The organism is Arthrobacter sp. CJL-S3 (assembly GCF_056711635.1).
Window position 1 is genome coordinate 2,283,416 of record NZ_CM160046.1, and the last position, 57,671, is coordinate 2,341,086.

The 57,671-nt window shown below is 68.5% G+C and carries 49 protein-coding genes and 1 pseudogene (2 of these 50 running past the window's edge); 13 read left to right on the top strand and 37 right to left on the bottom strand.

Annotated features, from left to right (window positions below):
* A protein-coding gene (locus tag AC06G6_RS10345) for a M13 family metallopeptidase (protein ID WP_479821730.1) crosses the window boundary here: on the top strand, nucleotides 1-112 show its 3' end. Its footprint begins 1,841 nt before the window's first position; 112 of the gene's 1,953 nt are visible here — the last part of the coding sequence; the start codon falls outside the window, past its left edge; it ends in the stop codon at nucleotides 110-112.
* A 99-nt stretch (nucleotides 113-211) separates the two neighbouring features.
* Here the strand turns inward: AC06G6_RS10345 and AC06G6_RS10350 are convergent, their stop codons facing one another.
* The 5 genes from AC06G6_RS10350 to AC06G6_RS10370 all read right to left on the bottom strand — a co-directional run bounded on the left by AC06G6_RS10350 (nucleotide 212) and on the right by AC06G6_RS10370 (nucleotide 5,736).
* Nucleotides 212-1,669: an LCP family protein gene (locus AC06G6_RS10350; RefSeq protein WP_479821732.1), complete on the bottom strand. Its 1,458-nt coding sequence runs from the start codon at nucleotides 1,667-1,669 to the stop codon at nucleotides 212-214.
* A gap of 237 nt (nucleotides 1,670-1,906) precedes the next feature.
* Nucleotides 1,907-2,866 (bottom strand): GTPase Era, encoded by a 960-nt coding sequence (era, locus tag AC06G6_RS10355; RefSeq protein ID WP_479821734.1) that lies wholly within the window; start codon nucleotides 2,864-2,866, stop codon nucleotides 1,907-1,909.
* Nucleotides 2,850-4,181 (bottom strand): hemolysin family protein, encoded by a 1,332-nt coding sequence (locus AC06G6_RS10360; protein ID WP_479821736.1) that lies wholly within the window; start codon nucleotides 4,179-4,181, stop codon nucleotides 2,850-2,852. The genes era and AC06G6_RS10360 overlap by 17 nt, the downstream gene beginning before the upstream one ends.
* Nucleotides 4,178-4,651, bottom strand: a complete 474-nt coding sequence (gene ybeY, locus AC06G6_RS10365; RefSeq protein ID WP_463899671.1) for an rRNA maturation RNase YbeY — start codon at nucleotides 4,649-4,651, stop codon at nucleotides 4,178-4,180. The genes AC06G6_RS10360 and ybeY overlap by 4 nt, the downstream gene beginning before the upstream one ends.
* Nucleotides 4,648-5,736 carry a PhoH family protein gene (locus AC06G6_RS10370; protein WP_479821739.1) on the bottom strand — a complete coding sequence of 363 codons (1,089 nt, stop codon included), beginning with the start codon at nucleotides 5,734-5,736 and terminating at the stop codon, nucleotides 4,648-4,650. The genes ybeY and AC06G6_RS10370 overlap by 4 nt, the downstream gene beginning before the upstream one ends.
* Nucleotides 5,737-6,194: 458 nt before the next feature.
* Here AC06G6_RS10370 and AC06G6_RS10375 point away from each other — a divergent pair, with 458 nt between their 5' ends.
* Nucleotides 6,195-7,094, top strand: coding sequence for a GerMN domain-containing protein (locus tag AC06G6_RS10375; protein WP_479821741.1), 900 nt, complete (start codon nucleotides 6,195-6,197; stop codon nucleotides 7,092-7,094).
* 105 nt (nucleotides 7,095-7,199) lie between these two features.
* Here the strand turns inward: AC06G6_RS10375 and AC06G6_RS10380 are convergent, their stop codons facing one another.
* The 3 genes from AC06G6_RS10380 to hrcA form a co-directional block, all read right to left on the bottom strand.
* Nucleotides 7,200-8,033 carry a 16S rRNA (uracil(1498)-N(3))-methyltransferase gene (locus tag AC06G6_RS10380; RefSeq protein WP_479821743.1) on the bottom strand — a complete coding sequence of 278 codons (834 nt, stop codon included), beginning with the start codon at nucleotides 8,031-8,033 and terminating at the stop codon, nucleotides 7,200-7,202.
* 2 nt (nucleotides 8,034-8,035) lie between these two features.
* Nucleotides 8,036-9,163: a molecular chaperone DnaJ gene (gene dnaJ / locus AC06G6_RS10385; protein ID WP_307464753.1), complete on the bottom strand. Its 1,128-nt coding sequence runs from the start codon at nucleotides 9,161-9,163 to the stop codon at nucleotides 8,036-8,038.
* 110 nt (nucleotides 9,164-9,273) lie between these two features.
* Nucleotides 9,274-10,287 (bottom strand): heat-inducible transcriptional repressor HrcA, encoded by a 1,014-nt coding sequence (hrcA, locus tag AC06G6_RS10390; protein ID WP_307464751.1) that lies wholly within the window; start codon nucleotides 10,285-10,287, stop codon nucleotides 9,274-9,276.
* A 232-nt stretch (nucleotides 10,288-10,519) separates the two neighbouring features.
* Between hrcA and AC06G6_RS10395 the strand changes: the two genes are divergently transcribed.
* Complete coding sequence (locus AC06G6_RS10395; protein ID WP_479821746.1) at nucleotides 10,520-11,371, top strand: DUF3097 domain-containing protein; 852 nt, start codon at nucleotides 10,520-10,522, stop codon at nucleotides 11,369-11,371.
* Between the two features lie 143 nt (nucleotides 11,372-11,514).
* Nucleotides 11,515-11,934, top strand: a complete 420-nt coding sequence (locus AC06G6_RS10400) for a DUF4870 domain-containing protein (RefSeq protein ID WP_307464747.1) — start codon at nucleotides 11,515-11,517, stop codon at nucleotides 11,932-11,934.
* A 97-nt stretch (nucleotides 11,935-12,031) separates the two neighbouring features.
* Here AC06G6_RS10400 and hemW read toward each other — a convergent pair whose 3' ends face one another.
* Nucleotides 12,032-13,270, bottom strand: coding sequence for a radical SAM family heme chaperone HemW (gene hemW / locus AC06G6_RS10405; RefSeq protein WP_479821748.1), 1,239 nt, complete (start codon nucleotides 13,268-13,270; stop codon nucleotides 12,032-12,034).
* Nucleotides 13,271-13,330: 60 nt separating this feature from the next.
* Entirely contained in the window at nucleotides 13,331-15,184 is a 1,854-nt protein-coding gene (gene lepA / locus AC06G6_RS10410; RefSeq protein WP_307464742.1) for a translation elongation factor 4, read from the bottom strand.
* A gap of 191 nt (nucleotides 15,185-15,375) precedes the next feature.
* Between lepA and AC06G6_RS10415 the strand changes: the two genes are divergently transcribed.
* Both AC06G6_RS10415 and rpsT read left to right on the top strand, forming a co-directional pair.
* A complete protein-coding gene (locus AC06G6_RS10415) occupies nucleotides 15,376-16,017 on the top strand; it encodes a type II toxin-antitoxin system PemK/MazF family toxin (protein WP_479821751.1) in 642 nt (213 codons plus the stop codon).
* A 173-nt stretch (nucleotides 16,018-16,190) separates the two neighbouring features.
* A complete protein-coding gene (gene rpsT / locus AC06G6_RS10420) occupies nucleotides 16,191-16,451 on the top strand; it encodes a 30S ribosomal protein S20 (protein WP_226775157.1) in 261 nt (86 codons plus the stop codon).
* Between the two features lie 157 nt (nucleotides 16,452-16,608).
* On the opposite strand, the gene holA is transcribed toward rpsT, so the two are convergent.
* The 8 genes from holA to AC06G6_RS10460 all read right to left on the bottom strand — a co-directional run bounded on the left by holA (nucleotide 16,609) and on the right by AC06G6_RS10460 (nucleotide 28,818).
* Nucleotides 16,609-17,622: a DNA polymerase III subunit delta gene (gene holA / locus AC06G6_RS10425; protein ID WP_479821754.1), complete on the bottom strand. Its 1,014-nt coding sequence runs from the start codon at nucleotides 17,620-17,622 to the stop codon at nucleotides 16,609-16,611.
* Complete coding sequence (locus AC06G6_RS10430) at nucleotides 17,556-19,298, bottom strand: ComEC/Rec2 family competence protein (protein ID WP_479821756.1); 1,743 nt, start codon at nucleotides 19,296-19,298, stop codon at nucleotides 17,556-17,558. The genes holA and AC06G6_RS10430 overlap by 67 nt, the downstream gene beginning before the upstream one ends.
* Before the next feature lie 288 nt (nucleotides 19,299-19,586).
* Complete coding sequence (locus AC06G6_RS10435) at nucleotides 19,587-20,510, bottom strand: ComEA family DNA-binding protein (protein ID WP_479821758.1); 924 nt, start codon at nucleotides 20,508-20,510, stop codon at nucleotides 19,587-19,589.
* A 116-nt stretch (nucleotides 20,511-20,626) separates the two neighbouring features.
* Complete coding sequence (locus AC06G6_RS10440; protein WP_479821760.1) at nucleotides 20,627-21,646, bottom strand: DegV family protein; 1,020 nt, start codon at nucleotides 21,644-21,646, stop codon at nucleotides 20,627-20,629.
* 82 nt (nucleotides 21,647-21,728) lie between these two features.
* On the bottom strand, nucleotides 21,729-24,260 hold the full coding sequence (gene leuS, locus AC06G6_RS10445) for a leucine--tRNA ligase (protein WP_479821762.1): 2,532 nt from the start codon (nucleotides 24,258-24,260) through the stop codon (nucleotides 21,729-21,731).
* Between the two features lie 339 nt (nucleotides 24,261-24,599).
* Nucleotides 24,600-26,114, bottom strand: a complete 1,515-nt coding sequence (gene glpK / locus AC06G6_RS10450) for a glycerol kinase GlpK (protein WP_479821764.1) — start codon at nucleotides 26,112-26,114, stop codon at nucleotides 24,600-24,602.
* A gap of 51 nt (nucleotides 26,115-26,165) precedes the next feature.
* A complete protein-coding gene (locus tag AC06G6_RS10455) occupies nucleotides 26,166-26,918 on the bottom strand; it encodes an MIP/aquaporin family protein (RefSeq protein ID WP_479821766.1) in 753 nt (250 codons plus the stop codon).
* Nucleotides 26,919-27,075: 157 nt separating this feature from the next.
* Entirely contained in the window at nucleotides 27,076-28,818 is a 1,743-nt protein-coding gene (locus tag AC06G6_RS10460; RefSeq protein ID WP_479828628.1) for a glycerol-3-phosphate dehydrogenase/oxidase, read from the bottom strand.
* Between the two features lie 194 nt (nucleotides 28,819-29,012).
* Between AC06G6_RS10460 and AC06G6_RS10465 the strand changes: the two genes are divergently transcribed.
* The 4 genes from AC06G6_RS10465 to AC06G6_RS10480 are packed head-to-tail and all read left to right on the top strand — an operon-like array spanning nucleotide 29,013 to nucleotide 32,929.
* Entirely contained in the window at nucleotides 29,013-29,975 is a 963-nt protein-coding gene (locus AC06G6_RS10465) for a sugar-binding transcriptional regulator (RefSeq protein WP_307464720.1), read from the top strand.
* Nucleotides 29,976-30,025: 50 nt separating this feature from the next.
* On the top strand, nucleotides 30,026-30,904 hold the full coding sequence (locus AC06G6_RS10470; protein ID WP_479821768.1) for an aldo/keto reductase: 879 nt from the start codon (nucleotides 30,026-30,028) through the stop codon (nucleotides 30,902-30,904).
* A 10-nt stretch (nucleotides 30,905-30,914) separates the two neighbouring features.
* Nucleotides 30,915-31,844 (top strand): alpha/beta fold hydrolase, encoded by a 930-nt coding sequence (locus tag AC06G6_RS10475; RefSeq protein ID WP_479821770.1) that lies wholly within the window; start codon nucleotides 30,915-30,917, stop codon nucleotides 31,842-31,844.
* A complete protein-coding gene (locus tag AC06G6_RS10480; RefSeq protein ID WP_479821772.1) occupies nucleotides 31,841-32,929 on the top strand; it encodes a glycosyltransferase family 4 protein in 1,089 nt (362 codons plus the stop codon). Before AC06G6_RS10475 ends, AC06G6_RS10480 begins: the two co-directional genes overlap by 4 nt.
* 18 nt (nucleotides 32,930-32,947) lie before the next feature.
* Here AC06G6_RS10480 and AC06G6_RS10485 read toward each other — a convergent pair whose 3' ends face one another.
* Complete coding sequence (locus tag AC06G6_RS10485) at nucleotides 32,948-34,195, bottom strand: MFS transporter (protein WP_479821774.1); 1,248 nt, start codon at nucleotides 34,193-34,195, stop codon at nucleotides 32,948-32,950.
* 135 nt (nucleotides 34,196-34,330) lie between these two features.
* Here AC06G6_RS10485 and AC06G6_RS10490 point away from each other — a divergent pair, with 135 nt between their 5' ends.
* Nucleotides 34,331-34,699: a ClpX C4-type zinc finger protein gene (locus AC06G6_RS10490; protein WP_479821777.1), complete on the top strand. Its 369-nt coding sequence runs from the start codon at nucleotides 34,331-34,333 to the stop codon at nucleotides 34,697-34,699.
* On the opposite strand, the gene AC06G6_RS10495 is transcribed toward AC06G6_RS10490, so the two are convergent.
* On the bottom strand, nucleotides 34,661-36,550 hold the full coding sequence (locus AC06G6_RS10495; RefSeq protein ID WP_479821779.1) for an HNH endonuclease signature motif containing protein: 1,890 nt from the start codon (nucleotides 36,548-36,550) through the stop codon (nucleotides 34,661-34,663). The genes AC06G6_RS10490 and AC06G6_RS10495 overlap by 39 nt on opposite strands.
* A 398-nt stretch (nucleotides 36,551-36,948) precedes the next feature.
* On the opposite strand from AC06G6_RS10495, the gene AC06G6_RS10500 reads away from it, so the two are divergent.
* The gene (locus AC06G6_RS10500) at nucleotides 36,949-37,290 is read left to right on the top strand and encodes a YciI family protein (protein WP_479821781.1); all 342 of its coding nucleotides are present in this window, start codon (nucleotides 36,949-36,951) and stop codon (nucleotides 37,288-37,290) included.
* An 82-nt stretch (nucleotides 37,291-37,372) separates the two neighbouring features.
* Here AC06G6_RS10500 and AC06G6_RS10505 read toward each other — a convergent pair whose 3' ends face one another.
* From AC06G6_RS10505 to pyrR, 13 genes and pseudogenes are all read right to left on the bottom strand, one after another.
* Nucleotides 37,373-39,526 carry a primosomal protein N' gene (locus tag AC06G6_RS10505; RefSeq protein ID WP_479821783.1) on the bottom strand — a complete coding sequence of 718 codons (2,154 nt, stop codon included), beginning with the start codon at nucleotides 39,524-39,526 and terminating at the stop codon, nucleotides 37,373-37,375.
* Nucleotides 39,527-39,710: 184 nt separating this feature from the next.
* Nucleotides 39,711-40,946 carry a methionine adenosyltransferase gene (metK, locus tag AC06G6_RS10510; RefSeq protein WP_307465293.1) on the bottom strand — a complete coding sequence of 412 codons (1,236 nt, stop codon included), beginning with the start codon at nucleotides 40,944-40,946 and terminating at the stop codon, nucleotides 39,711-39,713.
* A 77-nt stretch (nucleotides 40,947-41,023) separates the two neighbouring features.
* The gene (locus AC06G6_RS10515; RefSeq protein WP_479821785.1) at nucleotides 41,024-42,304 is read right to left on the bottom strand and encodes a bifunctional phosphopantothenoylcysteine decarboxylase/phosphopantothenate synthase; all 1,281 of its coding nucleotides are present in this window, start codon (nucleotides 42,302-42,304) and stop codon (nucleotides 41,024-41,026) included.
* Nucleotides 42,305-42,330: 26 nt separating this feature from the next.
* Nucleotides 42,331-42,591, bottom strand: a complete 261-nt coding sequence (gene rpoZ, locus AC06G6_RS10520; RefSeq protein ID WP_011692102.1) for a DNA-directed RNA polymerase subunit omega — start codon at nucleotides 42,589-42,591, stop codon at nucleotides 42,331-42,333.
* A 39-nt stretch (nucleotides 42,592-42,630) separates the two neighbouring features.
* The gene (gmk, locus tag AC06G6_RS10525; RefSeq protein WP_479821787.1) at nucleotides 42,631-43,203 is read right to left on the bottom strand and encodes a guanylate kinase; all 573 of its coding nucleotides are present in this window, start codon (nucleotides 43,201-43,203) and stop codon (nucleotides 42,631-42,633) included.
* 22 nt (nucleotides 43,204-43,225) lie between these two features.
* Nucleotides 43,226-43,561, bottom strand: a complete 336-nt coding sequence (gene mihF, locus AC06G6_RS10530) for an integration host factor, actinobacterial type (protein WP_479821789.1) — start codon at nucleotides 43,559-43,561, stop codon at nucleotides 43,226-43,228.
* Nucleotides 43,562-44,524: 963 nt separating this feature from the next.
* Nucleotides 44,525-45,391, bottom strand: coding sequence for an orotidine-5'-phosphate decarboxylase (gene pyrF, locus AC06G6_RS10535; protein WP_479821791.1), 867 nt, complete (start codon nucleotides 45,389-45,391; stop codon nucleotides 44,525-44,527).
* A 4-nt stretch (nucleotides 45,392-45,395) separates the two neighbouring features.
* Nucleotides 45,396-48,728, bottom strand: a complete 3,333-nt coding sequence (carB, locus tag AC06G6_RS10540) for a carbamoyl-phosphate synthase large subunit (RefSeq protein WP_479821793.1) — start codon at nucleotides 48,726-48,728, stop codon at nucleotides 45,396-45,398.
* A complete protein-coding gene (carA, locus tag AC06G6_RS10545) occupies nucleotides 48,728-49,987 on the bottom strand; it encodes a glutamine-hydrolyzing carbamoyl-phosphate synthase small subunit (RefSeq protein WP_479821795.1) in 1,260 nt (419 codons plus the stop codon). The genes carB and carA overlap by 1 nt, the downstream gene beginning before the upstream one ends.
* Nucleotides 49,968-50,486: a PH-like domain-containing protein gene (locus tag AC06G6_RS10550; RefSeq protein ID WP_479821798.1), complete on the bottom strand. Its 519-nt coding sequence runs from the start codon at nucleotides 50,484-50,486 to the stop codon at nucleotides 49,968-49,970. The genes carA and AC06G6_RS10550 overlap by 20 nt, the downstream gene beginning before the upstream one ends.
* On the bottom strand, nucleotides 50,486-51,859 hold the full coding sequence (locus tag AC06G6_RS10555; RefSeq protein ID WP_479821800.1) for a dihydroorotase: 1,374 nt from the start codon (nucleotides 51,857-51,859) through the stop codon (nucleotides 50,486-50,488). The genes AC06G6_RS10550 and AC06G6_RS10555 overlap by 1 nt, the downstream gene beginning before the upstream one ends.
* Nucleotides 51,859-52,901 (bottom strand): annotated as a pseudogene (locus AC06G6_RS10560) (aspartate carbamoyltransferase catalytic subunit). The gene AC06G6_RS10555 and the pseudogene AC06G6_RS10560 overlap by 1 nt, the downstream one beginning before the upstream one ends.
* Nucleotides 52,898-53,497, bottom strand: a complete 600-nt coding sequence (gene pyrR, locus AC06G6_RS10565) for a bifunctional pyr operon transcriptional regulator/uracil phosphoribosyltransferase PyrR (RefSeq protein ID WP_479821802.1) — start codon at nucleotides 53,495-53,497, stop codon at nucleotides 52,898-52,900. The pseudogene AC06G6_RS10560 and the gene pyrR overlap by 4 nt, the downstream one beginning before the upstream one ends.
* A 136-nt stretch (nucleotides 53,498-53,633) precedes the next feature.
* Between pyrR and AC06G6_RS10570 the strand changes: the two genes are divergently transcribed.
* Entirely contained in the window at nucleotides 53,634-54,902 is a 1,269-nt protein-coding gene (locus tag AC06G6_RS10570; protein ID WP_479821804.1) for a PrsW family intramembrane metalloprotease, read from the top strand.
* Nucleotides 54,903-54,909: 7 nt separating this feature from the next.
* Here the strand turns inward: AC06G6_RS10570 and AC06G6_RS10575 are convergent, their stop codons facing one another.
* The 4 genes from AC06G6_RS10575 to AC06G6_RS10590 all read right to left on the bottom strand — a co-directional run.
* Nucleotides 54,910-55,890, bottom strand: a complete 981-nt coding sequence (locus AC06G6_RS10575) for a serine hydrolase domain-containing protein (protein ID WP_479821806.1) — start codon at nucleotides 55,888-55,890, stop codon at nucleotides 54,910-54,912.
* 147 nt (nucleotides 55,891-56,037) lie between these two features.
* A complete protein-coding gene (nusB, locus tag AC06G6_RS10580) occupies nucleotides 56,038-56,448 on the bottom strand; it encodes a transcription antitermination factor NusB (RefSeq protein WP_069951903.1) in 411 nt (136 codons plus the stop codon).
* A complete protein-coding gene (gene efp, locus AC06G6_RS10585) occupies nucleotides 56,448-57,011 on the bottom strand; it encodes an elongation factor P (protein WP_056429593.1) in 564 nt (187 codons plus the stop codon). The genes nusB and efp overlap by 1 nt, the downstream gene beginning before the upstream one ends.
* A 180-nt stretch (nucleotides 57,012-57,191) precedes the next feature.
* Nucleotides 57,192-57,671, bottom strand: the 3' portion of a protein-coding gene (locus tag AC06G6_RS10590; RefSeq protein WP_479821808.1) for a tetratricopeptide repeat protein. Its footprint extends 39 nt past the window's final position; only the last 480 of its 519 coding nucleotides appear in the window; its start codon lies beyond the right edge, outside the window — the gene reads right to left on this strand; its stop codon occupies nucleotides 57,192-57,194.

Consider the following 57,671-nt stretch of genomic DNA (forward strand, 5'->3'; position numbering starts at 1 on the left):
GTTCCGCACCAACCAGATCGCCAGGAACCTGGACGCCTTCCACGAGGCCTTCGGCACGGCGGAGCAGGACGGCATGTGGATGCCGGCGGACGAGCGCGTCAGCATCTGGTAGGCACCCCGGCGGCACGGGCTGCCCGGCCGCACACAGAGGGCCGGCCGCGGGAACTGTTCTGTTCCCGCGGCCGGCCCTCTGTGTGGCTAAGGGGCGCCGCTACCGGGTGATCAGCGCCGGGTTGGCCTGCTGGCAGACGACGTCGCCGGCGGTCTGGTTGACGATGTCCGGGGGCAGCTGCACCGCGGCGTCCGCACCAGGGGTGCCGCCCACCAGGTCGCTGCCCAGGTAGACCTGGACGCCGGCGACACCGGCGGCCGGGAGGACCTGCGTCGCCGGAACGCCCAGCAGGGCGGCTACATCGGCGGCCACCACCTCATAACCGGCACCGTAGTAGACGGCAGTCGCCGCGACCGGCGGGGCGGCCAGCTGGCCGAGTTGGGTGAAACCTCCGGCGGTGAGGGCCTGGAGGATCTCCTGGGTCCGCGCCGGGACACCGGACCCGTTCGCGACCGTGACGGGCTGCAGCGCCTTGTCATAGGCGGGGGCCGTCTCACTGGGTGTCGGCTCGGCACTTTGGCTGGCACTGGGGTCCGGGGACGCGGACGGGCTCGGCGGCGCCGTCGGGTCCGTGAGGTCAATGTCCTTGCGCATCGCCGCGAAGAGCTGGGACGCGGCCGGCTCCGCGACCTGCAGGCGGTTCGGGTCGCTCACCGCGGGCACCGTCGGGACCGCCACGAAGGCGACCTTGCCGACGTCGATGTTCTTCAGCCGGTTCCCGACCGTCAACAGCGTCGGGATAGAGGCGAGCCCCTCGTCGATGGTCAGGTTCCGGGTCACGACATCGGCGATCTCCAGCATCTTGCCGGGGTTGGACATCGTGCCGTCATCCTTCATCTTCCGCGTCAGGGCGGACAGGAAGCCCTGCTGTGCCTTGATCCTGCCGAGGTCGCCGCCGTCGGCGAAGGCGTGCCGTGTGCGCAGGAACGCCAGTGCCTGCTCGCCCTGGACCGTGGAGGTCCCCTTGGGCAGGCGCAGCTTCGAATCCGGGTCGTACACGGCGTCGCTGATGCAGACCTCCACGCCGCCCACCGTGTTCGAGAGCTCCTTGACGGCGTTGAAGTCGGCCATCATAAAGTGGTCGATCTCCAGGCCCGTCAGTTTGTTGACCGTGTCGACGGCGCAGCCGATGCCGGCTTCCGACATGGCCTCGTTGATCATCACGTTCTCCTGCGCCGGGAATTCCTGTTTGGTTTCCTGGTCGGTGCAGGCGGGCGTGTCCACGAGCAGGTCGCGGGGGAAGCTGACGACGCTGACCCGCTTGTTGTCCGCCGAGATGTCCATCAGCATCATGACATCCGAGTGCCCGAACCCGGTGGCGTCGTCGGACGTGCCGTATTTCGAGTTCTTTCCGTCACGGGTGTCCGAGCCCAGAATGAGGATCTGCATCCGGTCCCGCGAGTCGTCCAGGGCGCCTTCGGTCTTGTCGCTGCCGGCGCCGAGTGATGCCTTGCTGATATTGCCCTGCAGGCGGAGGACCCAGTAGGCGCCGAAGGCGAGGACACCCACCAGCAGGATGGAGACCACGGCGGTGCCCATCTTCAGCCAGCCGGGCATGCTGCGGATGCGTCCCAGGTGCCGTGCCGGACCGACGGCGGGATCATCCGTGTGCCGGGCAGCAGAACCTGACCGAACCGGGGGTCCGGTTCCGTCTGCGCGGTCTTCACGGGGTCGAGCCACAGTTGAGCCTTCTTTCACGACAGGGGTCAGCCCATTTTAGTGTCCGAATCTGGGAATTCCCCGATGGCGGGCTGCATGGGAGCGGCGCGGGCCTCCCCGGCGCCAGGGTGGCGGCTAGAAGCCGAGCTTGACGAGCTGCTTCGGGTCCCGCTGCCAGTCCTTGGCGACCTTCACGTGCAGGTCCAGGTAGATGCGCGCGCCGAGCAGCGCCTCGATCGCCTTGCGGGCGTTGGTGCCGACCTCACGGAGCCGGGCGCCGCCCTTGCCGATGATGATGGCCTTCTGCGAAGGACGTTCCACGTAGAGATTGACCCGCACGTCGAGGAAGGGCTTGTCGTCGGGCCTGCCCTCCCGCGGAACGATCTCGTCGACGACGACGGCAAGGGAGTGCGGCAGTTCGTCGCGGACGCCCTCAAGGGCGGCCTCCCGGATGAGTTCGGCGATCATCACCGCTTCCGGCTCGTCCGTCAGGTGGCCGTCCGGGTAGAGCGGCGGCGACGGCGGCATCAGGCCGATCAGCACGTCGGCAACGGTCTTGACCTGGAAGCCATCGGCGGCGGAGACCGGGACGATGTCCTTCCAGCCGTCCTCGCCGAGGACCTCGCGGCCCAGGGCGTCGACGGCGAGCAGCTGTTCGGTGAGGGCCTGGCGGTCCACCGTGTCGGCCTTCGTCACGATGGCGATGACCGGTTTGTTTCCGATGGCGGCGAGCTGGGCGGCGATGAATTTGTCGCCCGGGCCGATCTTCTCGTTCGCCGGCAGGCAGAAGCCGATCGCGTCGACCTCGGCGAGGGTGTCGGCCACGAGTTCGTTCAGCCGCTTCCCCAGCAGGGTGCGCGGGCGGTGCAGGCCCGGAGTGTCGACGAGGATCAGCTGCCCGTCGTCCCGGTGCACAATGCCGCGGATGGTGTGGCGCGTGGTCTGCGGTTTGGCCGAGGTGATCGCGACCTTCTGGCCGACCAGGGCGTTGGTGAGGGTCGACTTGCCCGTATTGGGCCGCCCGACCAGCACCGCGAAACCGGCCCGGTAGCCGGCGTGGGGCGCTTCGCCGTCGGACTTATTCTGCTTGCTCACGTGAGACTCCCTGTTGGATTGGTGCGGCCTCGTCGAGAAGGTCTTCAAGGTCAGTTTCTACTGTTGGTACGGCCGCCGCAATGATGTGGCTGACGCGGTTGCGCCGGCCCTCAAGCCGGTCGGCACGGAGGGACAGGCCGTGGACCTCGACGGTGCTGCCGACAATCGGCACCCGGCCGAGGGCCTTGGCGAGCAGGCCGCCCACGGTGTCCACTTCGTCGTCGTCGAGCTCAAGGTCGAACAGCTCACCCAGGTCCTCGATGCTCATCCGGGCGCTCACCCGGTAGCTTCCGTCGCCGAGTTCCACCGCTTCCGCGCTCTCGGTGTCGTATTCGTCGACGATCTCACCGACGATTTCCTCGATGAGGTCCTCGAGGGTGACGAGCCCGGCCGTGCCGCCGTATTCGTCGATCACGATGGCGACGTGGGTCGATTCCTTCTGCAGCTCGCGCAGCAGTTCACTCACCGGTTTGGAGTCCGGCACGTAGCGCACCTCGCGGGCGAGCTCGTCAACCACCGGCGGCTCCTCACCGGGGGCGAGGTTGTGGATGACCGCGGCCACATCCTTGAGGTAGACGATCCCCAGGACCTGGTCCGTGTTCTCGCCGATGACGGGGATCCGGGAATAGCCCGAGCGCAGGAACAGCGACATGGCCCGGTGCAGGCTGGACCCGGAGTCGATGCAGAGGATGTCGGTGCGGGGCACCATGACGGAGCGGACCAGGGTGTCCCCGAAGTCGAACACCGACTGGATCATCTCCGCCTCGTTGTCCTCGATCACGTCGGACTCCGTGGCCCGGTCCACGAGTTCGCGGAATTCCTCTTCGCTGAAGAACGCCTCGTTGTCAGCGGGCGCCCCGGGGGCCACCGCGCTGCCCAGGGTGACGAGCCAGCCGGGAATGGGACCCAGCACCCAGCAGAGCCAGCGGATCAGCGGGGCGCTGAAGCGGACCAGTCCGGCGGAGTGCACCCGGCCGAGCTGGCGCGGGGACACCCCGACGATGACGAAGCCGAGCAGGGCCATCACGCCGGTGGCGATCAGCCCGGAGAGCCAGACGTTGTCGAGCAGGCTGTTCAGCAGCACCGTCACGGCGACGGCGGAGGCCATGTCGAACCAGATGCGCCAGAACCGCAGGGCCCGCATGTGGGCCACGGGCTGGGCCATGATGCGCTTGAGCGCGGTACCGCGGCTGTGCAGGATCGCGGCCTCGGCGTCGTGCCGGGAAAGGTAGTTGAAGGCAGATTCGGCGGCGGTCAGGAACGCGGCAAAACTAAGGAACACCAGCGCCATGCCGGCAACGATCAGTGGCGTCACTGAATCGTCTCGGAGGGGGCGTCTTTACCGGTGAAGGCAGCGAGCAGTTCGCGCTGGAGGCCGAACATCTCCTCCTTCTCCTCCGGCTCCGCGTGGTCGAAGCCGAGCAGGTGCAGGATGCCGTGGGTCGTCAGCAGCAGCATCTCGTCCTGGGTGGAGTGGCCGGCGTTCATCGCCTGGACCTCCGCGACCTGCGGGCAGATGGCGATGTCGCCGAGCATGCCCTGCGGCGTGGGCTTGTCCGGGGTGCCCGGCGTCAGCTCGTCCATGGGCACGGAGAGCACGTCGGTGGAGCCCGGCTCGTCCATCAGCTCGATGTGCAGCTTCTCCATGGCCGGCTCGTCCACGAGGAGGATCGACAGTTCGGCCTGCGGGTGGATGAAGAGTCGTTCGAAAATGAAACGGGACAGCTGGACCAACTCGGCCTCATCGACGGTGATGCCGGATTCGTTGTTGACCTCAATGCTCACGCGCGTTCCTCCCGCTTGTCGCGGGCCACGGAATGCTTGACCCGGTTCCGCTGGATCTCGTCCCAGACGCTGTAGGCGTTGACGATGTCGCCCACCAGGCGGTGCCGGACGACGTCGGAGGCGTCCAGGACGGTGAAGTTGACGTCGTCGATGCCCTGCAGGATGTCCTCCACGATGCGGAGGCCGGACCGGGTCCCGAAGGGCAGGTCGACCTGCGTGACGTCGCCGGTGACCACCATTTTGGAGCCGAAGCCCAGCCGGGTGAGGAACATCTTCATCTGCTCCGGAGTGGTGTTCTGCGCCTCGTCCAGGATGATGAAGGCGTCATTGAGCGTGCGTCCGCGCATGTACGCCAGAGGGGCGACCTCGATCGTGCCGGCAGCGATCAGCCGGGGGATGGATTCGGGGTCCATCATTTCGTGCAGGGCGTCGTAGAGCGGGCGCAGGTAGGGGTCGATCTTGTCGCTGAGCGTGCCGGGAAGGAATCCCAGCCGCTCCCCCGCCTCGACGGCGGGACGGGTCAGGATGATCCTGGTGACTTCCTTCTGCTGCAGTGCCTGCACGGCCTTGGCCATCGCCAGGTACGTCTTGCCGGTACCGGCCGGGCCGATTCCGAAGATCACCGTGTTGTCGTCGATCGCGTCCACGTAGTTCTTCTGGTTCAGCGTCTTCGGCCGGATCGTCTTGCCGCGGCTCGAGAGGATGTTGTGGGTGAGCACCTCGACCGGGTTCTGCAGGGACTGGCTCCGGAGCATCGACACGAGCTGCTGCAGGACGGAGGGGGTGACGACGGTGCCCCGGGCGACGAGTCCCCGGACCTCGTTGAGCAGGCGCATGATCCGCGGCACGTCGGCGGCCGGCCCGCTGATGGCGAGTTCGTTGCCGCGGACATGGAAGTCGACGGCCGGGAACTGGGCCTCAATGAAGCGCAGGGCCTCGTCATGACTGCCAAGGGACTGGACCATCTGATCGGAGTTGTCGAACAGGACCACCTCCGTCCGCAGCCCGGGTAGGGAGTGGGGAAATTCACCTGCGGCGCGCTCTCCGGCGCTGATCCGGGCCTTGCCGTTCACTGCTTCAGTCATGGTGTTGGCCCGCGGGCCTCTGGTCCCCTCCAGTTCGGAAATGGTCTGTCCGCTGATCCGGCCCCGACGGCGCTTGATTTGACGGCGTTTGATTAAACCGTGGTTCGCGCCTTCTGGTTCCGGGGTCAGCGGGTCCTTTTATCTTACGCCAGTGCGGGGCTTCGCACCGCGCCTGGCGGGCCGGCCTGTCGGGCCGCGGCCCGGAGTCATGCGGCGCTGTTCCCGGTTTTAGGTATCAACTTCGTATCGGCCTCATATCGTTCCCGTTGCAGTTCCCGCCGGCCGGCCGATTCCCGGCGTTGCCGCCGGACCCATATGCCATGCTGGAAACCGGCCTCCGTCACGGCTTTTGAGCCGGGCCGGGGCGGTAGAACACCAAGAAGACGAGAAGCGGAAGGCAAGCCATCAGGGATCGCGGGACTGGGCACACAGCGGCAGGCAGGCGGACACGTCCGGGCATGCCGCTGCTGGCGCTGCCCGCAGCGCTGGCCCTGGCACTCACCGGCTGCGTGGCCACGCCCCAGACCGGCATCACGGATTCCAGTGCCCCGTCGCAGGTCCTGTCTGCCCAGGCGTCGGCGCCGGCCACGAGCGCGCCGCTGGAAACCACGCAGGCGTCCAACAAGGCGCCGGTGTATTGGATCGGGCGGAGCAACGACAGCACGTTCCTCTACCGGGAGTTCCGTGACGTTCCGGAACAGGACAACCCGGTCACGCGGGCGCTCCGGGTCATGATGTCCGAGAAGCCGTTCGACCCGGACTTCTTCACCCCGTGGCAGAACCCCAAGAAACTGGCGAGCTCCATTTCGGGCAAGAACGTCATCACGGTGGACATGTCCGCCGACGCCTTCAACAGCAATGTGGACCCGGCCATGGCCGAGCGCGCGGTCCAGCAGCTCGTCTACACCGCGACGGCGGCCGCGGCCAGCGCGGGGCTGATCGATGCCGGCCAGCAGATCCAGGTGGTGGTGCTCGTGGACGGGCACACCGATTACGTCGCCTTCAACCATGTCCGGCTTGGCGCCCCGACGGCACGCAGCGCCGGCATGGTCGCCCCGGTGTGGATCATTGATCCCCAGGAAGGGACCTCCGTGGAGGACGGCGCCGTCAAGATCTCCGGCCGCAGCACCGCTCCGGGCGGCAGACTTAAGTGGGAGATCCTGCGCATCGACGGCAGCGTCGAGACCAGGTACCTGGACGGGACGGTCACGGCGTCGGCCGAGGCCGGCCAGTCGGGAGCGTTCGGCCTCTCGGTCAGCCTGGGGCCGGGCCACTACGAGGTCCGGGTGTCGCAGCTCGAGGAGGGCAACCCGGCCGAGGAACTGAACGTCGACACCCGCGGGTTCACGGTCAAATAGCGGACAACCCCTACCATCGACTGCTCCGCAACGGCCCTTTTGAACCCTCAAAACGGCGGTTACGGAGCAGTCGATCGGTCTTTTGGGGCGGACGGACCGCCTCCGCTACCAGCGGCCGAGGATGTCGCTGGCGAGGACCGTGGCGGCGGGACCGGCCGTGGACGAGCGCAGCACATGGTGCCCCAGCAGGGCCGTCACCGCGCCGGCGTCGCAGAGCCTGGTCACTTCCCGCGGGCTGATGCCGCCCTCGGGTCCGACGATCAGCAGCACCTCGCGGCCCTGATCTTCCCCGTCGACCGCAGCGCCGCCGCCGGCAGCATCCCTGCCGGCCGCTGAGCCGGCGGGGCTGTCGGTGGGGCCGGCCGCAAGCCAGGCCTCCAGCACCTGACGCAGCGGACGCACGGCGTCCTCGTGCAGGATGATGGCCAGGTCGGCCGCGGCCACCGCCGCCTGCAGCCCGGCGCCGTCGACGGCGGGGCGGACCCGGGGAATCCAGGCGCGGCGTGCCTGCTTGGCCGCCGCCGTGACGACGGACTGCCACTTGGCGTGGGCTTTCGCAGCGCGTTCGGCCTTCCAGCGGACAATCGAACGTTCCGCCTGCCAGGGGACGACGGCGTCGATCCCCAGTTCGGTGGCGGTTTCGGCGGCGAGTTCATCCCGGTCGCCCTTTGCGAGGGCCTGGACCAGGACGAGCCGCACCGCGGGCCGGGGCTCCTCCGCGAGTCCGGAGCACTCCACGGACAGTTCGCCGGGCGCGACCGCGGCCACGGTGCCGGTGAGGCGTTTTCCGGCGCCGTCGGCGATGTCCACGGTCTCCCCCACGCCAAGGCGCTTCACCGTGACGGCATGGCGGGCCTCGGGACCGTCAAGGACGAAGACGGACCCGGGGGCCAGCCCGTCCAGGGTGCCGGGGGCGGTGAAGAAGACCGGGTTGCTCACCGCTACAGGTTACCGAGCCGGTCCCGAAGCTTCGCGAAGACCCCGCCGCTCGCGGCGAGCTTTCCTTCGCTGAACTGTTCCCCGCGCAGCTTGGCGAGCTGGCGGAGCAGATCCTCCTGGGCGGCATCGAGCTTGGCGGGGGTGTCCACCTGGAGGTGGACCTTGAGGTCGCCGCGGCCGTAGCCGCGCAGGTGGGTGACGCCGAGCCCGCGGAGCGTAATGACCTCGCCGGACTGGGTGCCGGCCTTGACATCGATCTCCTGGCGGCCGTCGAAGGTGTCGAGGGTCAGCTCGGTGCCCAGCGCGGCGGCCGTCATGGGGATGTTGAGGCTCGCGTGCAGGTCGTCGCCGTCGCGCACGTACGTGGCGTCGTTGTTGACCCGGATCTCGACGTACAGGTCGCCCGCGGGGCCGCCGGCAGGTCCGGCCTCACCCTGCCCGGAGAGCTGGATGCGGGTGCCGGTGGCGACACCGGCGGGAACCTTGACCGTCAGGGAACGCCGGCTGCGGATCCGGCCCTGGCCGGCGCATTCGTTGCAGGGGTCCTTGATGACGGTGCCGAAGCCCTCGCAGGACCCGCAGGGGGCCGTCGTCATGACCTGGCCGAGGATGGAACGCACGGCGCGCTGGACCTGGCCGCTGCCGCCGCAGATGTCACAGCGTTCCGGGTGGCTGCCTGCACGGCAGCACGAGCCGTCGCAGGTGGGGCAGGTGACGGCCGTGTCCACTTCGATTTTCTTGTTGACGCCGAAGACGGCGTCGCGGAGGTCGATCCGGACGCTGATCAGGGCGTCCTGGCCGCGGCGGACCCTGGAGGCCGGTCCGGCCTGGCCGCCGGCGCCGAAGAAGGTCTCGAAAATGTCCTGGAACGCGAAGCCCTGGCCGGCGTAGCTGCCGCCGCCGAAGCCGTTGTCGGTGCCGTTCTCGTTGCCCGTCGTGTCGTAGATCCGGCGTTTCTGCGGATCGGACAGCACCTCGTAGGCGTGGGTGACTGCCTTGAAGCGGTCCGAGGCGTCGTCCCCCGGGTTCACGTCCGGGTGGAGGGTCCGCGCGAGCTTGCGGTAGGCCTTCTTGATCTCTTCTCCGGTAGCTTCGCGGGAGACTCCCAGAACGTCGTAATGGCTGCTCAAAATGTGTATCTCTTCCTTTTTGTACTGCCGGTGGGGCACTGCCTGTTAGGGGCAAGAAGTCTGGTGTCGGCCCGTTGGGCCGGCGGGTGGACGCGGGTCTGCGCGGTTCGTCAGGGGCCGAGAATCCGCGAAAGGTAACGGGCCACGGCCCGGACGGCGGCCATGGTGGTCGGATAGTCCATGCGGGTGGGGCCCAGCACGCCGACTTTCGCCGTCGCGTCCGGGCCGTAGCCGGTCGCCACCACGGAGGCCTCGGCGAGTCCGTCGTAGGGGTTTTCCCGGCCGATGCTCACCGTCACGCCCCGCGGGTCCTCGGCCATGTCGCTCAGCAGGCGGAGCATGACCACCTGCTCCTCGAGGGCTTCCAGCACCGGGCCGATGCTCAGCGGGAAGTCGACGTTGGAGCGGGCGAGGTTGGCGGTCCCGGCCATGACCATCCGCTCCTCGCGGCTGCTGGTGGCCAGGGCCTCCAGGCCGCGCGCCAGCGCCTGCGCGGCGCTGCGCCGCGCGGGCGGGCAGCTGGCAATGACCGACTGCAGCGTCTGCGGCAGCAGGTTCAGCGGAGTGCCCGAGAGGCTGCCGAGGAACCGTGTGCGCAGTTCGGAGAGGACCTCCTCGGAGAGTTCCTGCCCCGCGTCGATGACGCGCTGTTCCACCTTGCCGGTGTCCGCGATCAGCACTGCGAGCACCTTGCGGGGAGCCAGCAGGACGAATTCGATGTGCCGGACCTTGGCCCGGCTCAGGTGGGGGTACTGCACGACGGCGACCTGGTTGGTCAGCTGCGCGAGCAGCCGCACGGTCCGGTCGAGGACGTGGTCGAGGTCATCGGAGCCCTCCAGCAGGGCCTGGATGGCGCGGCGTTCCGCCGGTGAGAGCGGCTTGACCGCCGAAATCTGGTCCACGAAGAGCCGGTAGCCCTTGTCGGTGGGGATGCGCCCGGCGCTTGTGTGCGGCGCCGTGATGAGGCCCTCATCTTCCAGGGCAGCCATGTCATTTCGGATCGTGGCACTGGACACCCCGAGGTGGTGCCGCTCCACGAGGGCTTTGGAGCCGACGGGTTCCCGTGAATGGACGTAGTCCTCCACGATGGCGCGCAGCACTTCGAGCTTGCGTGGTTCGCTCACGCTCCACCTCCATTCGACTGTCCCGCATCCGGTGCCGCCGGTCGCCGGCCGCGCCGGACACTGTTCCGGCACCAAGACATGGTGATTAGCACTCGACATGCCTAAGTGCTAACCAGTCTAATATGAGTCGCCGCATTGTTAGCATTGAATTCGCTCCGGGCGTTCCTCCTGGGGCGGGTGTTTTCGGGCACAGCCCGCCGCAGCAAACCGAGCGTAAAGCAGTGTGTAACCGATGTCGTACCAGAATTGGGGCCCTCAGGACCTGTCCGCCCCCGCCAAGGCCCAGCTGCCTGAAGTGCCGGTGGAGCGCGGAATGGTGCTTGAGGATGTGCAGTCCGGCTGGGTGGGGGCCGTCACCCGGGTGGAGAAGTCCGGCGGCATGGTCGTGGTGGCCCTCGAAGACCGCCGCGGCAAGTCCCGGTCCTTCCGCCTCGGCTTCGGCTTCCTGCTGGAGGGCCAGCCGATCCGGCTGATGCCACCGGCGCCCCGTGCCGCCGCGGCACCCGCCGGCGGTACCAGAACCGCCTCCGGCTCCGTCCGGGTGGCCGGCCAGCGCGCCCAGGTGGCCAAGGCGAGCCGCATCTGGGTGGAGGGCAAGCACGACGCCGAGCTCGTCGAACGGGTCTGGGGCGACGATCTCCGGGTGGAGGGCATCGTCGTCGAACCGCTGCACGGCATTGATGACCTGGCCGGTGCCGTGGCGGCCTTCGGGCCCGGGCCCGGGCGCCGGCTCGGCGTCCTGGTGGACCATCTGGTGCCCGATTCCAAGGAATCCCGGATCGCGGAGGCGGTAATGGCGTCCCCCGGCGCGGCCGGCAACGTCCTGATCGTCGGCCACCCCTACGTCGATGTCTGGCAGGCGATCCGGCCCGCCGTGCTGGGCATCGAGAAGTGGCCGGTGATCCCCCGCGGCGTGGACTGGAAGACCGGGATCCTGATGGCCTTCGGCTGGCCGCACAGCACCAAGGAGGACATCGGCCTGGGCTGGCAGAAGCTTCTTGGCGCGGTCCGGAGCTACGCCGACCTGGAACCCTCCCTGCTGGGCCGGGTGGAGGAGGTCATCGACTTCCTCACCGTCCCCTGAAGCGCCCCGCCGCGCAGCTCCGCCAGCGGGCCGATCGGTGAATCCGCGCCCGAGCAAGTATTCTTGATAAGGCGGCTACGCACCCGGCGCAGCCCTGGCACCTCCAGGCAGCAACGCACCACCGCAATCCGAAGGACGACACCGTGGCAGATGACGCACGCGAACACACTGGCAACCAGGCCGGCCATGGCCAGCCCCCGTACCACGGCGTTCCCGCGAATGCGCTGCCGCTGACGGCAAACGAGGACCGGCAGTGGGCTACGCTGGCGCACTTCGGCGGCATCCTGGGCTGCGTTCCCTCGCTGCTGATTTATTTGATCTTCAAGGACCGCGGCCCGTTCACGGCGCAGGAGTCCAAGGAAGCCCTCAACTTCACGCTGCCCCCCACGATTGCTGCCGTGGTGTGCAACCTGCTGGTCTTCGTCCCGGTGGTGGGCAACATCTTCGCGGTGCTGGCCACGGTCATCTGGATCGCCGTGACGTGCTTCTCGGTCGCGGCCGGCATCCACGTCAACCGCGGCCAGCCGCACCGCTATGAGTACAACCTCCGCTGGATCAAGTAGGCCCGCAGCCCCTGCCCTGACGGGGACGTCCGGCCCGGAACGTCCGGCGTGACCTGAGCCTTCCCGGCGGGCCTGAGTTCGGTTCCGAACGCCGGTGTCAGTCGGGCAGGATCCTGCGGACCACGGCGTCGGCGAGCAGCCGGCCCTTGAGCGTCAGCACGAGGCGGCCGCGGAAGGCCGCCACAGGATCCACGAGACCGTCGGCGATGAGTCCGGCGACGGCGTGCCGCCCGGTGTCGCCCAGCCCGCCCAGGCTGGCAATCTCCAGCCCGGAGTTCAGCCGCGCTTCGAGCATGACGCGCTCCACGTTGCGGGTCTCCGAATCGAGGGTTTCCCGGCCGGCGGCCGGCGAGAGCCCGGACCCGAGACGGTTGGCATAGGCGGTGGGGTGCTTGACGTTCCACCAGCGCACGCCGCCGACGTGTGAGTGCGCGCCCGGGCCGATCCCCCACCAGTCGTCCCCGCGCCAGTAGGCGAGGTTGTGGCGGCAGGCCTGCTCCGGGGTCCGGGACCAGTTGCTGACCTCGTACCAGGAGAGCCCGCCGGCCGAAATGAGTTCGTCGGCGAGTTCGTACTTGGCCGCATGGTCGTCGTCGTCGATTCCCGGCACCTCGCCGCGGCGGATCTGCGCGGCCAGTTTGGTGCCTTCCTCGACGATCAGCGCGTAGGCGCTGATGTGGTCGGGACCGTAGGACAGTGCCGTCTCCAGCGAGTAGCGCCAGTCGGCCAGCGACTCCCCGGGCGTCCCGTAGATGAGGTCGAGGCTGACGGCGAGGCCGGCATCCCTTGCCCACTGGACCGCCTGGGGCACCCTGCTGGGGGTGTGGGTGCGGTCAAGCACTTTGAGGACGTGCGGCACCGCGGACTGCATGCCGAAGGACACCCGGGTGAAGCCGGCGTCGGCCAGCAGCTGCAGGGATTCGGGGGTGACGGAGTCCGGGTTCGCCTCGGTGGTCACCTCGGCGCCGGGCTCGAGGCCCCAGGCCGCGATGGCGGTGGTGAGGATCCGGGCCAGGTCCGCGGCGGGGAGCAGAGTGGGTGTTCCGCCGCCGAAAAAGACCGTGCTGAGCGGGCGTGCCGGCAGGCCGCTGCGCTGCAGGACCGCCGCCGCGAAGTCGACCTCCGCGACGGCGGTGCCGGCGTAGGCGTCCTGGGAGGCCCCGCCGCCGAGCTCCGTGGCGGTGTAGGTGTTGAAGTCGCAGTAGCCGCAGCGCACGGCACAGAACGGGATGTGCACGTACAGCCCGAAGGCCCGGCCGGCGGCGCCTTCCAGCGCCTGGGCCGGCAGAAGCCCGTCCGGCGGCGCCGGGTCGCCCAGCGGGAGGGCGCTAGGCACGGTCCGGGCCTGCCTGTGCAGGAAGGCCTGCATGCATGGGGACAGTCATTGCTGGCACTGCTACTTCTTGGCCTTGTCCTTGGATTCGTCCGTGGTGAGGGCGGCGATGAAGGCTTCCTGCGGGACCTCGACGCGGCCCACCATCTTCATGCGCTTCTTGCCTTCCTTCTGCTTTTCCAGCAGTTTGCGCTTGCGGGTGATGTCACCGCCGTAGCACTTCGCGAGCACGTCCTTGCGGATGGCGCGGATGCTTTCCCGGGCGATGATCCGGGAACCGATGGCGGCCTGGATCGGGACCTCGAACTGCTGCCGCGGAATGAGTTCGCGCAGCTTGCCGGTCATCATCACGCCGTAGGCGTAGGCCTTGTCACGGTGTGTGATGGCGGAGAAGGCATCCACCTGTTCGCCCTGGAGCATGATGTCGACCTTGACCAGGTCGGCGACCTGGTCGCCGTCGGCCTTCCAGTCCAGCGAGCCGTAGCCGCGGGTCTTGGACTTGAGGATGTCGAAGAAGTCGAAGACGATCTCGGCCAGCGGCAGGCGGTAGCGGATCTCCACCCGGTCCTCGGAGAGGTAGTCCATGCCGCCCATGACGCCGCGCCGGCTCTGGCACAGCTCCATGATGGCGCCGACAAACTCGTTCGGCGCCAGGATGGTGGCGGCGACCATCGGTTCGCGGACTTCCGCGATCTTGCCGGTGGGGTATTCGCTGGGGTTCGTCACGTGGACGACCTTCTTGTCCTCCAGCGTGACCTCGTATTCCACGTTGGGGGCGGTGGAAATGAGGTCCAGGTTGTATTCGCGTTCGAGCCGCTCGCGGGTGATTTCCAGGTGCAGCAGGCCCAGGAATCCCACGCGGAAGCCGAAGCCCAGCGCGGCGGACGTCTCCGGTTCGTACACCAGGGCGGCGTCGTTGAGCATCAGCTTCTCAAGCGCGTCGCGGAGCACCGGGTAGTCCGTGCCGTCCAGCGGATACAGGCCGGAGAAGACCATCGGCTTGGCATCGGCGTAGCCGGGCAGGGATTCGGAGGCCGGCTTGGCCAGGTTGGTGACGGTGTCGCCGACCTTGGACAGGCGGACGTCCTTCACGCCGGTGATGAGGTAGCCCACTTCACCGACGCCGAGGCCCTTGGAGGGGGTCGGCTCCGGGGAGCTGACGCCGATCTCGAGGAGTTCGTGGGTGGCGCGGGTGGACATCATCTGGATGCGTTCGCGCGGGTGCAGCATGCCGTCAACCACGCGGACGTAGGTGACCACGCCGCGGTAGGTGTCGTAGACCGAGTCGAAGATCATGGCGCGGGCCGGGGCGTTGGGGTCACCCTTGGGGGCCGGAAGGTCGCGGACGATCTTGTCGAGCAGGACCTCGACGCCCATGCCGGTCTTGCCGGAGACGCGGAGCACCTCGTCGGGGTCGCCACCGATCAGGTTGGCCAGTTCCGCCGCATATTTCTCGGGCTGGGCCGCCGGGAGGTCGATCTTGTTCAGGACCGGGATGATGGTGAGGTTGTTTTCCATCGCCAGGTAGAGGTTGGCGAGAGTCTGGGCCTCGATGCCCTGGGCCGCGTCGACCAGCAGCACGGCGCCTTCGCAGGCCGCGAGCGAGCGGGAAACCTCGTAGGTGAAGTCAACGTGTCCGGGAGTGTCGATCATGTTCAGCGCGTAGCTGACGCCGTCGAGCTCCCAGGGCATACGGACTGCCTGGGACTTGATGGTGATGCCGCGTTCGCGCTCAATGTCCATGCGGTCCAGGTACTGGGCCTTCATGTCACGGGACTGGACCACGCCGGTGTACTGGAGCATCCGGTCGGCCAGTGTGGACTTGCCGTGGTCAATGTGCGCAATGATGCAGAAGTTCCGGATGATGTCCGGATCTGTTGCCGCGGGCACCGGGGCGGTGCGGGCCATGGGAGACACGCAGGGTCCTTACTGTTGGCAATACTGTTGGCTTTTGCGCAGATCGGCGCGGGGCTGGTTTCCCAGCCTGCGACGCGCCGCATCTCTGCACCTATAGTCTCCCACGTCCGGGCCCGCGGGAGTGCATCCCCGCCTCCGGCCGGCCGTCTGGCTGCCGCCCGGCTTGCTTAGGCTGCCGGTATTGTTTCCCCATGGCTTGGAACTTACGCTCGATCAGCAATGCAATCCGCAGCACCCTGCGCTTCCTGGAGGGGCGCCCGGGCTCAGCGCCCGGCAGCTCCGGCACGGCCAGGCCGGCCGGCACCAACGCCAAGACCGGAACACGGGCCAAACCCGGCACGAAAGCCCAACGGGGACGGACCGGCACCAAGCCCGGCGCGAAGGCCGGCGGACGCCCCGGGACCGGAGGCGGCGCCGCCGTCGGCCTGGCCAACGCCTACCCCGGCGATTTCCGCGGAACGGCCAAGGTCAGCTACGCGCCCTCCCCCAACGGCCGCCCTGAACCGGGCGAAGTGGTTTGGACGTGGGTGCCGTACGAAGAGGACCACTCGCAGGGCAAGGACCGCCCGGTGCTACTGGTGGGCACAAGCGGCCGCTACCTGCTAGGCCTTATGCTCACCAGCAAGGACCACGACGGCGACGCGCGACGCGCGGACGACTACGTGGACATCGGCACCGGCCCCTGGGACCGGCAGTCGCGCCCCAGCGAGGCGAAACTGGACCGTATCCTGCAGATCAACCCGCAGGATGTCCGGCGCGAGGGCGCCATCCTCGACGCCGGTAGCTTCCGCCGCATCGCCGCCGTCCTGCAGAGCCGCCACGGCTGGCGCTGAACGCCGCTAAATCGCCACTCCGCCGGCCTCTCTGCTACTATTGACAGCTGTGTGTCCGTGCAGGTCGACGGCCACAGATGGTTGGTCGCCATAGGTATCCCCACGCCGCTCAGTCAATGGCCAATCTGAAAGCCCTCTAGACCATTTTCCGCATTGAAAAAGAGAGTTCACACGTGGCTAATATCAAGTCCCAGAAGAAGCGCATCCTCACCAACGAGAAGGCACGCCTGCGTAACAACGCAGTCAAGTCCGAGCTGAAGACGGCCATCCGCGCCGTCAACACCGCCGTTGAGTCCACCGACAAGGATGCTGCGGCTACCGCGCTGCTTTCCGCCAGCCGCAAGCTGGACAAGGCTGTCAGCAAGGGCGTTCTCCACAAGAACAACGCTGCAAACCGCAAGTCGGCCATCTCCAAGAAGGTCAACGCGCTCTAAAGGTTTCCAGTTCATTTGAACTGATGATTGTGGCCGGCACCCTCGGTGCCGGCCACTTCCAGTTAAGCCGCACGTTGTGGCCCGGCACATCACGGATTAGCCAAACCACGGCCCCGAAGCCGCCGTCCCGGCGGGGAAGCACACCCGGTGCCCGGCGTCAGCGGCGCACGGACGTCGCAATCACCGTCACGGCGTGTTCGACGGCGTAGACCGGGTCCCGGGACAGGCCTTTGACCTGGGCGTCAGCCTCGGCGGTCACCTGGATGGACCGGACGAGCCCCTCCGGAGTCCAGCGCCGCACCTCCCGCTGCGCCTGCTCGACAAGCCAGGGCTGCATGCCCAGCTGCTTGGCAATCTGCGACGAGGATCCCTGGGCGCCGGCAACCTTGGCGAGGGTGCGCAGCTTCGAGGCAAGCGCGGCCACCAGCGGCACCGGGTCGGCCCCGGTGTCGAGGGCGTGGCGCAGGGTGGATAATGCCAGCGGGGCGTTGCCGGCCATCGCGGCGTCGGCGACCTTGAACGCGGTGGCTTCCACCCTTCCCCCGTAGTACCGGTCCACCATGGCCGTATCCACCCCGGTGGCGGCATCGGCGATCAACTGGCTGCAGGCGGCGGCAAGTTCAGCCAGGTGGGCACCGACGGCGTTGACCAGGGCATGCACGGCGTCCGGATCGATGCGCCGGGACGCGGCCCTGAACTCGGACGTCACGAAGGCGACCTTGTCGGCGTCCTTCTTCAGGGGCTGGCAGTCCACCACCGGCCACCCGCCGGCCTTGACGGCGTCCAGGAGCTTCTTGCCGCGCACGCCGCCGCTATGGCGGAGGACCAGCACGGCGTCGGGCTCGGGGCGGGCGAGGTACTTCATCCCGTCAGCCAGGAACGCATCATTCATGCCCTCCAGGCCCTCCACCTCGATGAGCTTCTGCTCGCCGAAGAGGGACGGACTGACGTTCATGGCCAAAGAGCCCGGCTCGTAGTTGCCGGCATTGAGCCGGGTAACTTCGACATCGGGGGCTGCGGCGCGGACCTGCGCCCGGATGCGGTCCATGGCACGGGACCCCAGATAGTCTTCCGGTCCGCCGACCAGGACGACGGCGGCCGGGGTTACGTCGCGCCAGGTGGCGGTGTTCGACGCGGCGGACCGTGCGCGTGGGGTCTGGGCAGCAGCCACTGAGGTTTCCTCCCGGAAAATTGTTTACAGACTCTAAGCCTGCCACGGCCCGGGCGGTGCACCAAGCCGGGCCGCGACCCTCCCGGCGGTGCCCGCAGGCCGTCGCCGCGGGACAGGAATCGGGTGAGCAGGGCCACTGTCCGTTCATGCGCTTCCCGGGCCAGCGCGACGCTGCGGGCGGGGTGGAAGGCCAGCCACCAGGCGGCGAGGGTGCAGGCGGAGAAGAGCGCCATCGTGGCAACGCCGAACGCCCCTTCCGGCCACGGGAGGACCGCCCCGGGCAGCCCGGCGAAGCAGCGGGCAACTGCTCCGACCCCGGTGGCGAAAGCAGCAGCGATGCCCAGCGGCGCGGCGGCGAGGGCCGGGGCCAGCGGCACCAGCGGGACGGCCGCGGTCCCCAGCAGCGTGACCGGTGCGACGAGGACGGCGGCGGCCATATTGGCGGGCAGGGCATAGGTGGAGAACTGCGGTTGCAGGAGGACGATCGCCGGTCCGCAGAAGGCTTGAGCGGACAGCGGAACGGCCAGTCCTGCGGCGAGCCAGCGCGGCACCGCCGCCGGGAACCAGGCCATGATCGGCCTGCCCGTCACCACGATGCCGAGGGTCGCAAGCACGGAGAGCAGGAATCCGAAGCTGGTGGAGAGCCCCGGCTGGGCCAGCACAAGTCCGATCACGGCGAGGCACAGGAAGCTCAAGCCCCGCCCGGGCCGGCCGCCAGCCAGGGCAACGAGCCCGATTGCGCCCATCACGGCGGCCCGCAGGACACTGGACTCCGGACCGACCATCAGGACGAACAGGCCCAGCCCCGTGAGGCAGAGGACCGCTGCGAACGCCCGGTTGAACCGCAGGCTTCGGGCGGTCAGCAGGAGGGCGCCCAGGATGAGGCTGCAGTTGGCGCCGCTGACGGCCGTCAGGTGGGTCATGCCGACGGACTTCATGGCCGCGTCCAGCTCCGCGTCCAAAAGGCGGGTGTCACCGGTGACCATCCCCGGCAGGAGTCCCCGGGCGTCACCGTCGAAGGGCCCGGCGGCCGCAGTGAAACTGTCGCGGAGTTCGGCCGGGCCCCGCTGCCAGGTCGCGGCCGCCCCGAGTGTCAGCGGGGCGGAGCTGGCCGAGAGGACTGCCGCTTCCGGCTGCCCGGGCGCAGACGGCTTGAGTTTGCCGGTCGTGCGGATCCGCTGACCCGGGGCTGCATGTTCCCAGTCGGTGCCGCCCAGGATCAGCAGCCTGGCCTGCGCCTGCACCCGGTGCGAGTCGAACGTCATGTCGATCAGGGTGGCCGGGACCGCCCACCGGTTCGCGAGTCCGGAACGCCCGGGCGTCCTGAGCTTCCGGGGCGAGCCCGCTATCTCCACTTCCACCGCAACGGCTGTGTTCGCGGCGGCTGCGGCGGCCACAGCCCCTTCGTGCCGCCGTGCGGAGTCGGCGGCGCCGTGCCCGCCCGCTGCAGCGGCGAGCAGCAGGGCGCCGGCCATCGTCGCGTGGAAGCTCCGGTACGACGGCCCGGGCGGCCGTGCCCCGGCCCGTCGTACCCTGACGGTGGATACGGCCCTGAGCAGCAGCAGTGCCGAACACGCCACCAGGGTCAGGCAGAGCCCGGCCAGAGCCGCGGGATGCAGGTAGTGCCCGGCAGCGGCCGTCGCCCAGACCAGGACCGCCGGGGGAACCAGACGCACATCGGTCCTGCGGAGGGTGTCCTCCCGGACTGGACCGGCGCGGCCGTGGACTGCGAATGACGTCAGCCAGCCGCGGACCTCCAGATGGCGGCGCTGCCGGGCGGCCTGTGGGAGTCCCGCCAGAGCCTGCGCGCGCCCGGGGGCTTGCGGGTGTCCGGGGGCTCCCGGGCGCCCGGGGGCTTGGGGGTCCCCGGCGGACTCCGGCGTCTGGTGGTTCCCGGGTGTCCGGCGAACCGCCGCATCAACGTACCCCTGCCAGCGACTTGTACGTTCTATGTCCGGCACCCCTCACACCCGGACCAGGGGCAGCAGACCTTCGAGCAGCTTGGGCCCGAACCCGTCCACGGCATCCAGCTCCTCCACCCGCTGGAAGTTGCCGTGCTGCTTGCGCCAGTCCACGATCCGTTGGGCAAGCACCGGGCCCACCCGCGGGAGGGTGGCCAGTTCCTCGGCTCCGGCCGTGTTCAAGTTGATCTTTCCCGCGGGAGTGACGGCGCTGCCCGGGCTTCCCCGGGCGCCCGCATCACTCGCGTCACCCGCCGGAGCGGACGCCTCCGGCACGGTTTCGCCCAGTCGCGGCACCAGGACCTTCTGCCCGTCCTCGAGGACGGCCGCGAGATTGAGCTGGTCCGGGTCGGCGCCAGGGGCACCGCCTCCGGCCGCTGCGATGGCCTCGTGCAGGCGGCTGCCCCGCGGCAGCTCCACGATGCCGGCCCGGACAACCGCCCCGGCCACATGCACGATCACGGTGTCGCGGGTGTCCCCTCCGGCTCCGTTTCCGCTATCGCTATCGCCGTCGCCGTCGCCGTCGCCGTCGCCGGGGGAATTGTCCGGCACGGCTGACGGTCCTGTTTCAGGCCCCGGGTCCTCTGGTCCGCTGGCTTCCGTTGGGTTGATGGAACTGAGCGCGCTGACATCCGCTGTGGCGTTCGCGGCCTGCCACCAGAACCAGCAGAGAAACACTGTGGCCAGCAGGCACAGCAACGCTGCGGCACGGCGCCCCGTGCGCCACCTGATGCGGGGGCTGCCGACCGGAGAATGGTCCGGGCCGGGATCATGCTGCGTTCCGGACCGTGCCGCGTAGGGCGGCCCGTCGAGCAGGCCCGTCCCCGCGCCCATACGTACAGCGCCCGGACGAACTGCGGCCTCCAGCCTGTGGTCGGCGCGGCCCGGTTCGGCGCCGGGCGGGTCTCCTGGAGTGTGGCGCGGCATGCGCCCATCCTAGGAAGCTGCACGCGAACTGGTCAGGGCCGGCAGCTCCTATGTGGATACCGACAAACGCCGGGCAGCGCCCAGCGGGTCTGATGTGGATACCGGGAATCTGTGGACTACAGCGACGGCGCGGCGGACTCAGGCGCGGCGGGGATGTCCTGCACTGCCGGGGTGCTGCTCTCCCCCACGATCACGGCCAGCACTCCGAGTCCGGCATGGGCTGCCAGCACGGCCGGAAGGGCGCTGATCTGGACGGGCGCACAGCCGGGGACCGCTTCGGACAGCTGCGCCGCGAGCTGTTCTGCCTCGGCCGGGTTGCCGAAATGGTGGACGGCCATCCGGGCCCGACCCGGGGGGCGGCCGGCGGCGTCGGCCACGACGATCTCCCTGAGCCGGGCGATGGCCTTCGCCGCCGACCGCACTTTCTCCAGCGGAACGACTTTGCCGTCCTCCACCGCGAGGATGGGCTTGATCGAGAACATGGTTCCCCAGAGTGATGCCGCGGCGCCGATCCGTCCCCCGCGGCGCAGCTGTTCCAGGCTTGGCACGTAGAAGTACACCTTGGTGCGGGCGAGTTCATGCTCGGCGAACGCACGCACGTCCGCCGCGGCCGCGCCTTCCGCCGCCGCGGCAACGGCGCCCTGGACACCCATCCCCTGCGCCATGCCGACGGTGCGTGAGTCCAGGACCTCCACCGGAATGTCCACGCGGGCGGCAGCCAGCCGGGCGGAGTCCACCGTCCCGGAGAGCTCCCCGGAAATATGGAGCGACACGACGGACTCAAAGCCGTTCCGCTGGGCTGCCAGGTACGCATGTTCGAACTGTCCGGGTGACGGGCGCGAGGTCTTCACGGGCTTGCCGCTGGCAAGGGCCAGGGCGATCGTCTCGGCGATGTCGTCCTCGCCCTCACCGTAGATTTCCGCACCTACCATCACCGGCATCGGGACGATCGTCAGGCGCCCGTCGACGGAGGCGGCATGGACCCAGTCGGCCGGCAGAGCCGCAGCGGAGTCCGTCACGACGGCTGTCCGCACGACGGCCTCGGGACCGGCGGCGGACCCTTCTGCGGACGGTTTGGCGTGCCGGAGCCCGCTGAGGCGCTCCTTCAGCCACCCTGCGGGGTCGCGGTGGGGCACGAAGGACCTCCTGCTGTCTGCATGTGCTGACGGACTCGCGGTATCGGCCGGCCGCCGGTGTGTCCCGGCGGCCGGCTCCCGGTTAGGCCGGGACGATGTTGACCAGTTTAGGTGCCCGGACGATTACCGTGCGGATCCCACGGCCGTCGAGTGCGCGCTGGACGTTTTCGCTGGCCAGGGCCAGCTCCCGCAGGTCGTCCTCGCTGATCTCCGGCGAGACTTCCAGCCGGTCCCGGACCTTGCCCTGGACCTGGACGACGGCGGTCACCGTGTCCTGGACCAGGAGGGCCGCGTCGTGCGTCGGCCAGCCGGCGTTGGCCACCGAGGCGGGATGTCCCAGCACGTTCCAGAGGTCCTCGGCCGTGTACGGTGCGAAGAGGCTCAGGATGACCGCAACGGTCTCCACGGCTTCACGGACCGCCGGATCGGCGCCGCCCGCTCCGCCGGCTGCGTCGATAGTCTTACGCGTCGCGTTGACCAGTTCCATCAGCTTGGCCACGACCACGTTGAACTTGTTGTGGTCCAGCAGGGCTTCCGCGTCGGCGATCGTGCGGTGTGTGACGGCGCGCAGGGCACGGTCCCCGGCAGTGTAGTCGGCGCCGGGTTCGCTCGTGACGTCCCGGCCCAGGCGCCAAGCGCGGGCCAGGAACTTCGCGGAGCCCGACGGCGAGACGTCGGCCCAGTCCACGTCGTCCTCCGGCGGGGAGGCGAAGATCATGGTGAGCCGGACGGCGTCGACGCCGTACTTGTCCAGCTGTTCGCTCAGGTCAACGCCGTTGCCCAGGGACTTGCTCATCGCCTTGCCGCCGTTGAGCACCTGGCCCTGGTTCAGGAGCGCGCTGAACGGCTCGTCGGCGTCGATCATGCCCAGGTCGTGGATGACCTTGGTGAAGAACCGCGCGTAGAGCAGGTGCAGGATGGCGTGCTCCACGCCGCCCACGTACTGGCCGACCGGCATCCAGTCGTTGATTTTCTCCGGATCGAACGGGCCGTCCGTGTACTGCGGTGAGACGAAGCGCAGGAAGTACCAGGAGGAGTCCACGAAGGTGTCCATGGTGTCCGTGTCCCGCTTGGCCGGGCCGTGGCAGCTGGGGCACTCGACGTTGACCCAGCTCTCGACGGCGGCCAGCGGCGACGTGCCCTTCGGGGACAGGTCCTCGCCGCGCAGGTCGGCCGGCAGGGTGACGGGCAGCTGCTCGTCCGGGACCGGGACCTCCCCGCAGGCGGGGCAGTGGATGATCGGGATCGGGGTGCCCCAGAAGCGCTGCCGGCTGAGCAGCCAGTCGCGCAGGCGGAAGTTCACGAATTTCTCGCCCGTGCCCTGCTGCTCCAGGATCCCGATGGCGGCCGGGATGGCTTCCGCCTTGGGCAGGCCGTCCAGGGCACCGGAGTTGATCAGGGTTCCCTCGCCGGAGGTCGCCGTGCCGCTGACGGCGGGATCCTCCTCGCCGGTGTCCAGCACTGCCCGCACGGGCAGGCCGAAGGTCCGGGCGAAGTCGAGGTCGCGCTGGTCGTGGGCCGGGACGGCCATGATGGCGCCCGTGCCGTAGTCCGCCAGCACGTAGTCGGCCGCCCAGACCGGCAGCTTCTCGCCGTTGAGCGGGTTGATGGCGTAGCGGCCGGTGAAGACGCCGGTCTTTTCCCGCTCGGTGGACTGGCGTTCGATTTCGGAGAGCGCCTTGACCTGCTCGCGGTACGCGTCCAAGGCGGCTGCGTGTTCCTCGGTGACCAGTTCGACGGCGATCGGCGCGTCCGCGGCGACGACGAAGAACGTCGCGCCGTACAGGGTGTCGGGGCGGGTGGTGAACACCGTGACGTCCTTGGCGGGCTTGCCGCCGTCGGCCTCGATCACGAAGGTGACGTGCGCGCCCTCGGACCGTCCGATCCAGTTCTTCTGCATGGCCAGGACCCGTTCGGGCCAGTGGCCGCGCAGCTCGTCCATGTCATCGAGCAGCCGGTCGGCATAGTCGGTGATCTTGAAGTACCACTGGTTCAGCGACTTCTTGGTGACGGGGGTGCCGCAGCGCTCACAGGCACCGTTGACCACCTGTTCGTTGGCCAGCACGGTCTGGTCCGTGGGGCACCAGTTGACCGGGGAATTCTTGCGGTAGGCCAGCCCGCGCTCGTGGAAGCGCTTGAAGAGCCACTGCGTCCAGCGGTAGTACTCCGGGTCGGAGGTGTGGATCCGGCGGGACCAGTCGGCGGAAATCGCGTAGCGCTTGAACGACGCAGCCTGGGTCTCGATGTTGGCGTAGGTCCACTCGCTCGGGTGGGCATTGCGCTTGATGGCCGCGTTCTCGGCGGGAAGCCCGAAGGAATCCCAGCCGATCGGGTGCAGCACGTCGTAGCCCTGCTGGCGCAGGAAGCGCGCGACGACGTCCCCCATGGCGAACGCCTCGGCGTGGCCCATGTGGAGATCTCCGGAGGGGTACGGGAACATGTCCAGCACGTACCGCCGTTCCTTCGAACCGTCGTCGACGGGGGTGAAGACCTTGAGGTCTTCCCAGACCTGCGGCCACTTGGCCTCCATGGCAGCGAAGCTGTAGGCACCCTCTTCAGGGGTCTCCGCCGCGACTGCTGGTGTTCCGGTCTCTGTCTCCGGCTGAACGCTCACTGCTGGCCTCTTCTGTTCTGTCAAGCCTTATGTTCCGTCAAGTCTCTCGGGCAAATCCCTCGGGCGAAGTCCGAATCCGGCCCCGCCCGCTCCCCCGCCGCCGGCCCAAACGGGTCCAGACACACAAAAGCCCCTCGACACGGAGGGGCTGCCGCTCAGCAATCCGAGTTCTCGTCGGGATGCCGGGCGGCTAGCTAAGCAGAAGGATCGCACGCATACCTCTACTTTAGCGCCTCCGGCCGGTTCGCGGGGAAACGGCGGCGGCGTTTCAAACGGGCAGAGCCCCGGCCAGCGTGGCTGGCCGGGGCTCTGCCGTGTCCCTTTTCGGGGCGCGGAAGGCTACTTGACGTCGTCGTCGACCCAGTCCATGGACTTGGTGACGGCCTTCTTCCAGAGACGCATCTGGCGTTCGCGCTCCGACTGTTCCATCTTCGGCTCCCAGCGCTTGTCCTCGGACCAGTTGGCCGAACATTCGCCGAGGTCCTTCCAGAAGCCGACGGCCAGACCGGCGGCGTAGGCGGCGCCCAGCGCCGTGGTCTCCACGACCTTGGGCCGGATCACCGGAACGCCGAGGATATCCGCCTGGAACTGCATCAGCGCATCGTTGGCGACCATACCGCCGTCGACCTTCAGCTCCGTCAGCGGCACCCCCGAGTCCGCGTTAACGGCGTCGAGCACCTCCCGTGTCTGGAAGGCGGTGGCTTCCAGAGCCGCCCGGGCAATGTGGTTCTTGTTCACGAAGCGGGTCAGTCCGACAATCGCGCCGCGGGCGTCGGACCGCCAATACGGGGCGAACAGGCCGGAGAACGCGGGCACGATGTACACGCCGCCGTTGTCCTCCACCGCCGCCGCCAGCGTCTCCACTTCCGGGGCACTGTTGAGCATGCCGAGGTTGTCACGCAGCCACTGCACTAGCGAACCGGTGACGGCGATGGAGCCTTCCAGCGCGTAGTGCGGTGCGGCGTCGCCGAGCTTGTAGCCGACCGTGGTCAGCAGCCCGTTCTTTGAGTGGATGATTTCCTCACCGGTGTTGAAGATGAGGAAGCAGCCGGTGCCGTAGGTGTTCTTGGCTTCACCGGCGTCGAAGGCGGCCTGGCCGAACGTCGCGGCCTGCTGGTCGCCCAGGATGCCGGCGACCGGGACCTCGCGCAGCAGCTGGGAGGTGTGCACCGTGCCGTAGACCTCGGAGGAGGACTTGATGGCCGGCATCATGGAGGCCGGAACGCCGAAGACGTCCAGGATCTCCTGGTCCCAGGAGAGCGTCTCCAGGTCCATGAACATGGTCCTGGAGGCGTTGGTGACGTCCGTGACGTGGACGCCGCCGTCGACCCCGCCGGTGAGGTTCCAGAGCACCCAGCAGTCGGTGTTGCCGAAGACCAGGTCCCCGGCCTCGGCCTTGGCGCGGGCACCCTCGACATTGTCCAGGATCCACTTGATCTTCGTGCCGGAGAAGTAGGTCGCCAGCGGCAGGCCGACCTTCTGCTTGAAGCGCTCCGGTCCGCCGTCCTTGGCCAGCTCGTCCACGATCGGCTGCGTACGGGTGTCCTGCCAGACGATCGCGTTGTAGATGGCCTTGCCGGTGGTCTTGTCCCAGACGACCGCGGTTTCACGCTGGTTGGTGATGCCGACGGCGGCGATATCGTGGCGGGTCAGGTTTGCCTTGGACAACGCGGAGGCGATGACCTCACGGGTGTTGTTCCAGATCTCGGCGGGGTCGTGCTCCACCCAGCCTGCCTGCGGGAAGATCTGTTCGTGCTCCATCTGCCCCGAGGAGACGATGCTGCCGCTGTGGTCGAACACAATGGCGCGGGTGCTGGTGGTGCCCTGATCGATGGCGATTACGTACTGGTTCATGTTGACGTCCTTGTCTTGGGCTGGCAGTTGAATGAGTGCGTAGCGGGTGGGTTAGGCGGCTGCGGTGGCGATGATCGGCACGACTGCTGCGACGAGACCGGCGAGGCCTCCGCCGACCAGCGGTCCGACAACGGGGATCCAGGAGTAGCTCCAGTCCGAGGATCCCTTGCCCTTCATGGGCAGCAGGGCATGGGCGATGCGGGGGCCAAGGTCACGGGCCGGGTTGATGGCGTAGCCGGTGGGGCCACCGAGGGAGACGCCGATACCGACAACGAGCAGGGCCACGGCGAGCGGGCCAAGCCCCGAAGGAGTCCCGCCGAAGGTCAGGATGACGAAGACGAGGACAAAGGTGCCGACGATCTCCGTGATCAGGTTCCACGGCGTGGACCGGATGGCCGGACCGGTCGAGAACACGGCCAGCTGGCTGGCGGGCTCCGCATCCGAAGCGTCGAAGTGCTGCTTGTAGGCCAGCCACATGACCACGGCGCCGAGGAAGGCACCGAGCAGTTCACCGCCGAAGTAGGTGAAGGTGGAGGCGACGTCGACCGGAACACCCGGCGCATATTCCGTCTTGCCGTTGACCAGCAGGCCGAAGGTAACGGCGGGGTTCAGGTGGGCCCCGGACATGGCGGCAACGTAAACGCCGGAGAAGACGGCGATGCCCCATCCCCAGGTGACCATCAGAAACCCGCCGTTGTTGCCCTTGGTGCCTTTGAGTGCAACGTTTGCCACAACGCCGCAACCCAGCAGGGTCAGCATTGCGGTACCGAATACTTCGGACAGGAAAACTATTCCAAGAGACATCTTTGACTCCTCTATTTTCTGTTGTCAGCCCCTCGCGAGTTTGAGGGGCTGTTGGGCCGGCAACGTGTTGGCGCCGCCGGCCGGCCACTGCGCCGGTCCCCCAGAGGACCACGCAGTCCTTGCGCCCGGACGTCCCCCGTCCGGGCGCCGAGGTCTATCAGGAGACCAGGCTGTGGACCTGGACCCCGTGGAACCGCTTGAGCACCTCCTGAGCGTGGGTGATCTCGGATGACCGCGTCGCCGTGTCCCAGCCCAACGGGGAGGAGAGGATGTCGGCAACCTCGTTCAGCAGCTCGCCGGTCACCAGCCCCCGGAAGGCGAGGGAGGTGCGGCGGATCAGCACGTCAATCAGGTGCCCGACCTGCTCGTTCTTGGCCATGAACTCCAGTTCGCGGACGCTGAGTTCGCGGGTCGAGTGCAGGAGCCGGTCAGGGGCGGCTCCCGGGGCGCCGTCCAGGAAGCCAATGACTTCCTCGGCGCGGGTGCCGTAGCGGGTCAGCAGTCCGGCCGTGCGGTCCGCGTCGCGTCCGGCCGCCATATGCGCCTTGATCCAGCGCTGCACACCGTCCTCGCTGTCCGGGAAGCCGGCGCCGCCGCCGATCGCGAGTTTCGCCGTCGAGACCTTCCGCTCCATCCCGAGTTCGGCGAGGACGTCATTACTCAGGTGTTCGGCGAGGGCCCGGAAAGTCGTCCACTTACCGCCGACGAGGCTGAGCACGACGGCGCCGCCGCCCTGTCCTGCTCCAGCGGCTGGTGTGGCGCCGGCGCGGCGTTCGATCCGGTAGTCGCGGCTGACGAATCCGGGCTGGGTGGCGTCGTGCCGGGGCAGCGGGCGGACACCGGAGAAGGTGTAGACGATCTGCTCCCGGTCCACGGTGATGTCCGGGAAGACGTGGCCGATCAGGTCGAAGAAGTAGTCGATCTCCGCCTCGGTGCACACGGCGTCCTCCGCCATGTCGGCGTCGACGTCGGTGGTGCCCACCAGGACCCGGTCACCCATCGGGTAGATCAGCACAATCCGGCCGTCGGTGTGCTCGAAGAAGATCTCGCGGCCGTTGCAGGCGGCCAGCAGCTCCGGGTGGTCCAGCACGATGTGCGATCCCTTGGTGCCGCCCATGAACGCCGACGCCGCGCCCATCGCCTGGTTGGTCTGGTCGACCCAGGCGCCGGTGGTGTTGACGATGACGTCCGCGGAGAAGTCGAACCGTTCACCGGTGAGTTCGTCGCGGAGTTCCACGGTGCTTCCGGTGCGCCCGGTCCCGTCGCTGTCCCTGACGGAGGCGAGGGAGAGGTAGTTGCTGGCGCGGGCGTCACTGGCGCCCGCGGCGCCGGCCTTCTCACCGTCCTGAAGCACGTCCAGGGTCAGGCGCTCCGGGTTGTGGACGGAGGCGTCAAAATACGTGGCCGCATACTTGATGCCCGGGTGCAGGCGCGGCAGTTCCGCCAGAGCCCGCTTGCGGCCGCGGAACTGGTGGCGGGGGACGGTGCCGCCGTCACGGGAGAAGAAGTCGTACATGCTCAGTCCGAGCTTGATCAGGAAGGCCCCGCGTTCCTTGGGGGCGCCCTGCTGCTTGTGGGTGAGGAAACGCAGCGGAGCGGAGAGGATGCCGGAGAAGGTGCTGAAGATGGGGATTGTGGTCTGCAGCGGCTTGACGTAGTGCGGGGCGATGCGCAGCAGCCGGTTCCGCTCCACCACCGATTCCTGGACGAGGCGGAACTCGCCGTTCTCGAGGTAGCGGATGCCGCCATGGATCATGTGTGAGGAGGCGCCGCTGGCCCCCTGGCAGTAATCACCGCGCTCCACGAGGGCGACGTCCACCCCCTGCAGGGCCAGGTCCCGGAACGTGCCCACTCCGTTGATGCCGCCGCCGATGATCAGCACCTGCGCGTGGGGCCGCATCCGCAGCTTCTGCACCGATGCTCGCTCGCCGGCCGACGCCTGGGTGCGGGCTGAATCCTTCTGTCCCAAGAACTGCTCCTCTGGGTTTAGTCCTGTGCGGCGCGCCACGCGGCGCGGCGCCGTTCAACACTATTCTTTGGACTAATGGAAAATGGAGTCAAGCACTATGCACAAACGTGCAGAACGGAAATGGGATGACGCCCTCACGCAGCTCCGACGCCCTTCGCGCGGCCCAGTTGTATTACCTTCAGGACCTGACCATGGACGCGATTGCGCGCGAGCTCCGCACGTCCCGGTCCACCGTGTCCCGGCTGCTTTCCTCGGCCCGGGAATCGGGGCTGGTGCAGATCCAGATCCGCAGTCCGCTGGACACGGGCCCCGAACTGGCGAGCATGATCCGCGCCGAATACAAGGTCGATGTGCACGTCGTTCCGGTGGTGGACACGCTGAATGAGGCGGAAACACTGGACCGCGTGGCGATGCAGGCCGCGCGCACCATCGGCCCGCTGGTTGACTCCAATGCCATCATCGGCGTCGCGTGGGGGTCCACGCTGAGCGCCGTCAGCCGGCACCTGACCCGGAAGATCACCCACGACAGTGTGATCGTGCAGCTCAACGGGGCAGGCAACATGCAAACCACGGGCATCACCTACGCCTCAGACATCATGCGGCGCTTTGGCAGCGCCTACGGGGCGCGGGTGGAACAGTTCCCGGTTCCGGCGTTCTTCGACCACGCCGCGACAAAACGGGCCATGTGGAATGAGCGCAGTGTGCAACGGATCCTTGAACTGCAGGCCCGCATGAGCATCGCCATATTCGGCGTCGGCTCGGTCGACGCCGATTACCCCAGCCACGTCTACGCGGGCGGCTACCTCGACGAAGACGACCTGGCGGTCCTGGCCTCCTCCGACGTCGTGGGCGATGTGGCCACGGTCTTCTTCCGCGCAGACGGCTCCTCTGACGGCATCACCCTCAACGAACGCTCCACCGGCCCGGACCTGGCGCAGTTGCGCCAGGTCCGGCGTCGGATCTGTGTGGTGTCGGGCGCCTCCAAGATCAACGGCCTGCGCGGCGCCCTGGCAGCGGGGCTGGCCACCGACCTGATCCTCGACGAGGCCAGCGCCCGCCGGCTGGTCAGCTTTGACGGCCTGTCCTGAACCGGCCCGCCGTGGGCAGTCCCGCCGGCGGAGTCGGTAAAGTCGATGCTATGAAACCCTCGCCGCGGCTTAGCCTCAACAACGGAGTACTGATCGACCAGTTGGGGTTCGGACTCTACAAGGTACCGCCCGCGGAAGCCGCCGGACTCGTGACCATGGCGCTGGAGGCCGGCTACCGGCACTTCGACACGGCCGCCATGTACGGCAACGAGACGGGCGTTGGCCGGGGCATTGGCTCGCTGTCGAGTTTTGTGAGCACGGACGACGCCCGCGGCGGTTCCGGCGAGTCCTCCCCCTCGCTCTCGCGCGAGGACCTGTTCGTCACCACCAAGCTCTGGAACGACGACCAGGGCTACGACGCCACCCTGCGCGCCTTCGACACGTCCATGTCGAACCTCGGACTGGAATACGTGGATCTTTACCTGATCCACTGGCCCTGTCCGCAGCGCGGGCTGTATCCCGAGAGCTACCGCGCCATGGAGACGCTCTACCGGGAAGGCAGGGCGCGGGCCATCGGGGTCTCGAATTTCCAGCCGGCCCACCTGGACCGTCTGCTGCAGACCGCGGAAGTCGTCCCGGCCGTCAACCAGATCGAACTGCACCCCTGGCTCCAGCAGGAGGAGCTGCGCACCCTGCACGGCGAGCTCGGCATCACCACCGAGGCGTGGAGCCCGCTGGGCCGCGGCCAGGTCCTGCAGGATCCGGTGGTGCTCGACCTCGCTGCGGCGCACGGCAGGACACCGGCGCAAATCATCCTCCGCTGGCATGTCCAGCTCGGCAATGTCGCCATCCCCAAAGCGAGCTCCTACGCCCGGATCAAAGAAAACCTGAACGTCTTCGGATTCAGCCTCGACGACGCCGCCATGGACGCCCTGTCCGGTCTGGAACGTGGCTTCCGCACCGGCTCCAACCCGGACTCAGTCAACTAGGACTTATCGAATGGAACACGTGGCCACCGAGCCTTCCCCCACCACTCCCCTGTTCAGCGCCGGGCTCGAGGCCCGCACCCATGGCTCCGAGGTGGTTCTTGACGGCACCAGGGTCGCGTACTGGAGCTACGAGCCGGTCCGCGTGACTCCGGAGACCCGGACCATCCTGGTCATCCACGGCTTCCGCGGCGACCACCACGGCCTGCTCCGCGTGGCCGACCAGCTCCCCGAGATGCGGCTGATCATGCCCGACCTCCCCGGCTTCGGCAGCTCTGCCGCCTTCGTCGGTGCCGAACACAGCGTTGAGCGCTACGGCCGGTTCGTCTCGGACTTCATGGGCGCCCTGGGTCTGGGGCCCGACACGGTCCTGCTGGGCCACTCCTTTGGCTCCATTGTCGCGAGCCACTACGTGGCGGCACACCCCGGCACGGTCTCCGAGCTGATCCTGGTCAACCCGATCGCCGCCCCCGCGCTGGAGGGGCCCAAGGGGCTCATGACCAAGTTCGCCGTCCTGTACTACGAAGCCGCCGCGCGCCTTCCCCGCGGCCTGGGGCAGGGTCTGCTCCTCAGCCAGCTGATTGTCCGGGTCATGAGCGAGACGATGGCGAAGACCCGGGACAAGCAGCTCCGCCGTTTTGTGCATGCCCAGCACAGCGCCTATTTCTCCGCGTTTGCGGACCGGGAGAGCCTGCTGGAAGCGTTCAAGGCCTCGGTCGGCAGCAACGTGGCGGAAGTGGCCGGCAGCCTGACCCTTCCCGTGCTGCTGATCGCCGGGGAAAAGGACGAGATCGCCGCGCTGCCGGACCAGCACACACTGCTGGCCCTGCTGCCGGACGCGCACCTCGACGTCATCCCCGGCGTCGGCCACCTGATCCACTACGAAACCCCGGAACCCGCCGCGGGCTTTATCCGCAGCTTCCTGAAGGACCATTCCGCGTGAAAATCCTCATCGATGCCCGCTTCACCCGGCTGGACCACCATGACGGCATCAGCCGCTACGGGTCCAGCCTGATCGAGGCGACGGCAAAAATCGCCGATGTCTCCATGCTGATCAGCGACGTCCGCCAGCTGGCCCTGCTACCGGATGTGCCGTACACCCTGATCAACAGCCCCCTGTCCCCGGCCGAGCTGTTCGTCGCGGGCAAGGTCAACAAGCTCGGCGCCGACGTGGTGGTGTGTCCGATGCAGACCATGGGCAGCTGGGGCCGGAAGTACGCCCTGGTGCTGACCCTTCATGACCTGATCTACTACGAACACCCCGCGCCTCCGGGCTTTCTGCCGGCCCCGGTCCGGGTCCTGTGGCGGCTCTACCACAAGGCATTCTGGCCGCAGCGGCTGCTGCTGAACCGGGCCGACGTCGTCGCCACCATCAGTTCCACGACCGCCGCGCTGATCTCGAAGTACCGGCTGACCCGGCGTCCCGTCCGGATCGTCGGGAACGCCCCGCAGCACGGCCACATGCCGCGGGACCCCGGAGCGGGGGCGGACAAGACGCTGCTGTACATGGGTTCCTTCATGCCGTACAAGAACGTCGAGACCATGATCCGGGGCATGGCCGACCTCCCGGACATGACCCTGCACCTGCTCAGCCGGATCACCCCCGATCGCCGGGCCGAACTCGAAGCCCTGGCACCGGCGGGCGCCGACATCGTCTTCCACAACGGCGTGACCGACGCCGAGTATGAGGCCATGCTGGGCCGCACCACGGCCCTGATCAGCCTGTCCAGGGCGGAGGGCTACGGTCTGCCCCTCGTTGAAGCAATGTCGCACGGCACGCCCGTGATCGCCAGCGACATCCCGATCTTCCGCGAGGTGGGAGGCGACGCCGTCAGCTACGTCCACCCTGATTCCCCGGCGGAGTTCGCCGCCGCGGTACGGAAGCTTGAGGAACCGGACCTGTGGAAGGCCCGGTCCCGCCGCTCGGTGGAACGCGCCGCGGACTTCAGCTGGGACGAATCCGCCCGCAGGCTGCTGGACGTCGCCGAAGAGGCCGTGGCGCTGCGCGCACGCCGCCCGGGGCCGTGATTTTTACCTCGTCCGGAGTCAACCGGTAGCCGGGCGTTCGTCGTCGTATGAGTCCGCCGGAAATTCCCGCCAGTTCCTCATCGGCGAAAAGACGATCGGGACAACAGAGGCACCGGCGAGCAGGGCCCAGATCCAGAGCACGGGTTGGACACCCATCCATGCGGCCAGCGCGCCCCCGGCGAGGCTGGCGAGCGGCATAATCCCGAGCACAAAGAGGCGGCCGCTCGCCATGACGGTTCCTAGCCTGTGGGCCGGAGCGACGCGCGGGACGATGCCGGCTCCTGCCACCGAGATGACGACAACGAGGAAGGCCCACCCAAACGCGGACGCGCCGAGCCAGAGGACAGGGAACCACGGCAGGACCGGAGCCAGTGGCGTCAGCGCGACGATCGGAGCGCAGGCGATGCCGGCGAAAATCCTAGTCCTCCCGATGCCCAATTCCTTCAGGATGGCCGGTGCTGCGAAGGCGGCCGCCAGACCGCCCAGAGCGGCGAAGGTGCCAAGCAACGCAAAAACAGCGGGGCTGAGCCCCAGGACGCCGAGGGCGTAGACCGCCGTGGCGGCGCTGCCGAACATGGTGGCCGCGTTGAGGACCATGCCGGACAGGAAGAGACCTCTGAGCACCGGGTGGTGGATGGTGAAGGACAGCCCGGCACGTGCAGCCGGCCAGAACCCTTCGTGGTGCCGGGGCGGCTTGATGTCCTCACCGACCTGGATGCTCGCGAGGGTCAGGGCGGACCAAGCGTAGGAGATTCCTGCCGTCACCAGGGCGAACGGTGCCGCGATGACGCTGAGAAGCGCCGCCGTCAGGGACGGGGAGCCTACGGCGACCAGGCTGGCTGCCGATTGCAGCCGGGCGTGGGCGTCGCTGACCTGCTCGCGGTCCACCACGGAAGGGACGAAGGCTCCATGGGCGGTGGTGAACACGACATCGGCGACGCTGATCAGCGCCACGCAGACCAGCAGGTGCCCGATCGACATTGCACCTGTCATGAAGGCCGCCGGAACGCTCAGGACGACCAGTGCCCGGAACACGTCCGCGGCGATCATCAGCGGTCGTCGGCGGAGCCTGTCCACCCAGGCACCGATTGGAACGCCCAGGACAAGGAATGCGCTCAGGCTCAGGGCGTTGATGATTCCCACTTCCAGGGCGCCAGCACCAAGCATCGAGACAGCAATGATCGGGATCACGATGCGGCTTCCTTCATCGCCCACACCCTCGAACGCGCTGGACATCCACAGCTTCCGGAACGCAACCAGCCGCATCAGTGGTGTTTTGTTGGGCGGCCGGCTCCCGGCATCTACGGCTGGCTGTAAGGTCACGCCTGACAATCTGTCAGGGTACGCCTGACACGTCAACTACACTGAACATCGTTAGCCAACGTGCTCAAGGAGAATGACGTGGAAGTCGAACTGCCACTTGAAGGCCCGATGATGTGCAGCTTCTGTGCAACACCAGCCCGCAGTAAGCGTCGCCTGGTGGCAGGTCCGGGTGTCGCCATCTGCGGGGACTGCGCCAAGTCATCCATCAAGCTCTTGAGCGGCACGGACAGCTCACCGGCAAAGGTTCCCTGGGCGACAATGACTGATGAAGAGCTACTCGCCCACCTGCCGGAAATTTCCGCAGTCGCCGCGCAAGTCGAACAGCGGCTGTGCGCCTGGGTAGGGATCGCCCGGCAAAGAAATATCAGCTGGGCACGCATTGGCGCCGCATTGGGCATGACGCGCCAGTCAGCGTGGGAACGCTTTCGGTCCCCGGACGGCCGCTGAGTCACATTGGACTGGAAGGCATACCTCGAAAGGGTCTTCGAGGGGCGCTGGCCAGGGCGTATCCTCCGCGACCGCTGCAGGGAAATCGTGCCCGGCTGTGAACAGGTACCAGTCCGTGAAGGGATCCGGCGGCAGTTCCAGGTTGGGGTCCGAGTCCAGGTCCGCGGGCAGGTCCAGATCGGGATCCCAGCCCGGATGCGCGGGCAGGTCCAGGTCGGGATCCCAACCGGGATCCGGGGGCAAGTCCAGATCGGGATCCCAACCGGGATCCGCGGGCAGGTCCAGATCGGGATCCCAACCGGGTTCCGCGGGCAGGTCCAGATCGGGATCCCAGCCGGGATCCGCGGGCGGGCCTTCTTCGTCGAAGCCTTCGCCGGTGGGCTGGAGGTGGGGTGGCCAGTCGGGTGGTTCCCAGTCCTGCTGTTCGCTGGGGTAGTACCTGCCGGAGGGTGAAGTCCAGCCGGGCGGTTTGTCTTTGCTGGCCCCGGACGGTGTCCAGGCCGAGGCGTGTTTGAGGCCGTGGTGCTTGCGGCATGGCTGGCCGAGGTTGGTGATCCCGGTGGTGCCGCCGTCGGCCCAGGCCAGGAGGTGGTCGGCCTCGTTGCCCAGGGAGGCGTTGTTGCAGCCCGGGAAGGGGCACCGGCCGTCGCGGAGCCGGAGCCAGCGGCGCATGGCCTTGGTGGGGCGGTAGTTGGTCCGGCCGATTTCCAGCGGGGCGCCGTCGCGGGGGTCGGTCAGGACGCGGTGGAAGGACTCCGCGCCGTCGGCGAGCAGGCGGCGGGCCATGGACGGCGGGATCGGCCCGTATCCGTCCAGCATCGCCGGTTCCTCGGTGGCTCCGAGCAGGGACAGGACCGGGACGGTGATCAGGACCTGCGCCCGCGGGACCGGCACATCCCCGGTTAGACCGTTGCCATCAACGCCGCCGCCGTTGCCGTCGGCGCCGGCACCGGGGCCCAGGAGCAGGGAGGCGGCGACGTCGGCGCGGAGCTGGGTCAGGGTGCGGGTCTCGTCCGGGCCCTGGAGCGCGCGGGCGGCGGCGGTGGTCCGTTCCCAGATCCCCGCGGCCGTCACCGCCGGGAGGTACGCGGAGAACCAGGCCATCCCGTCCCGGTCCGGAGCGAACTCGACCCGCCGGTCCTTCGCGGACCTGGCGTGGCGTTGTTCGATGCTGTCCGGGTGATGGCGTTCGCGCCAGGTGCGGGATTTGGCGCGGAACCGGCCCGGGACGAGGTCCCCGGCCGGGCACCCGCGGGCCGGGCTGGGCGCGTCGGGGTCCAGGAAGTGCGCCTCCAGCGCCGCCGCCCCTTCCCGGCCCAGATCACCGGTTTCGTCCACCATGATCCGGGCGTGGGCCCAGGAGATCGTCCCGGCCTGCAACGCCTCCAGGGTCAGCGGCAGCTGCGTCGTCAGGGCCTGGCTCTGACCCAGCAGGGCACCGGCGGCGTGCTCACTGACCGTCAGGACACACGCGACCTCGGCGACCATCGCCATCTCCTGGACGGAGCGGTCATGAAGAGACGCGGTCGGGGACGCCATCGCCCGGGTCGCCTCCGCGTAATCAGCGGTCAGATGCACCTTCAGCGCGGCCGAACTAGCTTCCAGAACGGCCCACCCTGAGAGTCCGTCCAGGCAGGAATCCGTCCGATCCCGCAACGGATCCGCCCACAGCGGATCAGACTCCGTCTCCCGGGACGGAACGGCGCCGGACGGATTAATGCCGGACGGATCAATGCCGGACGGATCAGCATGGTCCGCCCCGGCGCCGCTGATTGCGGTCAGCGCGGCAACGGACGCGGCGACAGCCGCCAGGGCCGCCCTGCTCTCCGCACTCCACACCGTGCTTTCCATACCCCCATCTGATCACGAGCCACCGACAATAAATGATGAAGTCGGACGCGGTCCAGCGAGACGCCCTGAGGGGCCAAGTTCCGGCCGCCCAGGGTGAAAGACCTGGATCGACCGTTGAAAAGAGGGAGGCCAAACCTCCACCATCTGAAGACCTCGACCCGCAACCCCCCGCGCAGAACTCGATCGTGTCGAAGTGATCCACGACTGACCCCTCCCACGCGGGCGCGCGCTTTGGAAAGTGCGCTGAGACGGTACCCCTCGAGCAGGTTCTGCGGGTTGGTCGGGACGCTGTACCTTGACGACAGGTCCGGCGCGGGAGTCATAATCGGTCTGGGCACCAGAGCGGTGCCGCAGGAAAGAGCCGACGGATAGTGCCGCCGGAGCAGAGGAGTCCTCGCATGACGAAGTACCTGATCTCGTTCCCTGGTGAGGCCATGGTAGTCCCCGAGGAGGAGTTCGAGGCTGTCGTCGAAGCCTCGCACGCCGTCATCGATGAGGCCAAAGCGGCGGGCGTGTACGTCTTCGGCGGCGGGATCAATGAAGACGTAGACCCGGTGCTCGTGGCCGGTGACGGCACCGTCACCGAGGGAACGTACCCGGGCCACAAGGTGCCTAACGGCGGCTACACCATTCTTGAGCTGCCCTCGCGGGAGGCGGCACTCGAGTGGGCCGCGAAGATCGCCGTCGCCTGCCGCTGCTCGCAAGAACTCCGGCAGTTCCAATACGACCCGGCAAGCTGACGACGGTAACCTCGTGCAGAGCCGATCGGCCCCTGCTGTACGTCGGCGGCTGGCTCGGCTCGTTGCCTCGGCCGGGAAAGTCCTAAAACACGTCCACGCCGTCGAGCCGCAGCTGGACCGGGTCATCGGTGCGTTTGGCCGCAGCGGCCACCTTGACCGCACGGAGCGCGCGGGTGACTTGTGCGGCCTGGCCGTAGGGGATGAACAGCAGCGTCCGCACGTCCTCATCGGCTTTTCCCTGGGACCCTGCCGGGCCGGGGCCGCCGGCCATGACGAGGGGGGCCGGGCCTGCGGTCCGCAGCACGATCCCCTGCGTGCCAAGCTGCTGCTCGACGGCCTGGCCGAAGTGCCCGACGGCGGTCCGGCCGCCGGTGATGGAGGCGACCCGGACAGCCGGCGGCAGTTGAAGTTCCTGGCGCAAAGACAGTTCCCGCTGGGCGTAGCCGGCAGGGTCCCAGCGCAGCAGGGCCCCGACGCCGGCTGCGTCGTCCGCGGTGATGACCACCAGACCGCCGTCACCCGCGGGCCGGACCAGGGCGGCGGCGTTGAACCAGCGCCGGACGGCGTCCTCCCCCGCCCGCAGGTTCTCACGCCGCAGCAACGAGTCGCCGTCGAGCAGCAGTGCCGCCGCGTAACCGCCCGCTGCGACAGGCTCCGCGCCGACCGTGGCCACGACCAGCGCTTTCGAATCCGGAACCGTGGCCAGCACCCGGTCCCCGGACGAGGTAACGACGGGTTTGCCGGGGAACGCGCGTCCGAGTTCCTCGGCCGTGCGCAGCGCCCCGGTGGCGCCCCGCCGGAGCCGGACCCCGTTGCACGTGCCGCAGCGCCAGGCCGGCGCCGGCGTCGAACACCACCGGCACTGCGGCACGGCGGAGCTCCCGCTGGCTCCGGCGATGGCCAGCGGCCCGCTGCAGGCGGTACAGCGCGCCGGTTCGCGGCAGTTGTCGCAGGCAAGCGATGGCGCGTAGCCCGCCCTCGCCACCTGGACCAGGACCGGGCCGCGTTCAAGTCCGTCCTTGGCGGCGCGCCAGGCGGCGCCCGGCAGCCGGGCAATCCTGGCCAGCGGATCATGTTCAAGTTCGTAGCTGTCCGCGGTGTTCAGCACCCGCGGAACGGTCCGGCGGACGACGGCGCGGTCCGCTTCCACCGGCCAGGCCCACCCTGCCTCGATGAGGCGCTGAGTTTCGGTGCTCCGGGTGTGCCCGGCGAGCAGGCACGCGGCACCCTCCTGCTCGGCGCGCAGCAGCAGGACCTCGCGGGAGTGGGCATAGGGTGAACGCTGCTCGATGTGCAGGTCGTCGCCGTCATCCCAGCAGACCACCAGGCCAAGATTGTGGACGGGAGCGTAGGCGGCGGAACGGGTGCCGACGGCGACCCCGGCGGCGCCGCTGAGGATGCGCAGGAAACTGCGGTAGCGCGGGGTCGGGCCGTCATCCGCGGTGAGCCGGGCTACGTCACCGGCCGGCAGGAGCTGCAGGAGGGCGGCTTCCACCCGGTCCAGGTCCCGGTAGTCGGGCACGACGACGACGGCGCCGCGGCCGGACAGGCGCACGGCCGCGACCGCCTCGGCAATCAGGCGGGGCCAGCCACCGGGACCGTAACCCTGGAGCGCGCCGAGCACGGCCCGCGGCGACTCCCCGGCGTTGAGGTGCTGCAGGAAGGCCCGGCCGTTGCGGTACGAGGACCAGCCGGAGGCTTCCAGGCCGGCGGGGATGGCCGGTCCCGCCCCGTTGTCGGCCCCGTCCGCGAAGAGGGCCGGATCCAGGACTCCCTCCGGCGCGAGATCCTTTTCGAGTTTTGCCATCCGCGGCGGCACGGCGACACGGAGGACGTCGCTGACGTTCCCGGCGTAACGCGCCGCGACGCGGTAGGCGAGGTCCGCGACGGACGCCGTCAGCACCGGGACCGGAGAGACCACCTTGTGCAGCGGGACCAGGGGGTGCCCGGCGTCGGATTCGGCCACCCGTTCGATCAGGTATCCGGCCAGTTCCTGGCCGTTGAACTTCACCTTCACCCGCACACCCGGCTGCGCCGCCGCGTCGAGCCCTGCGGGCACGCTGTAGTCGAAGGGCCGGTCAAGGTGCGGAAGGGACGACTCGAGCCGCACCCGGGCCACCGGGAACAGCTCGGCGAGGGGCGGGCCGGGGGCCGCGGCCGCGGAGGCTGGAAAGCCCTGCAGCAGCGACAACTGGAAGGGCTCGTCCGGCACGGCGGCGCCATGGATCGGGCTCATCGCGGGTGTCCTCCCTTCGGTAACGGGTCAGCGCCGGCCCAGATGGCGCCGGCTCAACAAAGAATAGCCAGGCCGCCGGGATCGGCGGCCTGGCTACAGCACATCACAGGGCAGTGACATTAATTCGGGACGGCAGTCCAAGACAAAAGTCGAGACAGCATCTCCAGACAGGGGCAGGGGCGTCTCAGGCGTTGAAGAAGGCCTTCAGCGCATCCACCCGGTCCAGCCGCTCCCAGGTGAAGTCCGGATCCTCGCGGCCGAAGTGGCCGTGCGCGGCGGTCTTGGCATAGATCGGGCGCTTGAGGTCGAGGGCGTCGATGATGGCCCGGGGGCGCAGGTCGAAGATCTCGGCGATCGCGGCACTGATCCGGGCGGGATCGACGGTCTCGGTGCCGAAGGTCTCGACGTAGGTTCCCACCGGGCGGGCCTGGCCGATCGCGTAGGCGATCTGGATTTCGGCGCGCTTCGCGAGACCGGCAGCCACCACGTTCTTGGCTACCCAGCGCATCGCGTACGCCGCCGAGCGGTCCACCTTGGACGGGTCCTTTCCGGAGAAGGCACCGCCGCCGTGGCGGGCCATGCCGCCGTAGGTGTCCACGATGATCTTGCGGCCGGTGAGCCCGGCGTCGCCGACCGGGCCGCCGATGACGAAGGCGCCGGCCGGGTTCAGGATGTTTTTGGCCCGGGAGATGTCCAGGTTGGACAGCGCCATGACCGGGTCGACGACATGGGCGGCGAGGTCGGCGCGGAGCTGGTCCAGGCTGGCGCCCTCGGCGTGCTGGCTGGAAATCACCACGGTCTCGACCGAGACGGGCCGGTCGCCGTCGTAGCCGACCGTGACCTGGGTCTTGCCGTCGGGGCGCAGGTAGGACAGTTCGCCGTTCTTGCGGACCTCGGTGAGCCGTTCGGAAAGACGGTGGGCGAGCCAGATCGGCACCGGCATGTAGGAGGGGGTCTCGTCGCTGGCGTAGCCGAACATCAGGCCCTGGTCACCGGCGCCCTGGAGATCGTAATCGTCCTCCTGGCGACCCTCGCGGGCTTCGAGCGAATTGAAGACGCCGCCGGCGATGTCGTTGGACTGCTGGCCGATCGAGACGGACACACCGCAGCGGGCGCCGTCGAACCCGTTGGCCGAGGAGTCGTAGCCGATGCCCAGGATGGTTTCCCGGACGATCTGCGGGATTTCGACGTAGGCGTCGGTGGTGACCTCGCCGGCAACGTGGACCAGCCCGGTGGTGGCCAGCGTCTCCACGGCAACCCGGGACTCGGGGTCCTTGGCCAGCAGGGCATCGAGGATCGCATCGCTGATCTGGTCGCAGATCTTGTCGGGATGGCCTTCGGTCACCGACTCGGACGTGAAGAGCCGGAGCGAGGGGGGCGTGGACCCGTGAAAGTCAGGGATGTGCAGCGGTAAAGTCACTCAACTACCTTACTGGTTGGAAAACGGACGTCCGGCGGCGTGTGTCCCTGTGCTAAGGAGACGTTGCTTACGCCGGTTCAGGCGGGCGGGACAACCCGGCTCAGCTCGGCGCTGATGCGGTCAATCACGGCAGCCGCGACGTCGGATTTGGAACCCGACGCCTCTTGGGGTTCGGAGCCGGTACGGGAAAGGATGACTACGGAGTTGGTGTCCTCGCCGAAGACCTTGTCCTGTCCCACGTGGTTGACCACCAGCAGGTCGCAGGCCTTGCGGCGCAGCTTGGCGGCGGCGTAGTCCAGGACGTCGCCGTCCGCGTCGCCGGTCTCGGCTGCGAACCCGACGATCAGCTGGTGGCGGGAGGCCGCATCCCGGGTCTCGACGAGCTCGCGCAGGATGTCCGGGTTCCGGACCAGCGAGATGACGGGATCGGCGACGTCGTCGCGCTTCTTGATTTTCGTCCCGGAGACATCCGCCGGGCGGAAGTCGGCGACGGCGGCGGCCATGATGATGACGTCGGAGTCGGCGGAGGCGTGCAGGGCGGCCTTGCGGAGCTCCAGGGCGGTCTCGACCCTGACCACGTTCACGCCGGCCGGCGGCGGGACGTCCATGTGGGCGGCCAGCAGCCGGACCCTGGCGCCGGCGTCGCGGGCGGCGGCGGCCAGCGCCACCCCCTGCTTGCCGGAGGACCGGTTGCCGAGGAACCGGACGGGATCCAGGGGTTCGCGGGTGCCGCCGGCGCTGATCGTGACGGTGAGCCCGGCCAACGGACCCCGCGGTGAGGACAGAACGCCGTCCGACGCCGGCAGCGGCGCCGTTTCCGGCGCCGACGGGGCACCGGCGAGAGCCAGTGCCGCTTCGAAGATGGCCTCGGGTTCCGGGAGCCGGCCCGGTCCGGAGTCCGAACCGGTCAGCCGGCCGGAGGCGGGCTCCAGCACGGTGACGCCCCGGCTGCGGAGCGTCTCGACGTTGGCCTGGGTCGCCGGGTGCTGCCACATCTCGGTGTGCATGGCGGGGGCCATCAGCACCGGGCAGCCGCCGGCCATCAGGAGGGTGTTGCTCAGGAGGTCGTTGGCCTGGCCGGTGGCAGCGCGTGCCAGCAGGTCGGCGGTGGCGGGGGCCACCACGATTAGCTCGGCCTCGTGGCCGAGGCGGACGTGGTTGACCGTGTGCACGTCGTCGAAGACGCTGTTGCTGACCGGATGCCCGGACAGCGCCTCCCACGTGGCGACGCCGACGAAACGGGTCGCGGCCTCCGTGGGGATGACGGTGACGTCATGGCCGGCTTCAGTAAAAAGCCGGAGGAGCGACGCCACCTTGTAGGCGGCTATCCCTCCCCCGACTCCGAGGACTATGCGCATGTGAGACCCCGCCTGCGGCTGCGTGATTACTCTGCAGGTTCGATCGGCGTGGAAACGAGCTTGCCTTCGTTGATCTCGCGCAGGGCGATGGAGAGCGACTTCTCGTTCAGCTTAGTGTCGACCAGCGGGCCGACGTACTCGAACAGGCCCTCGTGCAGCTGGGCGTAGTACGCGTTGATCTGGCGGGCGCGCTTGGCGCCGAAAATCACCAGTCCGTACTTCGAATCAGCGGCCTTCAGCAGCTCGTCGATCGGCGGGTTGATGATGCCTTCAAGGTTCGTGGACACGAATTCTCCAAATTCTAACGGGCCGATACGTCCCGGCGCCTAGCGTGGGTTCGGGGTCAGCCCCATGAGTGAAACAAGCTCGTCCGCTGCCCGTCGAACGTCATCATTGATGACGGTGTGGTCAAACTCCGGTTCAGCGGCAAGTTCTAGTTTAGCGGTTTCCAACCTCTGCTGCTGTTCTTCCGCTGTTTCCGTGCCGCGGCCCACCAGGCGGCGGACCATTTCGTCCCAGCTCGGCGGTGCCAGGAAGACAAACTGGGCCTCCGGCACGGCCTGCTTGACCTGCCGGGCGCCCTGGAGGTCGATCTCCAGGAGCACCGAACGGCCGTCGGCGATCGCGGCGTCCACCGTGCTGCGCAGGGTGCCGTAGCGGTTGCGTCCGTGGACCACGGCCCACTCCAGGAGTTCGCCGTTCTCGACCAGGGAATCGAATTCCTCGGCGGACTTGAAGAAGTAATGCACGCCGTCGACTTCGCCGGGCCGAGGGGGCCGGGTGGTCGCCGAGACGGAAAGCCAGACGCCGGGATAGTTGTCCCGGATGTAGGTGGACACGGTGCCTTTGCCAACAGCCGTCGGGCCGGCGAGGACTGTCAGTCCCGGTTTCTTGCTCACATATTCCTTCGTGCGGGGTGGGTCAGCGCGGCGGACCGGGCTGTTTGTCGTCTATAAAATCTACCAGCGCCCGGCGCTGGTGAATTCCCAGGCCGCGGACCCGGCGCGACGCCGCGATGCCGAGCTGTTCCATGATGGCCGCGGCCCGCACCCTCCCGATGCCGGGAAGCGCCTCGAGCAGTTCCACGATCCTCATCCGCGCGATCGCGTCGTCAGTCTCCCCGGCGCTGAGCAGCTCCGCAATGGACAGCTCTCCGGTCTTGAGCCGGTCCTTGGCGGTGGCCCGGGTGGTCCTGGCGGCGGCGGCCTTGCCCAAGGCGTCGGCACGCTCCTGCGGAGTGAGGGGTCGCAGACTCACTGAATGCCTCCCTGCATTGTCGGGCGGACCGCGCAAACGGCCCGGCCGGACGGGCCGAACAGCACCCCGGCCGGTACCGCGGACTTGTCCTGAACCTACCGTCTTGACGAGGCAGAAATCAATGCACAAGTTCGGCGGCGCGGCCACCCGGAACAGACAACGGCGGACCGGCGGCAGACCAGCGGCGGCCGTGCGACGGCGCCTGGCCTCGGCCATCTGACACGAATGGCCGCCATTCCGTGCTCGACTGCAGCGATCTGACACGAATGGCCGCTATTCCGTGCTCGACTGCAGCGATCTGACACGAATGGCCGCTATTCCGTGCTCGACTGCAGCGATCTGACACGAATGGCCGCTATTCCGCGCACCATAACGGCCATTTGCGTCACATAGGTGCGCCGAGACGCCTGACAGCGGTCTCCGGCTGCGGCGGTCTGACACGAATGGCCGCTATTCCGGGCCCGACTGCAGCGATCTGACACGAATGGCCGCTATTCCGGGCCCGACTGCAGCGATCTGACACGAATGGCCGCTATTCCGCGGACCATAACAGCCATTTGCGTCACATGGGTGCGCCGAGACGCCTGATAGCGGTCTCCGGCTGCGGCGATCTGACACGAATGGCCGCCATTCCGGGAACCATAGCGGCCATTCGCGTCACATGGGTGCGCCGAGACGCCTGACAGCGGTCTCCGGCTGCGGCCATCTGACACGAATGGCCGCTATTCCGTGCTCGGCTGCGGCGATCTGACACGAATGGCCGCTATTCCGCGGACCATAACAGCCATTTGCGTCACACTGGTGCCCCGAGACTCGTGGTGAGGGCCTTCCGGGTGCCGGGACCAGCCCGGCCTCCCTGCTCGCCGCCGGGGCACCTCGGCCGCTGTGCCCGATGTGATTCTTGTGGCCCCTGTGCCCGCAAATAAATACAGCATGACGTTCATGGCTACGTGGCACCAATGGCTACGCCGCGCGCAGCTCCTCGAGGGTCCGCCGGGCGGCGTCGCGCAGGTCCTGGATCCGCGGGCCGGCGCCGAGGATGTCACGGCTGGACGTTCCAAGCACCTGGCCGTAGGCGCTGCCGAAGGTGCGGCGCAGATCCGCGGCAGTGGCGCCCTGCGCGCCGAGGCCCGGAGCCAGGATCGGACCGCGCACCGCGGCGAGATCGAGGTCCAGGTCCGTGAGGGCGGAGCCGACCGTCGCGCCGACGACGAGGCCGGTGGACCCCAGCTCCCCCGCGTAGCGCTTGTTCTCTGCTGCGGCTGCCCGCACGATCCGGCGGGCAACGGAGTCCGCGCCGCCGACGTGCTGGACGGACGCGCCCTCCAGGTTGGATGTCAGCGCCAGGACGAAGACGCCGCGGCCGGTCTGCGCCGCGAGGTCCAGGGCCGGGCGGAGCGATTCGAAGCCCAGATACGGGCTCAGCGTGACCGAGTCGGCTGCCAGGGCGGACCCGTCCCGCAGCCAGGCATCTGCGTAAGCGGCCATGGTGGAGCCGATGTCGCCGCGCTTCGCGTCGGCGATGGTCAGCACCGAGGCGTCCGCCGCCGCGGCAAGGGTGCGCTCCAGCACGGCCATGCCCTGGGAGCCGTGCCGCTCGTACAGCGCCACCTGAGGCTTGACCGCGGCAGCGAGCGAAGCCACCGCTTCCAGGACGGTGAGCGAGAACCGCTCCAGCCCGGCGACGTCGTCGTTCAGTCCCCAGCTGCCCAGCAGCGCCGGGTGCGGGTCGATCCCGACGCACAACGGGCCGCGGTCCGCCATGGCCCGGCCCAGCCGGGAGCCGAAGGACTCCCGGCCGGCCGTGCCGCCGGTGCTGCCCTCAGGCATGCCGTCAGCCGGCATTCTGCGTGACCCGTTCCTGCGCGACCCGTTCGTGCGAGGCGAAGAGTGCCGCCGCGTGCTCCTGCAGGCTCGTGACCGACCACTCGTAGGTGCGCAGCGCCTCGATGGCCTGGACGGCGGCGTTGAACTCGGCGACCGTCGTGATGCACGGGATGCCGATCGAGGTAGCGGCGGCGCGCAGCTCGTAGCCGTCGCTGCGGGCCTCGCCGCCCGAGGGGGTGTTGAAGACCATGTCGATCTCCCCGGCGATGACGAGGTCGGCGATGGTGCCCTCCCCCTCGGCGCTGGAGCCCTCGGCGACCTTCCGGACCGGGGTGGCCTGGATGCCGTTGCGGCGCAGCACATCGGCGGTGCCGCCGGTGGAGACGATCTCGAAGCCGAGGTCGGAGAGGCGCTTGACTCCCATGATGACCGAGCGCTTGTCCCGGTTGGCCACCGAGACGAAGATCTTGCCCTCGGTGGGCAGCGCGTTGTTGGCGGCGGCCTGGCTCTTGGCGAAGGCGGTGTCGAAGTGCTTGTCGATGCCCATGACCTCGCCGGTGGACCGCATTTCCGGCCCGAGCAGCGAATCGACGACCTTGCCCTCCGGCGTGCGGAAGCGGCTGAACGGCAGCACGGCTTCCTTGACCGAGACCGGGGCGTCCAGCGGCAGCGTGGACCCGTCACCGGTTTCCGGCAGCATCTTGTAGGCCGTGCGGAGCTGGTTGACGGTGACGCCGGTGCCGATCAGGGCAGCGGCCTTCGCCATCTGCACGCCGGTCGCCTTGGAGACGAACGGCACCGTGCGGGAGGCCCGCGGGTTGGCTTCCAAGACATAGAGCACGTCGGAGGCCAAGGCGAACTGGATGTTGATCAGGCCGCGGACACCCACGCCCTCGGCGATCGCCAGCGTCGCGGCGCGGACCCGCTCGAGCACGTTGTTGCCCAGGGTGATGGGCGGCAGCACGCAGGCCGAGTCGCCGGAGTGGATGCCAGCTTCCTCGATGTGCTCCATGATGCCGCCGAGGTACATCTCGGTGCCGTCGTAGAGGGCGTCGACGTCGATTTCGACGGCGTCCTCGAGGAACCGGTCGATCAGCACCGGGTGCTCGGTGGTGATCTCGGTGGCGTTGGCAATGTAGCGCGAGAGATTGGGCTCGTCGTAGACGATCTCCATGCCGCGGCCGCCGAGCACGTAGGACGGCCGGACCAGGACCGGGTAGCCGATCTCATCGGCGATCTTCTTGGCGTCCTCGAAGGACACGGCCGTGCCGTTCTTCGGCGAGATCAGCCCGGCCTTGTCGAGCACCCGGGAGAAGGCGCCGCGGTGCTCGGCCAGGTCGATCGCTTCCGGGGACGTGCCGAGGATCGGCACGCCGGCGTCGGCTAGCTGCTGGGCGAGCTTGAGCGGGGTCTGGCCGCCGAGCTGGACGAAGACGCCCATCACGCCGCCGGTGCGCTCCTCCGCCGCGATGACCTCCAGCACGTCCTCCAGGGTGAGCGGCTCGAAGTACAGCCGGGTGGAGACGTCGTAGTCGGTGGAGACGGTCTCGGGGTTGCAGTTGACCATCACGGTCTCGTAGCCGGCCTTGCGCAGCGCCATCGAGGCGTGCACGCAGGAGTAGTCGAATTCGATGCCCTGCCCGATCCGGTTCGGGCCGGACCCGAGGATGATAATGGACGGTTTGGCGTGCAGCGCGACCTCGTCCTCCTCGTCGTAGGAGGAGTAGTGGTACGGGGTGTACGCGGCAAATTCGGCGGCGCAGGTGTCCACGGTCTTGTACACCGGGCGGATGCCGAGGGCCTGCCGGACGCCGCGGACGACGTCCTCGGAGTTGTGCGTCAGGGCCCCGATCTGCTCGTCGGAGAAGCCGTGGCGCTTGGCGCGCTTGAGCATCTCCGGGGTCAGCGCGGCGGCCTTGCGGATCTCGACGGAGATCTCGTTCAGCAGCTGGAGCTGGTCCAGGTACCACGGGTCGATCTTCGTGGCTTCGAAGAGCTGCTCCACGGTGGCGCCGCCGAGCATGGCCCGCTGGACCTGGTGCAGGCGGTCGGTGGTGGGCCGCTTGGACTTCTCGATCAGCTCCGCGACTTCCCATTCCGGGACGTGGCTGAAGTCCAGCTGGGAGCCCTTCTGCTCCAGGGACCGCAGCGCCTTCTGCAGGGCCTCGGTGAAGTTCCGGCCCATGGCCATGGCCTCGCCCACCGACTTCATGGTGGTGGTCAGGGTGGGATCCGCCGCCGGGAACTTCTCGAACGCGAACCGCGGGACCTTCACGACGACGTAGTCCAGGGTCGGCTCGAAGGACGCCGGGGTCTTCTGGGTGATGTCGTTCGGGATCTCGTCGAGCGTGTAACCGAGGGAGAGCTTGGTGGCGATCTTGGCGATCGCGAAGCCGGTGGCCTTGGAGGCCAGGGCGGAGGAACGGGAGACGCGCGGGTTCATCTCGATCACGACGACGCGGCCGGTGTCCGGCTCGACGGCGAACTGGATGTTGCAACCGCCGGTGTCGACGCCGACCTCGCGGATGACGGCGATGGAGATGTCGCGCAGGCGCTGGTACTCGCGGTCCGTCAGGGTCAGGGCCGGGGCGACGGTGATCGAGTCGCCGGTGTGCACGCCGACCGGGTCGAAGTTCTCGATGGAGCAGACGACCACGACGTTGTCGTTCTTGTCGCGCATCATCTCGAGCTCGTATTCCTTCCAGCCCAGGATGCTCTCTTCGAGCAACACCTCGGACGTGGGGCTGTACTGCAGCCCCTGGCCGACGATCCGGCGGAGGTCCTTCTCGTCGTAGGCGAGGCCGGAGCCGAGGCCGCCCATGGTGAAGGAGGGCCGGACGACCATCGGGTAGCCGAGGTCCTCGGCGGCGGCCAGTGCCTCGTCGATGGTGTGGATGATGTGGCTGCGGGCCGATTCGGCGCCGCAGCGTTCCACGACGCCCTTGAACTTCTCGCGGTCCTCGCCGAGTTCAATCGCGGCAATGTTGGCGCCGATCAGCTCGACGTTGTACTTCTCCAGCACGCCGTTCTTGTCCAGGGCGATGGCGGTGTTCAGCGCGGTCTGGCCGCCCAGGGTGGGCAGGAGCGCGTCCGGGCGTTCCTTGGCGATGATCTTCTCGACCACCTCCGGGGTGATCGGCTCGATGTAGGTGGCGTCGGCGAACTCCGGGTCGGTCATGATGGTGGCCGGGTTGGAGTTGACGAGGATGACGCGGAGGCCTTCCTCCTTGAGGACGCGCAGTGCCTGGGTGCCGGAGTAGTCGAATTCGGCGGCCTGGCCGATCACAATCGGACCGGAACCGATGACCAGGACGCTCTTAAGGTCAGTTCTCTTGGGCATTACTTCGTATCCTCAGTCTTGGATTCGGTGGCAGTCTTTGTCTTTGAAGCAGTGTCCGCCATCAGGTCGATGAAGCGGTCGAAGAGGTAGGCGGCGTCGTGCGGTCCGGAGGCGGCCTCGGGGTGGTACTGCACCGAGAACGCCGGGATGTCCAGGCAGGACAGGCCTTCGACGACGTCGTCGTTGAGACTCACGTGGCTGACCTCGACGCGGCCGAAGCGCTCCTCGGGGGCCTGCGTGGCGCCGTCGAGCGGGGCGTCGACGGCGAAGCCGTGGTTCTGCGAGGTGATCTCGACCTTGCCGGTGCGGCGGTCCATCACCGGCTGGTTGATGCCGCGGTGGCCGTAGCGCAGTTTGTAGGTGCCGAAGCCCAGGGCGCGGCCCAGGATCTGGTTGCCGAAGCAGATCCCGAAGTACGGGATCTTCTCGTCCAGGACAGAGCGGAGCAGCTTGACCTGGCTGTCGGCGGTGGCGGGGTCGCCCGGGCCGTTGGACATAAAGAAGCCGTCGGGGTTGACCGCCTGGACGTCGGCCAGGGTGGCGGTGGCCGGCAGCACGTGCACGCGGACGCCGCGCTCGGCGAACCGGATCGGGGTCATCCGCTTGATGCCGAGGTCGATCGCGGCGATGCTGAACCGCGGCTCGCCGTCCCAGCCCCAGTCCTTGGGCTCCACGGTGTAGGCCTCGTCCACGCTGACTTCCTCGGCCAGGCGTGAGCCTTCCATCGGGGCACTCGCCAGGACGGCGTCCACGAGTTCCTTGTCCGTGGCCCGGACGGCGTCGCCGGAGAAGATCCCGGCGCGCATGGTCTTGTGTTCGCGCAGGTGGCGGGTGATGGCGCGGGTGTCCACGCCCTGGATGCCCACGATTCCCTGCTCGAGAAGCTCATCGTCCAGGGAACGCTCGGAGCGCCAGTTGGAGGGCCGGCGGGCGGCATCGCGGACGATGTAGCCGGCCACCCAGATCCGCCGGGACTCGGCGTCGTCCTTGTTCACGCCGGTGTTGCCGATGTGCGGGGCGGTCTGGACCACCAGCTGGCGGGCGTAGGAGGGGTCCGTGATGGTCTCCTGGTAGCCGGTCATGCCGGTCGCGAACACGGCCTCGCCGAGCGCGGTTCCGGTGGCGCCGTAGCTGGTCCCGCGGAAAATCCGGCCGTCCTCGAGGACGAGGGCTGCCGGGGTGGATGCTGCTGCTGTTGCTGACACTGTTTGTGAACCTTCGTTGGAGTCCGTCACGTCGTTACTTTCCACTATCGGCATCGGCCTGAGGGGCCGCGGGGATCAAATCTTGCAGGGCGTTGAGGAGGGTGGTTTTGTCGTCGGCGTGCCGGGTGCGGAACCCGGAATCCAGTTCACGGCTGCCGAGCATCCAGCTGAGCACCAGCAGGCCGTCCTTTTCGACGAACTTGCCGGCCATGCCGCTTTCCTGCCGCACCCCGGTGAGGCTGGCGGCCGGGATGAAGACCGGGCCGGCGCCGGAGCGGTCGAAGAGCACGCCCTCCGGGTGGACGCTGAGTTCGGCGTTGGTGCGGATCCCCAGGTTGTGCACGGCGATGCGGTCCAGCCAGTCGCCGGCGGTGGTGGAGGCCACGTACTGGCCGTCGGCGACCGCCACGGCCGCGCCCAGTTCCGCCGGGATCTCCGGCAGCGGGTCGACGTCGGCCTGGCGGCGCAGCCGGTTCCGCCAGCCGAGCCAGATCAGGGCCAGCGCGACGCCGATCAGGACCAGCGTGAGGATCAGCGACAGTTCCTTGACCATCAGATGCTGCCTGCCGCGGTGCCGGGCTGCTCGGTGTTTTCGGGGAGCCACCGGTACGGGGTGTTCAGTTTGCCGTCGAGGACGGTGGGGTGGCCCTTGAAGAACGTCGCGACCACCTTGCCGGGCAGTTCCCGGCCGGCAAACGGAGAGTTACGGCCCATGGTTGCCATCTTAGAAGGGTCCACGGTCCAGCGCGCAGCCGGGTCCACGAGTGTGACGTTGGCGGGTTCGCCGGCGTCGAGCGGGCGGCCCTGGTCCTCCAGCCGGCCGATCGCGGCCGGCGCCGTGGAGGTGACCCGGGCGAAGTCAGCCCAGCCCATCAGCCCGGTTTCGATCATGGTGTGCTGCACCACGGACAGCGCGGTTTCCAGCCCGGTCATGCCCATGGCGGCCTGCGCCCATTCGCATTCCTTGTGCTCGCTCGGGTGGGGGGCGTGGTCGGTGCCCACGACGTCGATCGTGCCGTCGGCCAGTGCGGCGCGCAGGGCCTGGACGTCGGCGTCGGTGCGCAGCGGCGGGTTGACCTTGTAGACCGGGTCGTAGCTGCGGGCCAGCTCGTCCGTGAGCCAGAGGTGGTGCGGGGTGACCTCGGCCGTGACGTTGACGCCGCGGGACTTGGCCCAGCGGATGATCTCCACGGATCCGGCCGTGGAGACGTGGCAGACGTGCAGCCGGGAGCCCACGTGCTGGGCGAGCAGCACGTCGCGGGCGATGATGCTTTCCTCGGCGACGGCGGGCCAGCCGGTGAGGCCGAGGACGGCGGAGACCTCGCCCTCGTTCATCTGCGCCCCGGCGGTGAGCCGCGGTTCCTGCGCGTGCTGGGCCACGACGCCGTCGAACGCCTTGACGTATTCCAGCGCGCGGCGCATCAGGACGGGATCGTGGACGCAGATCCCGTCGTCGGAAAAGACCCGGACGTGGGCGCGGGAGTCGGCCATCGCGCCGAGTTCGGCCAGCTGCTCCCCCGCGAGGCCGACCGTGACCGCGCCGACCGGGCGGACGTCCACCCAGCCGGCGGTCCGGCCGAGGGTGAGGACCTGCTCGACGACGCCGGCGGTGTCCGCCACCGGGGTGCTGTTCGCCATCGCGTGCACGGCCGTGTAGCCGCCCAGGGCCGCGGCACGGGTGCCGGTCTCGACCGTTTCGGCGTCTTCGCGGCCGGGTTCGCGCAGGTGGGTGTGGATGTCCACCATGCCGGGGAGGGCCACGAGCCCGGCGGCCTCGATGACGGTCGCGCCGTCGGCCGGAAGGTTCTGCCCGCGTTCGGCGATGATCCCGTCCCGGATGAGGAGGTCTTCAGGGGCTCCGCCGAGGATGGCGGCGCCGCGGATCAGGTAGGCACCGGTGCCTGCGTCCTGTTGCTGTGATGCCATTAGTGGCTCTCCTTGGTGACGAGGGCGGAGGTGTGCTCTGCGGGGGTGGAATGGGTGGAGTTCGCCTGGTGCGCCGGTTCGCGGGTGTCCCCGGAGAGCAGCAGGTACAGGGCTGCCATGCGGATGGACACGCCGTTGCGGACCTGGGCCAGCACCGTGGAGCGGGGCGAGTCGGCCGCGGCGGAGGAGATCTCCAGGCCGCGGTTCATCGGCCCGGGGTGCATGATGATGGTGTCCTTGAGGCCCAGGCTGTCCAGAGCGCGGAGCCGGTTGTCGTCGAAGCCCCAGCGGCGGGAGTATTCGCGGGTGGTCGGGAAGAAGGAGGCATTCATCCGTTCGCCCTGCACGCGCAGCATCATCATCGCGTCGACGCCGCGGGCCAAGGTCTCGTCGAGGTCGTAGCTGACGCTGCACGGCCACTTTTCGACGCCGATCGGCAGCAGCGTCGGCGGGGCGACGAGAGTGACCTCGGCGCCGAGGGTGCGCAGCAGCCAGACGTTGGAGCGGGCCACCCGGGAGTGCAGCACGTCCCCGGCGATCGCGACCCGCATGCCGCTGAGGTCGGCGCCGGCGGACGGGTGCCGGCCAGTTTGGACCAGTGCCGGCGCATGGTGAAGGCGTCCAGCAGCGCCTGGGTGGGGTGTTCGTGGGTGCCGTCGCCGGCGTTGATCACGGCGGCGTCGATCCAGTCCGTGGCGGCGAGCCGGTGCGGGGCGCCGGAGGCCCAGTGCCGGATGACGACCGCGTCCGCCCCCATCGCGGAGAGGGTCTGGGCCGTGTCCTTGAGGGATTCACCCTTGGAGACGGAGGAGCCCTTCGCCGCGAAGTTGATGACGTCGGCGGAGAGCCGTTTGGCGGCGGCTTCGAAGGAGATCCGGGTGCGCGTGGAGTCCTCGAAGAACAGGTTGACGACGGTGCGGCCGCGCAGGGTGGGAAGCTTTTTGACCTCGCGCTCCCCCACGGCCGCCATTTCCTCGGCGGTGTCAAGGATGCGGATGGCGTTGGACCGGCTCAGGTCTTCGGTGGAGAGCAGGTGCCTCACGCGGTGGCCTCGATGACCACTTCGTTGACCGGAACACCGTCGACCGCATCGGTTTCGGCGAGCCGGACCCGGACCTTCTCGGAGGAGGAGGTGGGGAGGTTCTTGCCGACGTGGTCCGCGCGGATGGGCAGTTCCCGGTGGCCGCGGTCGATCAGCACCGCGAGGCGGACGCTGCGCGGGCGGCCGAGGTCGATGATCGCGTCGAGGGCGGCCCGGATGGTCCGCCCGGAGTACAGGACGTCGTCAATCAGCACCACAACCTTGTTGTCGATGCCGGTGCGGGGAAGCTGGGTGGGGTACGGCGGGCGCATCCCCTGGTGCGAGAGGTCGTCGCGGAACATGGTTACGTCCAGCTGCCCGACGATTGCGGCGGGGTCCACGGTGGGATCGGCGGCGGCAATCTTGGCGGCGAGCCGGACGGCGAGGGGGTAGCCGCGGCGCGGGATGCCCAGCAGGACCAGGTCCTGGGAGCCCTTGTTGGACTCCAGGATTTCGTGGGCGATACGAGTGAGTGCACGGTCGATGTCCGCCTGGTTGAGTACCACTCGGGTAAGTACAACCTTGGCCGGAACCGGTGCTTCTGGAACAGAAGTCAACGCTCGTCTCCCCTTTCCCCGCCTCACGGGACGGAATTAAAAAAGGATTATTTGCGTTCCCAAATTACCACAGCGGGGCCGGCGCCCCGGCGCCGCCGGCATGCGTTTCAGCTCACACGGACATAGGCTCGGGTGCATGACGACGAACGATCCGCGGCGGGGACCTGACCACCTCGGCTACTCCCCCGGCGGCCAGCGCCCGCTGCCGCAGCAGGCCAACCCGACGTGGCTGGGGCACGTCCGGCCGGAGTATTACCAGCAGGCGCCGGCGAACAACCGCGGCCGGGTCCAGCCGGTTCTCCCGCCCGCCCTGCCTCCGGTCCGGGGCGGCCGCCGCTCCGCCGGCGTGGTGGGTCTTGTGCTGGCGGGCGGGTTCCTGGCGTTCATCAGCCTGTTCCTGGTCCTGCCGTTCCTGCTGGGCAGCACCGGCATTTCCGGCTTCGTCATCGGCTTTATCGCCTCGCTGATTCCGCTGGGGACGGTGCTGCTGACGGTGCGCTTCATCGACCGCTGGGAGCCGGAGCCCAAGCCGCTGCTGCTGTTCGCCTTTGTCTGGGGAGCCGTGGTTTCGATTGCGGTGACGATGCTGATCCAGCCCTATTTCTCGCTCGTGGCGGGACCGGCCTCGGGTCTGGACTACACAACGTTCGCCGTGACGGTCCAGGCGCCGGTGGTGGAGGAATTCGCCAAGTCCCTGGGGCTGCTGTTGCTGCTGATCTTCGCCCGGAAACACTTCGACGGACCGGTCGACGGCGTGGTGTTTGCGTTCACGATCGCGGCCGGCTTCGCGTTCACCGAGAACATCCTCTACTTCGGCCGCGCGATCGCCGCGTCCAGCGATCCGGGCACGGACCTTGCGGTGGTGTTCTTCCTGCGCGGGGTCATGTCGCCGTTCGCCCACGCCATTTTCACCGGAACCACCGGCCTGATCATGGGCTTCGCGGCGCGCCGCTGGCACAACGGGCTGTCCGTGCTTGCGTTCGCCGTCGGACTCGTTCCCGCGATGCTGCTGCACAGCGCCTGGAACAGCATGGGCGAGAACTTCCTGGCCCAGTACCTGCTGGTGCAGGTGCCGATCTTCCTGCTGGCGGTCCTGGTCATCGTGCTGCTGCGGGTGGCGGAGCGCCGGCTCACCCGCCAGCGGCTCAAGGAGTACGCGGCGGCGGGCTGGTTCACCGCGGCCGAGGTGGAGATGCTGGCCACCCCCGGCGGGCGGCGTTCCGCCCTGCGCTGGGCCAAATCCGTCGGCCGGGGCCCGCAGATGACGGCGCTGCTCCATGCCGGCACCCAGCTTGCCTTCACCCGGCAGCGGATCCTCAGCGGCCGGGACGTGCCGGCGCACCAGCTCGATGAGCGGCACCAGCTTGCCGAGATCACTAAGCTCCGGGCCGCCGTGCTTCGTTAGGCGCGTTTCAGCGTGCCGTCAGGTCCCGCAGCAGCTCGAATCCCTGGCGGTCAACGGCTGCTGCCGTCGCCGAGAGCAGCACGACTGCGGCGTTTGCCTCCCGGTCGAGGCCGATCCAGCTGCTGAACCCGCCCGTGCCGCCGTTGTGCCAGGTGATCCGGCGGCCCCTGGTGTCGGTGGTGAGCCAGGCAGCGCCGATGCGGACCGCCGGGCCGGCGAAGTCCGCCACCGGGTCAAGCGCGGAGCGGCCCGGGGCGGAGCCGTCCAGGAGGGCCCGGCTCAGCCGGGCGAGGTCCTGGATGGACGCCCGGATGCCGCCGGCCGGGGCCAGGGCCTCGCCGGTCCAGGGCTGCCGGGGACGGCCCCGCCGGCTGCTGCCGATCAGGGCAGCCGGGCCCAGTTCGCCGGGGGTGGCGGGCAGGTACAGCGAGGCAAGGGCCAGCGGCCCGCAGAGCCGTGCCGTCACAAGGTCCCGGTAGCTCATCCCGGCACCGGCCGCGACCGCGTGGCCGAGGAGTTCGAACCCGAGATTGGAATACCGCGGCCGCGGTGGCCTCAGCCGGACCGCCCGGGCCTGCGCGAGCAGTTCCGCCAGGCTCTCGCCGTACGGGTTCTGCCCGCGCAGGAAAAGTGACGCCGTCCGCCGCAGCGGGGCCGCGGTTCCGGGCATCCGCGGCGGAAGCCGCGGCAGCCCCGAGGCATGCCGGCTCAGGGTGCCCAGGCTGGCGCCGGCCGCCGGGCAGTCTCCCAGCGGGAGCAGTTCCCCGAGCGGCGTGGCCGGGGATATTTCGCCCCGCCGGCAGGCACCGGCGTACAGCAGGCCGGTGATCGCCTTGGAGATCGAGCCGATCTCGAAATCGGAGCCCCGGGCGACTCCGCTGATCGCGAAGGTTGTCTGTCCACCGGCGATGGCGGCCGCGGCAAACCTCGGATGCCTGGATCCCAGCCGGGTCCGGAGTGTTGCCTCGAGCGCGGCGTCAGTGTCCACCCGGCCACGATATCCGGCTGATCAGCGCTGTGAAAGCCCGCCCTGGGACAGCAAGGACCGGGGACAGCAAGAACCGGGGACAGCAAGAACCCCGCCCGGGGTGCCCGGGCGGGGTTCTTGGTGGAGCGTGCCTAATTGCCTTACTACTCAGGCGAGCAGCGAAGGTTTCAGCTGCTGCAGCCGGCCCAGCAGGCCGTTGATGAACGACGGCGACTCGTCCGTGGAGAGGGTCTTGGCCAGTGCCACGGCCTCGCTCACGGCAACGCCGTCGGGAACGTCGTCGTTGTAGAGCAGTTCCCAGGTGCCGATCCGCAGGATGATGCGGTCCACCGAGGGCATCCGTTCCAGGGTCCAGCCCTGCGAATAGGTTTCCAGAAATTCGTCGATCGCGCTCTGGTGGGAGACAACGCCCTCAACGATTTCAAGGGTGTACGGGTTGACGATCTGGTCCGTCTGCTCCCGGCGGGATTTCAGTACATCGAACGCCGAAACGGAACGCTGTTCCGCCTCGAAGAGAACATCCAGGGCCCGGTTACGGGCCTTACCGCGTGCACTCACTAGTCGTTGACCCGCCCGAGGTAGCTGCCGTCGCGGGTGTCGACCTTGACCTTGGTGTTGTTCTCAACGAACAGCGGCACCTGGATCTCGTAGCCGGTTTCGAGGGTGGCGGGCTTGGTGCCGGCCGAGGAGCGGTCGCCCTGCAGGCCCGGCTCCGTGTAGGTGATCTCGAGCACGACGCTCGGGGGCAGTTCGATGTACAGCGGGTTGCCTTCGTGGATGGCGATGTTGACCATCTGGTTCTCCAGCATGAAGTTGGTGGCGTCACCGACCGTTGCGCCGGGAACGGTGAGCTGGTCGAAGTCGGTCGTGTCCATGAACACGAAGTCCGCGCCGTCCTGGTACAGGTACTGGTAGTCGCGGCGGTCAACCGTGGCGGTCTCGATCTTGAGTCCGGCGTTGAAGGTCTTGTCGACGACCTTGCCGGACATCACGTTACGCATCTTGGTGCGCACGAACGCGCCGCCTTTGCCGGGCTTGACGTGCTGGAACTCAATGATGTTCCAGAGCTGGCCCTCAAGCTTCAGCACGGTTCCGTTCTTGATGTCGTTAGTGGTTGCCACTGTATCCTCTGGTTTCGTTTTTGGCTGCTGCTAGCCGCCAGCCGGTTATGCCAGGCAAGCATGCCGAATGGCCCGCCAGCGCGTATTTATCAAAAATCCAAGATCCATTCTACCGGTTCTGCGGGACCGCTGCCGGACGCTCCCCTGCGGGACCTCCGCGGAGGTCCCGGCTGCGCCGCCTCAGGACGCGCGGTCCAGCTCGTCCCGGGCGCGCTGGACCGCGACGGTGGACGCGTAGATCAGGGCTGCGTCGGCGGATCCCGCCACCCGAAGGTCCAGCGCCTGGGTGAAGGATTCGACGGCGGCGGCGATGTTGCCGCTGGCGAAGTAGGACCGTCCGAGGTGCTCGCGGATGACCGCCTCGTCCGGCGTGCCGCGGGTCTCTGCGAGCAGCTGCCGGAACAGTTCCACGGCCCGGTCCAGCCGGTTGGAGACCCGCAGGACGTCCGCTTCGAAGATGCGCAGGCGCAGCGAGGACGGGTCGGTGTACCGGGCCTCGGCGAGCAGTTCTGCGGCGTCAGCGGGATGCCCTTTGACGAGGAGCACGAAGATCCGGTCGCCGGGGTCCGTCGAGGCTGCCAGCGCTTCGGCGACTGCGTCCTCGTTGACGATCTGCGGCACGAGGCTGTCGGGATTGATCCTGATCCCGGGGAACCCGGC

Coding starts and splice junctions, on each gene's coding strand:
- AC06G6_RS10460 (WP_479828628.1), bottom strand. CDS start 28,818: ATGCGGCCCCACGCGCAGGTGCTGATCATCGGCGGCGGCATCAACGGA.
- AC06G6_RS10470 (WP_479821768.1), top strand. CDS start 30,026: ATGAAACCCTCGCCGCGGCTTAGCCTCAACAACGGAGTACTGATCGAC.
- AC06G6_RS10435 (WP_479821758.1), bottom strand. CDS start 20,510: ATGCCGCGCCACACTCCAGGAGACCCGCCCGGCGCCGAACCGGGCCGC.
- carB (WP_479821793.1), bottom strand. CDS start 48,728: ATGCCCAAGAGAACTGACCTTAAGAGCGTCCTGGTCATCGGTTCCGGT.
- AC06G6_RS10570 (WP_479821804.1), top strand. CDS start 53,634: ATGACGACGAACGATCCGCGGCGGGGACCTGACCACCTCGGCTACTCC.
- AC06G6_RS10395 (WP_479821746.1), top strand. CDS start 10,520: ATGTCGTACCAGAATTGGGGCCCTCAGGACCTGTCCGCCCCCGCCAAG.
- AC06G6_RS10500 (WP_479821781.1), top strand. CDS start 36,949: ATGACGAAGTACCTGATCTCGTTCCCTGGTGAGGCCATGGTAGTCCCC.
- AC06G6_RS10515 (WP_479821785.1), bottom strand. CDS start 42,304: ATGCGCATAGTCCTCGGAGTCGGGGGAGGGATAGCCGCCTACAAGGTG.
- AC06G6_RS10350 (WP_479821732.1), bottom strand. CDS start 1,669: ATGCCCGGCTGGCTGAAGATGGGCACCGCCGTGGTCTCCATCCTGCTG.
- AC06G6_RS10485 (WP_479821774.1), bottom strand. CDS start 34,195: ATGCGGCTGGTTGCGTTCCGGAAGCTGTGGATGTCCAGCGCGTTCGAG.
- AC06G6_RS10455 (WP_479821766.1), bottom strand. CDS start 26,918: ATGTCTCTTGGAATAGTTTTCCTGTCCGAAGTATTCGGTACCGCAATG.
- AC06G6_RS10555 (WP_479821800.1), bottom strand. CDS start 51,859: ATGGCATCACAGCAACAGGACGCAGGCACCGGTGCCTACCTGATCCGC.
- AC06G6_RS10475 (WP_479821770.1), top strand. CDS start 30,915: ATGGAACACGTGGCCACCGAGCCTTCCCCCACCACTCCCCTGTTCAGC.
- AC06G6_RS10550 (WP_479821798.1), bottom strand. CDS start 50,486: ATGGTCAAGGAACTGTCGCTGATCCTCACGCTGGTCCTGATCGGCGTC.
- AC06G6_RS10465 (WP_307464720.1), top strand. CDS start 29,013: ATGACGCCCTCACGCAGCTCCGACGCCCTTCGCGCGGCCCAGTTGTAT.
- AC06G6_RS10495 (WP_479821779.1), bottom strand. CDS start 36,550: ATGGAAAGCACGGTGTGGAGTGCGGAGAGCAGGGCGGCCCTGGCGGCT.
- AC06G6_RS10415 (WP_479821751.1), top strand. CDS start 15,376: ATGGCTTGGAACTTACGCTCGATCAGCAATGCAATCCGCAGCACCCTG.
- carA (WP_479821795.1), bottom strand. CDS start 49,987: ATGCCGATAGTGGAAAGTAACGACGTGACGGACTCCAACGAAGGTTCA.
- glpK (WP_479821764.1), bottom strand. CDS start 26,114: ATGAACCAGTACGTAATCGCCATCGATCAGGGCACCACCAGCACCCGC.
- pyrF (WP_479821791.1), bottom strand. CDS start 45,391: ATGCCTGAGGGCAGCACCGGCGGCACGGCCGGCCGGGAGTCCTTCGGC.
- AC06G6_RS10505 (WP_479821783.1), bottom strand. CDS start 39,526: ATGAGCCCGATCCATGGCGCCGCCGTGCCGGACGAGCCCTTCCAGTTG.
- AC06G6_RS10375 (WP_479821741.1), top strand. CDS start 6,195: ATGCCGCTGCTGGCGCTGCCCGCAGCGCTGGCCCTGGCACTCACCGGC.
- AC06G6_RS10370 (WP_479821739.1), bottom strand. CDS start 5,736: ATGACTGAAGCAGTGAACGGCAAGGCCCGGATCAGCGCCGGAGAGCGC.